Here is a 57,671-nt window from a genome sequence, read left to right as displayed (position 1 = left end):
AAGCTCACTCCCTCTTCCGCCTCCGTATGCATCACCCGCCGCAGGCACGGGCGTTGCAGAAAGCCACTTGCTATCGCTTTCGGCATATACTGTTTCTTCAGATAATCCAGGCCTTCCTCCTGAATATCTTTTTCTATATGGAACGTTGTATTGTAGACTATCATCTTATTTTTGATAAAAATTCTAAGACAAAGATAGTGCTAATATCAGGAAAAGCCCTATATTTGCACTCGAAAATAAACGCTACGGGGCATTAGCTCATCTGGCTAGAGCGTCAGACTGGCAGTCTGAAGGTGATCGGTTCGAGTCCGATATGCTCCACAAATTCACTACTATTCAATAAAAAAGGCATTCATTTCTGAATGCCTTTTTTGTTTCTATCCATCTTACTTCTTTGCATTTGCCAACTCCGACTCGATCGGGTCGTCATATTGTTTTTGTAATTTATGAAGTTCTGTTTTGAGGCTGTCGATTAGGGATTCGTTGCCGGGCTCGTTATAGATGTTGTGCATTTCCTGGGGATCGTTTTGCAGATCGTACAGTTCCCACACGTCAATGTCATTGTAGAAATGCATTAATTTATAGCGGTCGGTACGGACACCGTAATGGCGTTTCACGGCATGTTCCGCCGGATATTCATAATAATGATAATACAGGGAAGTACGCCAGTCTTTCGGTTTTTCCCCTTTCAATAACGGCAGATAAGAATCGCCCTGGATGTCTTCGGGAACGGGAGCACCGGCCAGTTGCAGGAAAGTGGCGGCATGGTCGATGTTCTGAACCATTTCCGGAATATCGCCTTTCACTCCACCCGGGAAACGAACCAGCATCGGGGTACGGAAAGACTCTTCATACATGAAACGCTTGTCGAACCAACCGTGTTCGCCCATATAGAAACCCTGGTCGGAGGTATAAACGATAATCGTGTTCTCCAACAAACCGTTTTTCTCCATATAGTCCAATACGCGGCCCACATTACGATCTACGGAATGGATCACACGCAAGTAATCATGCATATACTGCTGGTATTTCCATTCGGCCAATGCTTTGCCTGTGAGTTTCTGCTCTTTGAACTTCTTTATGATCGGGTCGTAATGTTTGTCCCAGGCTGCTTTCTGCGCCGGAGTCATCCGGTTATACAGTGCACGGCCGTTAGCTTCCAATCCGGTTGTCGTATGGATCTCGTTTTCCTTATCCGCCATTTTCAGGTCATAGACAAGGTCCATGTCTTTGATAATATTCATTTCCTGTTCGGAAGCGGCGATACGGCCTTCGTATTTGTCATAGAACGTTTCCGGAATCGGATAGACAATATCGTCATACAAGTCCAGATCGCAAGTGTCCGGCATCCAGGTACGGTGTGGAGCTTTGTGATGCAGCAGGAGGCAGAACGGTTTGTCTTTGTCACGCTTATTATCCAACCAATCCAAAGCCAGGTCGGTCGTAATGTTCGTTGCATAGCCTTCTATCTGTTTCTTTTCCCCGTTGTCGATAAAATAGGGATTATAATAATCACCTTGTCCGGTCAGGATGTTCCAATAGTCGAACCCTGTCGGATCGGATGTAAGATGCCATTTTCCGACGATGGCAGTCTGGTAACCGGCCTGCTGCAAGAGTTTCGGAAAGGTTTGCTGGCTGCCGTCAAAACGTTTCGTATTATCGGTAAAACCGTTTTTATGGCTGTGTTTACCTGTCAACAGGCAGGCACGGCTGGGACCGCTCAACGAGTTGGCGACAAAACTGTTCGTAAACCGTACGCCCTCGTTCGCAATCCGGTCTATATTCGGCGTTTCAATAAAACGATGGTCGTAGGCGCTGATTGTCTGATAAGAATGATCATCACACATGATGTAGAGAATGTTCATAGGTTTCTCCGGCACCTCCTTTTTGTCCTTTTGGACACAGGCAGGAAGAGCAACAGCTGCCAATCCCGTCAAAAGAAATAGTTGATTAGTTTTCATGATACATTATGTTTTTTGTCTGGATTTTGCAAATTTAAACAGAGCTGGCGAAATTATCACTATCGCAGGTGGAAAATATAAAAAAAAGTCCCGGCACTCAAAACCGGGACTTCCTACTTTACCTCTTTCTATTTTCCTTATTTATTATTTATGGCAATACGGCAATTTATACGGATTCCGATATTCGTACCAGTACAAGCGGTGCGCCTGTGCTTCCTTATCACCTTCAAAGCTCAGGGTTGCCGGATTCCAATGAACCGGACGGCCCAATTCGCGGGCGATATTCTGCAAGCAGCAAAGCGTATTCGTACTGCAACCGACCTCAACCGGAGCAATCGGGTTCTCGCGTGAGCGAACGCAATCGATGAAGTTCTGCATATGCGGAGAACTTACTTCATATTCGCCTTTACCGACTTTCTGTTCTTTCTTGGGCAACAAAGAAGGATCTGAACATTCGATATAGCCACGAGCCACTTTCAACCAGCCCTTGTCACCGACAAACTGTATTCCCTGTGCATTCGGATTGTCTTCACGATAAGGCTGTTCGGTCATCACGATGCCATTCGCATATTTCATGGTTGCATATTTCGTTCCTTTATATCCGGCCGGAATAAACTCTACCGGACCGGAACCATCCATACCGATAGCCGCCTGTGCAATGTCGAACATATGCGCACCCCAGTCTGCCGTATATCCGTTTCCGGTTTCCTGATACCAGCGCCATGCGCCCCACAGCTGTTCATTCTGTTCGGGTTCGAGCGTGATAGGAGGACAAAGATCGGGATGATAATGTATCTTCGGATCGTTCAACGGTCCCATCCACTGGTTGAAGTTCAGATTACCGGGAACATCCATTTCCGGCAGGTCCAGTGGTTTGGGAGGCTCACCGACACGGGCATATATCTTTTCGATATGGCCGATCTTGCCGGCGCGGACCAATGCGATCGCATCCTGAAATTCCTTGCTCGAACGCTGCTGGCTACCGATCTGGAACACGCGGTTATTATCGCGTACGGCACGGGCCACGGCCAAACCTTCCGTAATCGTATAGGCCAACGGTTTCTGGCAATAGACATCCTTGCCGCTCTGGCAGGCATGGATAGCAACCAAGGCATGCCAATGGTCGGGAGTCGCAACTTCGATAACATCGATATCCTTACGATCCAACAAGTCTTCATAGAACTCATACATATCGCAACGGGGAGCCACATTCAGCGATTTCTGCCAAGCTTCGGCACGACGTTTGAAACGTTCCCGCTTCAACGAGTCTACATCACAACATGCCGCCACCTGTACACCCGGACAAGTAGAAAAACTCCGGAAGTCGGACAAACCTTGCTGCCCTAATCCGACAAATCCTAAAACGACACGATCACTCGGTGCGATACGCACACCATTAATGGCCCAACTGGGCAGGATAGTCAAACTTGCCAATCCAAGAGCGGAAAGGCCGAGGAACTCTCGACGGGTTACCCCTTTCTTAGTGTTTTCTTTCATGGTAATTCAAAATATATTGGACTAAAAAATTAAATCAAAGGCAAATATATAAATTATTTGCTTTCAGCAGAGGCTCCGCTCGCACAAAAAGTCACTTTTTGCAATCAGCGGAGGCTCCGCTTATATAAAAAATAACAATATGTTATCAAAAGGCGTATCCGAAACCTACATTCAGATAAATCGGATACATGGCAAACGTAATCGTTTCGAAATCTTTCCGGAAGATATCGTTCAGCCCCCAAGTCAGGTCTGCACAGACGTTCAAGTGCTTGAAAGCACGCCATTCAGCCCCCAACTGCGCTCCCCACTGGAAACGGCGGAGGTTTTTCGAGAAATCGTACGACGCGCTCTTGCCGTCTTCAAAAACAACCTTGCTCCCCGTCGGATCTCCCTCACGCAGATAACCGTCATAGACATTTCCCGAGAAATCCCCTTCCAGCATATAAGCAAAATACGGACCGAGGCTCATGCTGAAACGAGGGTTGAACTGGTGAGTCGCCAAAACAGGGAAAGAGAGGTAAGAATTCTTCACCTTTGTCTTTACATATCCCGTCCAATTCCCCTTTACAATCTCGCCTCCATCACCGATAATCTCCATTCCGTAATTCTTAACCCGTGCATCGGTATTCATTCCTTTATTATCGAGGCGGATACCGATCCGCATGCCCCATTGCCTTTCGGCATCGAACCATTTGGTCACATTTCCTTCTATCGCCACGGCGAGAGTCGGATTATAGCCTGTTATCTCACGGATTTCAACGGGCAAAGGCAGTGGCGCCGTACCGCCGATATTAAACCCGGCTTTTATTTCATACTCCAGGCCAAGCAGGGCCGATTTGATAATTCCCTGATTCCGGTCCATCTGCCCGAAAGCAGGAAGTGTCGCCAACGACAAGGTCAGCACACATATATAAATAGATATGATATTCTTCTTCATTTTGTTCTTCATTTTAATTGTCGGCAGCATAAATCAATTCCACTTCATCGATCAGCAAAGTGCTTCCGGGGGCACCCCGGAAATAATTGCCTTCTCTACTGGAAGAGAAGACGATGGAGACGTTATAGCCACCGGCTTTCAGTTTCTCACGATCGATTGTCTTTCCGGATTTCATCACAAAAGGAATATAAAACTCCGTCCACTCGTCCGTTTCTTTCCGGTCTTTATCGTCCAGCAAAGCGACAGACACCAGGTTCGGGTGCGTATAATTGTCCTCGACAATGGTTCCGTCAAGATAACGGACTTTGTCGGTTACTTCGTAGAAGATAGCGTAGACATCCCAAGTATCCTTCTTGTCTGGTACGGGCTTGCCTTTTTCTTCAAATGTTTCCCCTGCTTTATACTTATAATATCCTTTCAGGTAAGTCGGGACATGCTCGAACGGCATGCCGAGACGGGTTGCTTTCAAGGCATTTGTTAAAGCACTCCACACATCGAAAGTACCCATGAATAGATTACCGGCTGCTATAGGCATACCGAATCCGCTTCCGAAACTACCAGTTTCTTTTGTTTCCAACTTAACCCCTTTTCCAATCTTGCCATCGGCAATAGAGCTGGTCGGGAAACTCGCCCGGTCTTTAGTGGCCTTACCCGTCATGGCAAAACCGGCATTACCGCTCGCCCAATTAAGGCGTTCATGGGTTGCTTCATCCAAGTCGTAGAATACATCATATGTATAATTCGCCGCTACGACCGAATCCACATGTTCAAAATGATATTCGGTACTGATACCGGCGATCAGATATGAAACCTGATAATCTTTCGTCCAGTTTCCATCTTCCGATGTCACCGTGTAATATTGCGGAGTCGTGAAATCGCGTTCCGTACCGCTGGTCGGAGAAATCGTTGCACCGGGAGTCAAGGTAAACTCCGGAGCCTGATGTTTCAGATCAATATCAGCCCTTACCATCAGCGTCACTTTATTATTCTCGATGACCGGATCCCTTTTCAGTATATCGGCAGGAACTATACAAGTTAATATATCAGCTTCGGCATTCGGGGCTTCGTCCCGTATACACGAAACCAAAACAAGCCCCATCAAAAGACAAGTAATTAAATACGTTCTTCTCTTCATTTGTTTGTGTTATTGAAATTATTAGCCTCTGTTAATGCAAACCAGCCACAAAAATACGTTCCTTTTCCTAAAATGCCATTGCATTTATGTTTTTATCACAGTTTTTATTGTACTACTCACCTTTTATTCATACATTTGGCTCAATAACTTATTAATATAATCTAATTCATAAGACCATGACAACACGCAGAGACTTCATTCGGCAAGCCACTTTATTAGGCGCCGGAATGACAATGAGTCCTTTCTTTATTAACGCAACCCCTGGAAATATTGGAGCGAACGACAAAATCCATGTCGGCCTGATCGGCTGTAACGGGATGGGATTTGAAGATTTGAAAGCATTCCTTCGCAATCCGGAAGTAGAATGTATCGCACTGTCGGACATAGACGAAAGCGTACTGAATAAGCGGGCTGCCGAGACCGAAAAGATTACCGGGAAAAAAGTAAAAAACCTCTACAAAGATTGGCGCAAACTGATTGATAACAAAGATATCGATGTCGTGATCGTCGGTACTCCCGACCATTGGCACTGCTTGCAAATGGTATCAGCCTGCCAGGCGGGCAAAGACGTCTATTGCGAAAAGCCGTTGGGCAACAGCATCGAAGAATGTAACATTATGATCCGTGCCGCCGAGAAATACAATCGCGTCGTACAGGTCGGCCAATGGCAACGCAGCGACCCGCATTGGCAAGATGCCATGGCTTTCGTACATGGCGGACAGTTGGGAAAGATCCGTACCGTACGCGTATTCTCCTATCAGGGCTGGTGTCCTTCCATCCCGGTCAAGCCGGACGAAGCTGTCCCTGCCGGAGTAGATTACGATATGTGGTTAGGCCCGGCACCTAAACGTCCTTTCAACCGCAACCGTTTCCACTTTACGTTCCGCTGGTTCTGGGATTATGCAGGCGGTCTGATGACAGACTGGGGCGTGCATCTGCTTGACTATGCTTTGTACGGGATGAATGTAACGGCTCCGAACTCTATCATGGCTTCGGGCGGCAAATTCGGCTACCCGGACGATGCTTGCGAAACACCTGACTTATTACAGACGATCTATACTTTTGACGACTTCACCGTTATGTGGGATCATGCAATCGGCATCGATGACGGAGCTTACGGACGTAATCACGGCCTGGGATTTGTCGGAGAGAACGGGACACTGGTCGTAGATCGCGGCGGCTGGGAAGTAATCCCCGAAAAGGTAAACGGCAAAGCCCGCATGGAAGCTGTTCCGTTGAAGAAATCGTACGGCGAAGGCGGATTGAACCTGCATGTCAAGAACCATCTGGAATGCATTAAGTCGCGCAACCGTAACTGTAATGCCAGTATCGAGATCGGCGCCCATATCGCTAAGTTCTCGCAGTTAGGAAACATCGCCTACCGTACCGGCAAAAAGCTGACTTGGGACGGCAAGAGCTTCCACGATGCAGAAGCCGACAAGTACTTGTGTAAAGAGTACCGGGCTCCTTGGGAACTGCCGAAAATCTGATTTTCTGACTGATAACGGCTAATGTGGAAGTAAACCAAAAAATAGTTTTGATAATCCATAACTAAATGTTTACTTTTGTAGTTATAATACAAAAAGGTAAAAGCTATGGGGAATATATTACAAGAGTTCAAACAGTTTGCCATGCGCGGAAATGTGATCGACATGGCTGTGGGTATCATTATTGGCGGCGCTTTCGGCAAGATCGTATCATCGATTGTAGGTGATCTTATTATGCCCGCCGTCGGTTTGCTAATTGGAGGCGTGAATTTCACCGATCTGAAAATCGTATTGAAACAAGCAGTAATGGAAGGCGATAAGGTTGTATCACCGGCTGTTTCCATTAATTACGGAAACTTCCTGCAGGTCACTTTCGACTTCATCATTATTGCATTTGCAATCTTTATGTTGGTAAAAGGGATCAATGCCCTGAACCGGAAGAAAGAAGAAGCACCGGCAGCTCCGGCTCCTCCACCTGCCGACGTACAGTTGTTGACAGAAATCCGGGATTTATTGAAAAAGAATCAATAACAATAGAAGGCGATGTGTCATAAATTAGCATTTACCGGACGCAGATGACGCAGACGAGCGCAGAGTAACGCAGATATTATTTATTACCAATAAAATAAGTCTGCGTTCGTCTGCGTATTCTGCGTTATCTGCGTCCGGTTTATTAGATGTGACACACTGCCTTTTTGATTTAATCCGATAATATTTCCAGCCCCGTTTCCGTCATCAGGAATGTGTGCTCCCACTGCGCGGAAGGCAATTCGTCTTCCGTCACGACTGTCCAGCCATCTTCTTCATCGATAAAGACCTGCCACGTGCCCATATTGATCATCGGTTCGATGGTAAACACCATGCCGGGAACCAATAACATTCCGGTTCCTTTCCGGCCGAAATGGCAGACTTCCGGTTCTTCGTGAAACTCGAGTCCGACACCATGCCCGCACAAATCGCGAACGACAGAGAAACCGTTCTTCTCGGCATGACGCTGAACGGCATTTCCTATATCACCGACAAAGCCGAAAGGTTTCGCCGCCTGCATCCCCACTTCAAGACATTCTTTTGCGACCCGCACCAACTTTTCTTTCTCTGGTGTGGTTTTACCGATGACGAACATACGGGAAGCATCCGAATAATATCCGTCCAGGATTGTAGAGACATCCACATTGATTATATCTCCCTCCTCCAATATTTCATCTTCACTGGGAATCCCATGGCAAACCACCTCATTGACAGAAGTACAAACACTTTTCGGAAATCCTTCAAAGTTGAGAGGCGCAGGAATAGCCCCATGGGAAACGGTATAATCATATACCAACTTATCGATCTCGGCCGTAGACATCCCGGCTTTAATCTCTTTTGCCACCAGGTCGAGGACACCGGTATTCACTACGCTGCTCCGGCGGATTCCTTCTATCTGCTCTGCTGTCTTGATTAACTTACGGGAGGGAACCAGATGGCCTTTATTCTGGAAGTAAAGTACTTTTTTGTCTAACTCGGTAAGAGGCTGCCCTTTAATGATATGCCAATTGTTTTTAACTCTTCTGCTATACATAGCTTTATTCTTTTATACACACAAAGGTAACGGTTATCCGGCATTTTCCAGATACTTTTCCTTGAATATATTGAAACAAAGAATAAAGATAGAGATCAGAAGCGGACCGAAGATAATTCCCATAAACCCGAAGAGAGACAAGCCAATTATCACCCCGAATATAGTAATCAACGGATGTGTATCCGCCATCTTTTTCTGCAAGACAAAACGAATCAGATTATCCACATTCGTAACGACGATCAGCGCATAAGCCGTCAGCCCGAGCGCATTTACCCAATCGCCCGTCAGCGCCATATAAAGAGCAAGCGGAAACCAGACCAACGCCGTCCCGACAACCGGAATGATCGTCGCAAAGCAAGTCAGAAAACCGAATAGGAAAGGGCTCGGCACATTAAATATCCAATAGCCGATCAAAGCGATCACACCCTGGATTATGGCCAACAACGGGATACCGATCGCATTAGACGTTACAATCATATTGATTTCGCTCAGGACATTCTTCTTGTTTTCGTCGCTGAAAGGCAGGATGCTATACACATACTTTTCCATCTTGGCGCCGCCGATCAACATAAAATAGAGAATAAGCACCAGGACCGCCACATTGATGGCAAACCCGCTGATACTTCCCATCACCGTTTGTCCGATCTTCGGCAAGATGGAAACGGCCGACATCAGGTTAGAGGTGTCGAGCACATCATACCCGGTACGCTGTTCGATCAGGCTTGCGACATGTTCGATCGACTTGACCAGTTGGGTCGGGTCCAGGTTAAAGTTTTGCAGTTTGCTCACAAACAGCCAGACGGCCAGTGACAACGGGATCAGAAAACAAAGAACCGCCTCCAACAGGAGAAGGAAAGCGACGAAACTCCGGTTCAAATGCTTTTTTTCCGTCAGATATAACATTTGTTTCCTCACCAGTATATAAATGGTGGAAGCCCCCAATATTCCACCCAGAAAAGGAATAAACTCGACAAAGAGAATAACACCCAATACAATAATAATTGCAATCAGGGAGAATCTCCAATACTGTTCTTTTAAGCTCATTTTGTTATTTCGATTTATTATACCTTACACCTATATAAATAACAATATGGGAGCAAGGTTGTTTATCATCTCCTTAATAAAGACTGAAGTCAGTCGGCTTGATTACAAAGCCGATTCTCAACATACTCTTGAACTTATTATATTCCAGCAAGTTTTCTCCGAATCCGTTATAATATTGCAGGAAGAAATACTGATTCTCGTTATTGTTGAATTTATAACTCAGCTCTACCTGGGAATTGAAACTCGTCCAGGTCTTACGTTTGGTCAGGATCACGCCACAATTGAAACGGCGGTTATTGGTCCGGTAATTGGCTGCCACTTGAAAGATTCCGTTATACTTCAGCAAGTCTTTGTTGTATTTGCCGTCTACGATCGGTATCCAAGTCTTGAACTGCGCCTCCCAATTCCGGGAGAGCGTTATGGCAACGGCAAAAGTCACTTTATTCCAGCTGCGGGAAGCGGTGCTGTCTTTCCCGTTCGACTCGTGTTCAAGCATCAGATATCCTTTTCCTATATATTTATTATGGGAGACAATCAGGTGCCCCAAACCGATACCGGGATTAAAATTCAGGTCTTTCATCGGCAACGATTCCTGGAAGACATTCCAAAAGGCTTTCTGGGTATATTGGATAAACAGATACGTATCGAACGGCAGCTTACTTTTTGTCAACCGCTGGGCGATGCTCAACTGGAATTTCACATCCGAATTGGCAGCAGTCGGTTTGTGGCCGATCGTCGTACCTCCGACAAAATAGTTGTCTTTGAACAAAGTGAAGTACGGCATTTTGTCTAAAACGGCGCGGACACTATCTGCATTATATGCATTCGCCACGATCTTTTCTCCGATGGTCTCTCCTTTTTTCTCCTGTGCCGACACCCGGCATGCCATTACGGACAGAAGCAGGAACATAACGATTTTTTTCATAAAATGCATCAAGTTTACTTGTCAATAAAGATATACGCAAATATAGGTGAATCTTTTAAATAGAACCAATTGCAGAACGGTTAGTTCATTTTTTCTATCTTTGCGTCTATGGAAAAGATATACAACTATTATAAAGAGACTGTCACGGCTTATACGCGCAGAGCTGAAAATCTGAAAAGAAAAATACACTTGCTCGGAAGCATCCGGCTGTTGTTAGTAGCCGGGCTGATCGCGATGATCTGGCTTTTCAAGTCGGAAGACTGGAAGGTGTTGGCGGGTATCGTGGTCCTGTTCCTGATCCCCTTCATCGCCTTGATGGCCTGGCACACCCGGTTGTTTGCCCGGAAATGTTATGCTGAAGCGCTGGCACAGCTTTGCCGAAATGAGCTGAACGGGCTGGATTACGATTTCAGCGCTTTCGACGGGGCACCGGAAAAAAGTTCGGCCGAGCATTCGTTCAGCCTCGACCTGGATTTGTTCGGAGACCATTCCCTCTTCCAGTCCATTAACCGCACGGTGACTTATATCGGAAAAGAGAAGTTAGCCGACTGGTTTATCCACCCGCTGACCGACAAGGCGATGATCTTAAAACGCCAGGATGCCATACGCGAGTTGGAGGCATACACACAGCTGCGCCAACATTTCTATGTGACAGGCATCCTGCAACCGGGAAACAAAAACGACCAACGGCTGGTTTCCCTACTCAGCAACGAGACTCCAAGTTTTATCAACAGCATCCTTTGGAAGGTATTGGTCTGGCTGATCCCGGCGATCTGGGTAGTCGTGATTGCCGGCTGTGCATTAAACCTGCTCCCCATCTCTGCCGCCGGAATACTTTTCGGAGCCTCGTTTGTCATCTCTTATCTGAATGCCGTACAGATCACAAAGCTGCATAATTCGTTGGACAAGACCGAACAAATCCTCCATACCTATTCCGACCTGATCAAGAGCATCGAAAAAGAAAACTTCCGGTCTTCCGAATTGACAGATATCTACAACCAGTTTGTCAATGGCGGACAGACGGCCTCATCGGTCATCAAAAAACTTTCCAAACATATCGGCGCACTCAACCAACGTTTCAGTGCGATCGGCGTCATTCTGAATATCCTCATCCTGCGCGATACCCGTATGGCGATGAAATTAGAAAAGTGGAAACTGGCACACGGGCACGACACGGAACGCTGGTTCGAGGCGTTAGGACTGTTCGACGCTTACTGTTCGTTAGGCGGTTTTGCCTTCAATCATCCGGGATATATCTATCCGGAAATAGCCGACACCTATTTCAAGATGGAAGGGAAAGCGCTCGGACATCCGCTCCTGCGCCGGGATGTCTGCGTAAAGAATGACATCGACATCGAGAAAAGTCCCTGGTTCCTGATCATCACAGGGGCGAATATGGCGGGAAAAAGCACATACCTGCGTACGGTCGGCGTCAACTACCTGCTGAGCTGCATCGGCGCTCCGGTCTGTGCCGGTTCGCTTACCGTATATCCGGCGCAGATGGTAACCAGCCTGCGCACCTCCGACTCGCTCGTGAGCAACGAATCTTATTTCTTTGCCGAACTGAAACGATTGAAGATGATCATCGACCGCCTGCAACAGGGCGAAAAACTTTTCATCATCTTAGATGAAATACTGAAAGGAACCAATTCGATCGACAAGCAGAAAGGCTCGTTAGCCCTAATGAAACAGTTGGTCGCAAACCAGGCCTGCGGCATCATCGCCACACATGACCTGGCTTTAGGAGAACTGGAAAAAGAATTTCCAAACCAGATCAAGAATTATCGTTTCGAGGCTGACATCACAAATGAAGAACTGACCTTCTCCTATCAGCTCCGCGAAGGTATCGCCCAAAATATGAATGCTTGTTTCCTGATGAAAAAGATGGGAATCACTGTGTAAATTATAGCCGGTTTTGAACCTCCTGCAAACCTGAGGAATTACAATAACCCCCTATTTCGACCGTTTTTCTATTTCGTCCGAAATCTTGATCGATTTTGGATTGACTCTTTTCATGGTTTTATCCAGATCGGATGACAATAGATAAAATGAGGTGCTGAGCCCATTCCAAAAAGCGTGCAATTTGATTACCAAAAACCGGAAACACCGACAAAGTGATAAAGCTTAACTCCCGGAGAATCGAATATTTGAAAACAAAACGGACGGCGTCCCAAATATCTCAAGGAAATTCAGGTGCTTTTTTGCCATAAAAACGGTCCTCTTTCCAATTAGGACGGTCATAATCGCCATTACGACCGTCCTAATCTTCGCGAGGTGCCGAGTGCACTACACATTAGCACGGTCGCGGTGGCAAAGAGGACGGTCGCAATGGCGGAAAACATTCAAAAAAGAGGAAAAAGTCCCTTTTTGAGGTCAAAAAAGCGGATTAACATTTGTTTAATTTCGGATGCCTTTTGAATCTAAAAAATGCGTTTTATACAATAAGTCAATGATAAAATGACAACTTACAATATCATTTTTCAGCACGTTTACAAATCAAATTTATAACCCAATGAAAAATAAAAAGTCCTGTTTTGAAATCCCTCCACATTTTTGTAAGCGCTTGTCAACCCCAGCAAATACCTGAAATCAAAAAGAAATCCGTTTTTGAATTCATATCCGGCTCCAAAAGCAAGACTGAAATCGAATGGTTGCTTTTCGCCCATCAGTTTCTGCTGCTGTACCACTTCACCGACCCGCAACCTTCTTTTAAGTAGAAAACCGATCTGTGGTCCGAGCTGAAGATTAAGACCCGTCTTATGCGTAAATTTGGCTAACAAAGGAATTTCCAAATAATGAAGGGCGATATCCATATCCATTGGATCATCCCCCATGTTAATCCAAATAAGATCCTTCTCCTTATAGCCCTGTTTCATATACAACAACTCGGCTTGCAGACTGAAAAAACGGTTAAACCGATACTGCGTGAGAAAACCTCCGTTTATACCAAAGCAATGCGAAGGATTCTCTATATCATCCGGATAGTTTACGGATGATGTATTCAAACCTATTTTCCCTCCAACAGACCACTGCGCAGACATAGGGGCAGCCAACATTAGGACCAAGGCAAACAATAATACTTTTTTCATGTTCATACACTTTCTATTTTAATCATTCATACCCTTTAATAACGAAGCGATGAACAAATATATTATCGACACAAAATTTCTTTTTTTTAATAAGATTACTTCTTCGTCCTATACTTCTGAGTGGCATCGCTGGGATGCGTGCTAATAAATTCGGAGGTGGAGCCGGAGTTTACAGATAAATTCAGTCTTCATTATAGAGCAATCCGCCAACCTCTTCCTGTAATTTAGGCAGATGATTAACGACTATACTCCATAATATATCTACAGATAAGCTGTCATAACCATGAATGATATAATTACGGGCATCTACTATTTTGCGGGAATTGGTAATTGCGATAGAAGGATTCGTCTTTAATATCCGGTTCATGGCTTCTCCTATAATTTCGATATTCCTTTCTGTCGCACGCCTACACCAGATTTCTTTAGAAAAATCGTCGAAACGCTTTGGCTGGCCATCGAAGAAACTTTCAATTTCTTCGATGGCTGTTAAAATATCCTGTAAATGTTTTTTAGTGTAGTTATCCATATATAAGTTGTTTGGTCATGTCTATATCTTTTTTTAAATAAGGATTGCGGATGGCCTGTTCTTCGAGCAAATCCACCTCTCTGCCTAAAAGATTTTCCAATGCATACTTTAAATCAAAGAAATTGGAAAAATAATCATCTACTTCTTCTTTGTCAAAATCCACCACCAAGTCAATATCGCTCTTATCGGTAAAACGATTGGTCAGGACAGAGCCAAAAGCGAACAACCTCTTTACCTTGTACTTTTTGCACAAAGCGATAATACTCGGATAATATTGGGCAAAGAAACTCATAATTATCATGTTTGTTTCAGACAAAGATAAAGATTTCAGACAAATAACCAAATTACTTCTTCGTCCTATACTTCTCAATCTCCGGCAAATGCTGCTTGATCTCGTTAATGCGGGTGGCATCGCTGGGGTGCGTGCTCATGAATTCGGGGGTGGAGCCGGAACCTCCGGCGGACATCTTCTGCCAGAAAGTGACGGCGACTTCCGGGTTATAGCCGGCCATTGCCATAAAGACCAATCCCATGTAATCGGCTTCCGATTCGTGCTTGCGGGAGAAAGGCAGCATGACGCCGTATTGCGCACCCAGGCCATAGACCGTATTTCCGACCTGCTGGACGGCGGCCGATTTATTGCTCAACGCCTGCCCCAATATCTGGGCGCCGTATTGGGCCATCAGCTGCTGGCTCATACGTTCGTTGCTGTGTTTGGCTACGGCATGCGCCACTTCATGGCCGATTACGACAGCCAGTTCGTCGTCCGACGAAACCAACTGCATCAGTCCTTCATAGACGACGATCTTACCACCGGGCATACAGAAAGCGTTCACCTGCGGATCTTTCACCAAGTTAAACTCCCAAGAGAAATTCTTGATTTCACTCTCCAACCCATTATTTTTCAGATATTGTTCGGTAGCGGCGGCAATCTTCTTGCCGACACGCGTCACCATAGCCGCCCCGTCTTTGGAGGACGATTTGGCAGCCGACTTCATATAATCGGAATATTGGGTCAGACTGGACGACAACACTTCCTGATCCGAAACAAGCAACACCTGCTTTCTTCCGGTCAGTGGAACACTACCGCAACTACTTAACAATAATAGCATTGCAACAAATAAACCTGTAATCTTTTTCATCTCTTATCTTTTGTTTCTAAGTGTTTGCAAAAATATGATTTCTCTTTTATTAATAAACAATTCACAAGAGCTTTTTACCCAACGAATAAAGAATATAAAGATTTATGCAAAAAAAGAGCGGATATTTGCATATTTATTCAATCATACTGTTTATATTTGCAGCCTTGTTGCATAAATATACAAGTATGAGTACAAAAAAAGAACGATTGGATGCCATCTGCCGCATTATACAGACAGAGAAAATAGGTAATCAGGAAGAGCTGCTTAAACAATTGGAGAATAGCGGATTCCAGGTTACCCAAGCAACACTGTCGCGCGACATCAAGCAGCTGAAAGTTGTCAAGGTACACGACGGAAACGGGAATTATGTATATCGCCTGCCTGATTATTCAGCGCTTATGCAACCCGCGAAAGAGCAAACGCAGCATCATCCCAACATCGAGTTTTCGGGAAACTTAGCAGTAGTCAAGACCCGTCCGGGATATGCAATGGGGATCGCCTCCGACATAGACACGCATGCCCCCCACGAAATATTGGGGACAATCGCCGGTGACGACACCATCCTGATCATTCCTCGCGAAGGGATCAGCCGGGATAAAATAGTTAACGCCTTGTCGCATTTCATATAACGTAGAGACACACGGCCGTGTGTCTCTACTACGGCCGCGTGTCTCCACAACAAGAAGATAAAAGAACAAACATAAAATGGAACAACAAAGAAAAATTGATGTGATGATTGCTGAAGCTTGCCACGAGGAATATGTCGACATAATCCTCGAAACGATCGAGGCCGCTGCCAAAGTGCGCGGAACCGGTATCGCCAAGCGTACGCACGAATATGTTGCACAGAAGATGAAGGAAGGAAAAGCCGTCATCGCGCTCGAAGGTAACAAATTTGCTGGTTTCAGTTATATCGAATCATGGGGAAACAAACAATACGTGACCACTTCCGGTCTGATTGTACACCCGGATTTCCGGGGCTTGGGCATTGCCAAGAGGATTAAGGAAATGACCTTCCAATTGGCACGTATGCGGTGGCCGCACGCGAAGGTTTTCAGTCTGACTTCCGGAGCCGCAGTGATGAAAATGAATACGGAGTTAGGATACGTTCCGGTTACCTTTGCCGACCTGACGGACGACGAATCATTCTGGAGAGGCTGCGAAGGTTGTGTCAACCACGATGTCCTCGAACGGACCAACCGGCGGTATTGCATCTGTACAGGTATGCTCTTCGATCCGGACGATCCTCACCGGGCGGAAAGGGAAGCGAGAGAGAGGAATCTATAATAATGGGCTGATTGTTCAATGTGCCAATGTGCCAATGTGCCAATTGAAAGAGGGCTCGATAAACAGGAATAATAACACTAATATATAGAATAATGAAGAAGAAAGTAGTAGTCGCATTCAGCGGAGGATTGGATACATCTTTTACTGTTATGTATCTGGCTAAAGAGAAGGGTTATGAAGTGTATGCAGCTTGTGCCAACACAGGCGGTTTCAGCGAAGAACAACTGAAGCAGAACGAAGAAAATGCCTACAAGTTGGGCGCAACCAAATATGTGACTATCGACGTTACAAAAGAATATTATGAAAAGAGCCTGAAATATATGATCTTCGGAAACGTACTGCGTAACGGCACGTATCCGATTTCCGTCAGTTCGGAACGTATCTTCCAGGCATTGGCAATCGCCCGCTATGCAAATGAAATCGGTGCGGATGCTATCGCCCACGGTTCCACCGGCGCAGGAAACGACCAGATCCGTTTCGACATGACGTTCCTGGTACTGGCTCCGAACGTAGAGATCATCACGCTGACACGCGACATGGCCCTGACGCGCGACTACGAAATCAACTACCTGAAAGAACATGGTTTCGAAGCGGATTTCACCAAGTTGAAGTATTCTTATAACGTAGGCCTGTGGGGAACATCCATCTGTGGCGGCGAAATCCTCGACTCCACACAGGGTTTGCCCGAAAGCGCTTACCTGAAACAAGTCGAAAAGACCGGAAGCGAAGAACTTCGTATCGAGTTTAAGAATGGTGAGATTTATGCCGTGAACGGTGAAGTTTTCGAAGACAAGATCGCTGCCATCCAGAAGGTGGAAGAAATCGGAGCTACATACGGTATCGGCCGCGACATGCACGTGGGAGACACCATCATCGGTATCAAGGGACGTGTCGGATTTGAAGCTGCCGCTCCCATGCTGATCATCGGCGCACACCGTTTCCTCGAAAAATATACGCTGAGCAAATGGCAGCAGTACTGGAAAGACCAGGTTGCCAACTGGTACGGGATGTTCCTCCACGAAAGCCAGTACCTCGAACCGGTTATGCGCGACATCGAAGCCATGTTGCAGGAATCGCAGCGTAACGTAAACGGAACGGCCATCCTGGAACTTCGCCCGCTCTCCTTCTCTACCGTCGGTGTTGACTCGAAAGACGACCTGGTAAAGACCAAGTTCGGCGAATACGGGGAAATGCAAAAGGGCTGGACTGCCGAAGATGCAAAAGGATTCATCAAGGTAACTTCCACTCCGCTGCGTGTTTATTATAATAACCATAAAATATAATTAATCAATGTGCCAATATGCCAATGTGCCAATTAATGGATACATTCGCATTCTTAATTGGCACATTGGCATATTGGCAAATTATACACATTATTTATGATCAAGATAGGAATTATAGGTGGTGCGGGATACACGGCAGGCGAACTGATTCGCCTGCTGCTGAATCATCCGGACGCCGAGATTACATTTGTGAACAGTACGAGCAATGCAGGCAACAAGATAACGGATGTGCACAGCGGACTGTATGGAGAAACCGACCTGGTGTTTACCGATGAACTGCCGTTGGACCAGATCGACCTGCTGTTCTTCTGTACCGCCCACGGCGATACGAAGAAGTTCATGGAAAGCCATACCGTACCCGAAAATGTGAAGATCATCGATCTTAGCATGGACTACCGTATCGAAAGCCCCGAACACGATTTCGTGTACGGCCTGCCCGAGCTGAACCGACGCCGCATCTGCGGCGCTAAACATATTGCAAACCCGGGATGTTTTGCCACCTGTATCCAGTTAGGCGTTTTACCATTGGCCAAGCACCTGATGCTGAACTCCGAATTGCATGTAAACGCAATCACGGGTTCGACGGGAGCCGGCGTAAAGCCGTCGTCTACTTCCCACTTCAGCTGGCGAAACGACAATATCTCGATCTACAAACCATTCACGCACCAGCACCTTGCCGAGATCGGACAAAGTTTGCGTCAGTTGCAGAACAGTTTCAGCAGCTCGATCAACTTTATCCCGGTAAGAGGGAACTTCTCGCGAGGTATCTTCGCGACAACTTATCTGGACTGTAAGATCGGGTTGGATGAGATCACGCGTATTTACGAAGAGTATTACGATGATCATTCGTTCACCTTCGTCACAGACAAGAATCCGGATCTGAAACAGGTGGTCAACACAAACAAGTGCTTGATCCATTTACAGAAACATGAAGACAAGTTGCTGATCATCTCGATGATCGACAACCTGCTGAAAGGCGCCAGCGGCCAAGCCGTCCACAACATGAACCTGTTGTTCGGCCTCGAAGAAACGGTCGGCCTGCACCTTAAGCCTTCAGCGTTTTAATAATTAATCAATTTGCCAATTTGCCAATATGCCAATTAAGAAATACAGGTGTCTTCTTCATTGGCATATTGGCACATTGGCAAATTAAACACATTATCCATTATGCATTTATTCGACGTATATCCATTATTTAATATCGAGATACAGAAAGGCAAAGGATGCCATGTATGGGACACGAAGGGAAACGAGTACCTCGACCTGTATGGCGGACATGCCGTGATCTCCGTCGGGCATAGCCATCCCACTTATGTGAAGGCTATCTCCGAACAAGTCGGCAAGTTAGGATTCTATTCCAACTCTGTCATCAACAGCCTTCAGCAGAAACTGGCGGACAAGTTGGGTAAAGCCTGCGGCTACGACGACTACTCGCTGTTCCTGATTAACTCGGGAGCCGAAGCGAACGAAAATGCCCTGAAGTTAGCCTCTTTCCATAACGGCAAGAAGCGAGTGATCGCCTTCAAACACGCATTTCACGGACGCACATCGGCAGCCGTACGCGTGACCGATAACCCGAAGATCATCGCACCGGTAAATGAAGACCTGGCCGTGACCTACGTGCCCCTGAACGATGCAGCAGCCGTAGAAGCAGAACTGAAAAAAGGCGATGTATCCTCGGTTATCATCGAAGGGATCCAGGGTGTAGGCGGTATCCAACTGCCAACAGATTCCTTCATGCAGGAACTGCGTGCCTTGTGTACGAAATATGAAGCCTGCCTGATCCTGGATGAAATCCAATCCGGTTACGGACGTAGCGGAAAGTTCTTTGCCCACCAGTATGCAGGGATCAAGCCGGATCTGATCACGGTTGCCAAAGGTATCGGCAACGGTTTTCCGATGAGCGGATTACTGATCAGCCCGATGTTCAAGCCTGTATATGGTATGTTGGGAACGACATTCGGAGGTAACCATCTGGCATGTGCGGCAGCCATCGCCGTACTGGATATTATGGAAGATGAGAAGCTGATCGACAATGCGGCCAAAGTGGGTGCATACCTGCTGGAAGAACTGCACAAACTTCCAGGTATCAAGGAAATTCGCGGACGAGGCCTGATGATCGGTATCGAGTTTGAAGAGTCGATCAAGGAAGTGCGCAGCAAACTGCTGTTCGAAGAGAAGGTCTTCACAGGTGTTGCCGGAACAAATACGATCCGTCTGCTCCCTCCTCTTTGTCTGACGATAGACGAGGCGAAAGAGTTCCTGGTTCGTTTCCGCAAGGTGCTGAATGCCTGAAAATAAAAGAGGGTTGTTCACGAACCGCCCCTACGATATTTAATTGTGTCTTTATTAAAAAAGCTCCACCCCGGAAGTTCCGGAAGGTGGAGCTTTTGCTATATCATTATTACAATCTAACTCTTATCAATTGAATTTCTCAACTGTATAAGTGAAGATTAGGGTTGAACCGGCAGGAATTCCCCTGTTGTCATAGTATCCATATCCTAAATAAGCAGGGATAATCGCTTCAACCCGTTCACCGACCGTATTTTCTAACAAGATAGCACCCAAACCGGGAACTACCCCTACCGGAGTAAGCGGCATCGACATTTCCGGCTGAAAATTTTTATTATTAATAAAATCGCCTTTCAATGTCACTGTGATAGTAGTCTGGCTCGTCGGTTTCTCCGTTTCCGTTCCTTCCTTACTCAACACACGATACAATGCGGTATCGCCACCTAAAACGACCTGTTTGTAAAGCAATTCCCCGTCCTCACCCTTGAGGGCTTTCTTCTCGCGGATATAATCGCGGTTCTTTTCGAAATAGGCGATCTGCTCGGCAGAAAAGTTGTTGTCATCATCTCCACAGGCTGTAAACCCAATCAGCAATACCATCACCAAACAGGCTGCCGCATAAATAGTTCTCTTCATTTGTTCTTCAGTCTTTTATTGTTTTGAAGGCACAAAGATAACATTCAGAGCAATACGGCGCAAATGGGAAAGATTAGTTTACGACAAAGCTATAGCTCCCTGAACCGATCTTTCCGGCATACAGGAACGGTTCGCCTTTGACGCGGGAAACCTTTACAGGAGTCCCATTCTTCGTTACAGCATACTTACCGGAGGGAAGCGGCAGATAAACTTCAGCGGACATATTGGCCGGGATCGTCACTTTCAGCGTATAAGAGCCAGCCTTGTTTTCAACAGACATCCGAACGCCACCCCGGATCGTCGGGATCGTAGCTTCAGCCCAGTCCAAAGAGGCAAGCTGCGGTTTGATACGGATCGTACCGAAACCCGGCGTCAGCGGTTCGACACCCATCAGACGGCGCGGGATGATATTAGCCGGGGCAGCACCCCAGACATGGTTCCAATCCTGATTCGGTTTATATTTATTATCCCAGGCTTCGAGCGAGATGGTCGAGCCGACACGGATCATATTATACCAGCTCCGGTCGTCCGTTTTCGTCAGCATATGCAAGGCATATTCGGCATCGTTCGCTTCATAGAGGGCATCCATCAGGAATTGCGAGCCATAGACGCTGCAAGCCATACCACGGGTTTGGAGAAAGCGGGCGATCCCTTCTTTCTTCCCTGCCGGAACCAGGTCGAACGTCAACGGAAACATATTGCCATGCAGGGACGCATGTTCGGTATCGGCAGCCAGCCCATCGATGAAATACCCTTTACGGGCGTTGAAGAAAGAACGGGTGTACAACTTTCTGAAAGCCTCCGATTCGGAAGTAAAGAAAGCAGCTTCCTCCGTCTTGTCGAGCACGCCGGCAATACGCCCCATCAGTTTCAGGGCTTCATAATGCCAGGCATTCGTTACGGCGTTATAGTCGGTAAAGACAAATCCGTCGGATTCTCCCCCCTCCTTTTTTCCTAAACCGAGGATACCGGTATGAGGCCAGTCGACGATATCCCGTATCTTATCCTTAAAACGAATAGATTTCAGAAAAGCATCCGTCTGTAAGCCGGTTGTCGTACTGATCAAACCGTTTTTCTCACGAAGCTGCAACAAGGTACGGGCTTTCAAAATATCATAGCTTGCCTCCAACGAACGACTGTCGCCCGTGTACAGATAATCATACCAGGCAATCGACACGGCCTGCAGAATCCATTCGGTAGGCCAAGTAGGATATTGCAACAAATATTCATGCGAACGCCGTGCTATCGCATATTCGCGATCCACGCCATAATGGCAAAGCTGATTGATCAAAGCATCCGCCTCATACGGGATTCGTTCGCGATCTCCATCCACATAAATACCTGTAAAAGAGGTTGCACGGACTGAATATTTACACAGGTCCCAAATCTGGTTCAGCGTATCATTGGAACAACGGAAAGAGGAAGCCGTCTCGTCAAAAGGATAATGCACCGTTTCGCGGACAACAGCAGCAGACGGTAAAGCGCCCTCATATCCTTCGATCTCACAATAGCGGAAAGGCATGACCTCGCCGACATACTCCGGCATCAGCACAGCTGCCGAACCGGTATTCCGTCTGTCTTTATCGATCTTGATACGGTAGGTATTGGTCCCCTTCATCAAAGCCAACGGATAGCGATGGTAACGGATCGTTGACTTTCCCGGATCGCGCAGGATACGTCCGTTTTCCAGGCACTCTCCCAGATGCACGATCACCGAATCGCATCTCCCGTCCGACGTAAGCGTCAGCACTAACTGTCCGAAAGCATCCTTACCGAAGTCGATCAGTCGCGTACCGGGACTAAGTTCTTTCACTCCGGCCGGATATTCCATTGTTTTCACCTGCGGATAGTAAGTCGTTTCATATTCGGACAAGCGGTCGGCCGTACGGAATGCTTTCACTTCAGACCAGTCGCTTTCACCTTCGGTATTCGTCGTTGTCTTCACCCGCCAGAAGTAGGCAGTGCCGGGTTTCAATGCCTCACCGGCATAACGGACAGCCACCGAGCGGTCACTTCCAACCTCCCCGCTATCCCATACATTACCTTTTCCGGCAGCGGCATCAGCCAGGTTATCAGCCACGATCAACCGGTAGGCCGTCTGGCACGTCCCCTCGGTTTCACCGGGTACGATCCATGAAAAGGCAGGATGCGCCGAACGTATGGCAGCATATTGCAGGGGTTCTATCGCAACATCGAGTTTCCAGACCGGCAGGTTCGACGCATAGCCGTTCTGCCAGGTCCGTTCAGTATGTTCAATCAGATCAGTCATTAGCCCGGAAGGCTTCCTGTCAGCAGCCTGCAGGCAAAACGCAGAAAGGGCGCAAGAGGCAAACAGGGTGAATCGGTTCAGTAATTTACTCATGGTATTCTTCTTTTTGTGATTTGAGGACAAAGGTAAAATGAGTGAAAGAATTGTCTATTCTTATATCTGACATTTTTCTTTTTAAATATGGGAAAGAAGAGCATGTTGTACAAAAGCATTATATTCCCTATGCGCCAAGTTAATTTTTTCTGTTACATAAACATTTAAATTCTTTCTTTTGCCCATCTCGTAAAACATTCCGTTCTTTGCAGGCAGCAAACTATTAAAACTAATATACATGAAACTAAACAAACTCATTCTTCCGGTAGCCTGCATACTGTTTGCCGGAAATGTCTGTATGGCACAAATCATGCCTTGGGAAAACCGGACGGAGACGGACAATGATCCGTTTGCCAAAAGCGAAACAGCCAAAACGCAAGGCAAGCTGCACCTCGAAGATGTCGTAGCCGGACGGCTGGTGCAGACCAAAGGGATCGGCGCCATGAACTGGATGAAAGACGGCGAACGCTACAGCCGGATGGAACCGAACACTGAGACAGGCGGCGTGGACATCGTTGCCTACCGTGCCAAAGACAACCGGCGCGAAGTCATCATCCCCTCGTCCATGTTTATCAATAAAGAGACAGGAAAACCGATCGCCATCCGCAGCATCTCCTGGAGTGCCGACAATGAGAAGGTTCTGATATATACCAATACCCAGCGGGTATGGCGCTACGACACACGAGGCGACTACTGGGTGCTGAGTTTGAAAGACGGTTCCCTCCGCAGGTTGGGTAAAGGGCTGCCCGAATCGTCCATGATGTTCGCCAAGTTCTCTCCCGACGGAACGCGTGTGGCCTATGTTTCACGCAACAATCTATATGTGGAAGACATCGCCTCCGGCCAGGTCACACAGTTGACGCACGACGGAAGCGACAGGATCGTGAACGGGACATTCGACTGGGTGTATGAAGAAGAGTTCGCCTGCCGCGACGGTTTCCGCTGGAGTCCGGACGGACAGTACATCGCCTATTGGCAGAGCGATACGAAAGGAACGGGTGTATTCGACATCATCAACAATGTGGATTCCATCTATCCGACCATCCTGCATTTCCCCTACCCGAAGGCAGGAAGCACGAACTCGGCTGTCAAAGTGGGCTATCTGCCGGTGGCCGGCGGAGCGACTACCTGGGTGGAGATTCCGGGCGACCCGCGTAATAACTATATCCCGCGTATGGAATTTATCCCCGGAAGCAACGAACTGTTTATCCAGCAGTTGAACCGCCCGCAGAATACGAATAAGGTCTGGATTGCCCGCATCGGCAGCGCCACGCCTGAAAATATATTCACCGACACGGATGCCGCCTGGTTAGACACGAACGACAATATCCAGTGGTTGAAAGACAACACCTGGTTCACCTGGGAAAGCGAACGCGACGGCTGGCGCCATCTCTACCGCATCAGCCGCGACGGGAAAGAGATTCTGCCCATTACGAAAGGCGATTTCGATTACATCTCGCCGATCGGAACAGACCTTCAAAAAGGGTTAGTCTACTTCATTGCTTCTCCGGATAACTTCACGCAACGTTATCTGTATAGCGCTAACCTGTTCGGCAAAGGCGACGTGAAACGCCTCAGCCCGGCGGACCAACCGGGACAGCACCGCTATAATATGTCTCCCACCGGGAAATGGGCCGTCCACACCTACAGCAATGCAGCTACCCCTTCGGTGATCGATATGGTTTCTTTCCCCAAACACCAGTCCGTACGGGTCATTGAGGACAACGCCAAGGCACGCGGACAGTATGCAGCCCTCGGCTTGAATCCGAAAGAGTTTGTCAAGGTGACATCGGGCGACCTCACGCTGGATGCCTGGATGATCAAGCCTGTCAATTTCGATGCGACAAAGAAATATCCCGTTATCATAGAAGTCTATGGCGAACCGGCAAGCTCTACCGTACAGGATGTATGGGGCGGCGGCGACCTGTGGAACCAGTATATCGCCAACCTCGGGTACATCGTGGTCAGCATCGACAACCGCGGAGCCAATACACCGCGCGGACGCGAATGGCGCAAGTGCATCTATGGCGAAGTCGGCACGTTTGCTTCCGAAGACCAGGCACGGGGCATCCAGGATATGGCACGCCGTTATCCGTTTATCGACACCGCCCGCATCGGCATCACCGGATGGAGCGGCGGAGGAAGCCAGACGCTGAACTCCATGTTCCGTTATCCGGAGGTGTTCCACACGGGTATCGCCATCGCTTTCGTTGCCGACCAGCGCACCTACGATACGATCTACCAGGAACGTTACATGAATACGCCGCAGAACAACCCGGACGGCTACCGCAAAGGTTCGCCGATCACATACGCATCCGGTCTGAAGGGCAATCTGCTGCTGATACACGGCACAGGTGACGACAATGTCCATTACCAGAACTGCGAAATGCTGGTGAACGAGTTGGTGAAACACGGCAAGATGTTCAGCCAGGTCAGCTACCCGATGCGTAGCCACGGCATCTATGAACGTCCGGGAACGACGCTTCACCTGCGCATGACAATGGCTAAATACTGGCTCGACCACCTGCCGGCCGGCGGCAAATAACAAACAAGCAGATATACAGTAATAGTTTGACATGAAACAATTAGCGGAATATTTCCTGATCTTTATCGGGATATTTGCTTTCTATTCTCCGGCCCAGGCCCAATTGATCGAAAAGGCTGAAAAGCTGATCCAGACAGCCATCAACGAGCCTTACCCCGATTCTCTTCCGACAGTCCCGGCTGACACGCTGACTGTCGAAGAGCGTCACCGCCAGGATTCGATCCGTATCCAGGAGATGACACTACAGCTACAGGAAATGAGGCTGAACGAGATTGTTCTGCGCACGGAATTAGATGACGCACACAACCGGAATCTGGCAACCGATTCACTGAAACGCGTAGAGCAACGTCGCAGTATAGACTCGCTCCGTGCCCTCACGCCCGGCGTACCGGTCCTTGTAGATGGCGACACGCTTTTCACCCTGTATGCCAAGCGGGGCGGACATTCAGCCCTCGACCGTGCAGCGAGCGTCAACGACATCATCCTGAAGATCGGGAAAGACCGCAAGCTGCACAAAGATTCGGTCTATACGTTCGACAGCGAATATTACGTCGACATCATGTATGGCGACAAAGTGATCGCCAGCATTACCGACCAGGATGCGCTTTGGCAGAACACGACACGCCAGGAGTTGGCACAGCAATATGTGCCCGTCATTGCCGAAAAAATCAAGGAGCTGAAAGAGGAAAACAGCTTGTTGCAGGTTGCCAAGCGGGCGGCACTTTTCGTGTTGGTCCTGGCAATCCAATACCTGCTGTTCCGCGTGACCAACTACCTTTTCCGGAAGCTGCGCCGGCAGATCATACGGCTCAAGCAACAACGGTTGAAATCGATCGTCATCCGGGATTACGAGTTTCTGAATACACACCGGCAAGGGCGTATCCTGATATTCTTCAGCAATGTATGCCGGTATATCGTCCTGCTGATACAGTTGATGTTCAGTGTCCCGATGTTGTTCGCCATCTTCCCGCAGACAGAGAAACTGGCACTCCGGATATTCATCTATATCATGGAACCGGTCAAAATGGTTTTCAAATCGATCATAGAGTACATCCCGAACCTGTTCATCATCCTGGTAATCTGGTACTGTATCAAGTATATCATAAAGGGAATGCAATACATCGCCAACGAGATCGAGAACGAAAAGCTGAAGATCACCGGCTTCTACCCGGACTGGGCACAACCGACATTCAATATCATCCGCTTTTTGCTCTATGCCTTTATGATCGCAATGGTCTATCCTTATCTGCCGGGATCCAAATCCGGTGTGTTCCAGGGGATATCGGTATTTGTAGGTTTGATTATCTCGCTCGGTTCCAGTACGGTGATCGGGAATATCATTGCCGGACTTGTCATCACCTATATGCGCCCCTTCAAGCTGGGTGACCGTATCAAGCTGAACGAGACAACCGGTAACGTAATCGAAAAGACACCTTTCGTCACCCGCTTGCGTACGCCCAAGAATGAAGTGGTGACGATACCTAATTCCTTTATTATGTCGTCCCATACCGTCAACTACAGCGCTTCGGCACGCCAGTTCGGACTCATCATCCATACAACGGTAACAATCGGTTATGACGCACCCTGGCGACAGGTCCACCAGTTGTTGATAAATGCAGCCCGCTCCACCCCCGGCGTTCTGGCTCATCCGAAACCGTTCGTTTTGGAAACTGAACTACAGGATTATTATCCTTGCTATCAGATCAACGCTTACATCAAAGATGCCGACCGGCTGGCACAGATCACCTCCGATCTACACCAGAATATCCAAGACACCTTCAACGAAGCCGGTGTCGAAATCATGTCACCACACTACTTTGCCGGACGCGACGGAAGTGCCACGACAATTCCAACAGACTATCTGAAAAGTAAATAAAAGGAGCTTTTCCCCGAAATAGTTAAAAAGACCCTCTGCAAAAACAAAATGCAGGGGGTCTTTTGTTATATCTCCAAAAGTCACTAAATCATCAAATAAAAAGCAGAATAATGAAAAAGTATTTTATCGCAGTAGCAGCACTGGCATTTTTGGCTGCATGTAGCGGGAAAGCAGCAAAAGACGCTCCCGTATTAGTAGAAGAAGAAAGTCTTGCCGTAGCCGAAGCAGCTCCAGACGCTCCTTCCCTTCCGGAATTACCGGTTGTAAAGGCAAAGCCTGCAAAGCCGATCAATATGCGTGACTCCCTGAAAACGGATCCGAAAAAGGGTGCAGTCGTACAGAAAAAATATAAAGGCACGGTTCCGGCTGCCGATGATCCCGGTATTGTTTATGATCTGACTCTGTATTATCAGCAAGATAGCGATGATGGTGTTTACGAACTGGATGCCACTTATCTGGAAGCGGAGAACAACAAGGATCAGACATTTACTTCCACCGGCAAACGCAAAGTGAAGAAAGGCACTCCGGCCGATGCAAGCGCAGTTGTATATGAACTGATCCCAAGCGACGGCAGCATGGTCTTCTATTTCCAGGCAGAAGGCGACAGTCTGACAATGTTGAACCAGGATTTGCAGAAGGCTGCTTCCGATCTCAATTATACGCTGACACTCGTACAATAAATTGACAATTATCAATTGACAATTGACAATGAAGAGGTATTTCTTATAATTGTCAATTGTCAATTGTCCATTTTCAATTTATTTAATACCTAATTTAGCCTTGATAGCTTTAGGAAGTGCATCTTTGTGAACAACGATGTTCATGGTTTTGTAACGGACAAAAGCCTTGGATGCATACCAGGTTCCTTTATATTTATTATCCGTACCCCAAGAGTTCTTCACCATATAATAGTCATTACCTTCCTGATCTTTCGCAATACCATAGATCTGCATACCATGGTCGTCTGTCGTTTCGTAGTTATCATAAGCCAACTGACGTTCTGCCTGCGTGCACCATTTCTGTGGTTGGGGCTTCGTATTCAGTTTCTTTTCTTCCGGTTTCATCTTCAACCAATGAGCCATGTCAGAACCACTCAGTTCCTGGATCTTTTCACCGTCAGGCATAACAGCCACACCATCGCGAGTAAAGCCGGCTTCGCTCACATCAGCTCCCCAAGCAATCGTATAACCGGTATTAACGGCATTGTCAAATACTTCCATCAGTTCGTCGATTGGCAAATTGTAAGACATACCATGACGCCAGTTATCCTGGACTTCGATCGGGAACTCCGTATAGAACGGACGATGCGTATAAGACGTCAAAGACACATAGTCAGAAGGATTCAGACCTGTAGATTCATAAAATGACTTCGGAGTATATTCCTTTCCTTTATAAGTGAACTTTTCGGGAGCTTTGCCCAAATATATTTCATGAACGGCAGCAACCGCCTTTTTCCACAACATAGCGTTATTGTCGTCCGACTGCAATTTACGCAGTCTGCCTTTGGCAACAGCTGCCACCATTGCATCCGTAAGAGCGGAAAGTTCGGTATGATTGCTCAATGTATCGCCATACATCACACCCGGACGCATCTCTGCTTCCGGAACCAGTCCGAATGTTTTCATGCCATACATGACATCATAGAAAGAACCTCCCTGTGAGAAAGATACATCTCCATGAGTACGTACTGCTGCATCTGCACGATCCAGATAAGTATTGTAAACTATATACATTTCGGATAGATCATATTCACCCTTTCCCATACGAAGCAATTCCGATTCAAGGAATGCCATCGTTGAATAACACCAACAGGTTCCGGCCCGATTCTGATTTTTAACCGAGGTTATCGGGTTTTCCTTTACCGTCGTAAATACAAAGCCTTCTTCATTGTCTTTCTTCTCCGAATCCTGTGCATGAATGGTTGCAGACATCGTCATGGCGAACAGCATACCAACTGCAAAAATTGTCTTTTTCATGTAAATCTGTTTATATTATGTTATAAGATTAATTCTGATGGGCAAAGATACTATTTTAATTGACAACGGACAATGAACAATTGACAATTAAATTCATATCTTTGTAACCCTTAATAATTAGTAATTAAAAAGACATGAAAATAACGATTATCGGCGCCGGAAACATTGGGGGCGCTATTGCACGGGGACTGGCAAAAGGGAATATGTTCAAAGCATCCGACATCACTTGTACGGCACAGTCAGAAGCTACTTTGGAAAAAATGAAAAAGGCTGATCCCGACTTTGTCCTGTCGCTGGACAATGTGGAAGCGGTAAAAGAAGCCGACATTATCGTTATCGCCGTTAAGCCGTGGCGCGTCGAAGAAATTGTCGACCAGATCAAAGGCGTGCTCAATTACGACAAACAGATAATCGTTTCTGTCGCCGCCGGTATCACGTTCGACCTGCTGAACACCTATCTGACTAAAAACACAGGTTTCGATGATTGCCTGGCCACTCCGACGATTTTCCGTATCATGCCGAATACAGCCATCGAAGTACTCAGCAGCATGACATTCGTCGCTGCCCGTAATGCATCCAAAGAACAGACAGACCTGATCATCGATATCTTTAATGAATTGGGAAATGCAATGCTGGTGGAAGAGCGCCTGATGTCAGCCGGAACAGCTCTGGCTTCCAGCGGTATCGCCTTTGCCCTGCGCTATATCCGCGCCGCAATCGAAGGCGGTGTCGAATTGGGTTTCTACCCGAAGCAGGCACAGGAAATCGTAGTCCATACCGTGAAAGGCGCAGTCGACCTGTTGTTAGAAAACAAAAGCAACCCGGAAATGGAAATCGACAAAGTCACGACACCGGGCGGTATCACGATCAAAGGTCTGAACGAAATGGAACTTTCCGGCTTCACCTCCTCTGTTATACGGGGATTGAAGGCGAGCAAATAATTTAGGCACAGACCTTACAGAATCCGTGCCTAAAAATTGTATTGAAAGACTTTTAGCCTCACTTATTTCTTTGCCGCTTTCCGGCGATCCAGTTCTAACTTCAGCATACGGAGCTCGCGGCTGGTTTGCCCGGCTACGGAAGTATTTTCTTCGGCACGGCGGATCAGGTAGGGCAATACGTCCCGCACTTTTGCATACGGCACATACTTGGTAACACGATATCCTTCATGGGCCAGGTTGAATGAGATGTTATCGCTCATCCCCAATAACTGTGCAAAGAAGATGCGCGGGTCATCCCGTTTCAAGCCTTTTTCGTCAATCAGCTTGGCCAACATATAGTTGCTCTCTTCATTATGGGTCCCCATAAACATCTCGAAATGTTCGAGGTGATCCATTGTGAAGCGGACGGCTTCGTTATAATTGTCATCCGTCGCCTTCTTGTCCTTGCAAATCGGGTCGGGATAACCCAAAGCGGCTGCCCGGGCACGTTCGGCTTCCATATAAGCACCCCGCACAAACTTAACGCCGGCGATATAGCCTTTCTCCTTCGCATCGTCCAGGATACGGCGCAGATACGGCATACGGTCATGGCGGTACATCTGTAAGGTGGCAAATACAATAGCACGTTTCTTATTGAACTTGCGCATGGCTTCGTCGGTCAGTTCGTCCAACGCATCCTGGAAACAATAGTCTTCCGCATCGACAATCAGGCGGACATCATTCTCGTAAGCGCGCTGGCAGAAAGCCATAAAGCGTTCCTTGAATTCACGGAATGCCTTTACCTCTTCAATCGTCAGCTCTTCCCGTTTCTCGGATGCTTTGGCAAGCAGTTCGTCCGTTACGATCGTGGAAGGTTTGAACACGGCATACGCCAGGTTATCATTGCCTTTTGCAAAATCGATCGAACGGATCGTTTCTTCAAAAGTAGCCTGTATGCCTTCGGGCGTCTGTTCGCCTTCGGCAGAGAAATCGAGCGTCGAACGGACGTTGAACTTCCGCAGGTGGTCGATTGCTTTCGTGCAATCCTGCAAGGTCTCGCCACCCACAAATTGTTTGTACAAGGTCGGCTTAACGGCCCATGCCAAAGGAAAATGGATGTTCAAAGCAATATTACTCGCTACGCTGGCGCATTTAACTAACCAGGGGTACTTGATTGTATTGAACAGCAAATAAGCATTTTTCAGCTCAGACTGCGATTTGGCAGAGAAAGCGATTTCAGTGTTATCAAAGTCTAACATGGTATTATATTTAGTCTGTTATTTTTCTCCCAGGAACGGATAACCGTAGCTTGTCGGCGGAACCAGCGCCTCTTTGATGCAGCGGGCATTTGTCCAACGGATCAGGTTCAACGGGCCACCGGCCTTATCGTTCGTACCGGATGCGCGCGAACCGCCGAACGGTTGCTGGGCAATAACGGCACCTGTCGGTTTGTCGTTGATATAGAAGTTTCCTGCTGCATAACGCAATTTATTAAATGCCATGTCGATCGCATAGCGGTCGCGTGCAAAGATGGAACCAGTCAAGCCGTACGGGGAAGTGCGGTCGCAGAGTTCGAGCGTTTCTTCATATTTGGCATCGTCGTACACATAAATCGTGATAACCGGACCGAAGATTTCTTCCACCATGCTCTTGAACATCGGGTCTGTAGTCTGGATAACAGTCGGCTCGACAAAGTAACCGACGGACTTGTCGCCGTTGCCGCCGAATACGATCTCTGCATCCGGAGATTGTTTTGCATAGTTGATATAGCTCATGATGTTGTCGAACGAAGCCTCGTCGATAACAGCATTGATAAAGTTCGTGAAGTCCTGGACATCCCCCATCTTGATTTCTTTCAGCATATCGCCCACATAGTCTTTCACCTCTTTCCAGAGTGAAGCCGGGATATAGGCACGTGAACCGGCCGAACATTTCTGTCCCTGATATTCGAATGCGCCGCGCACGATAGCGGTTGCCACATCCAGAGCCGGAGCAGAAGGATGAACAAAGATAAAGTTCTTACCGCCTGTCTCACCGACGATCTTCGGATAAGATTTGTAGTTACCTAAGTTTTCACCGATCTGGCGCCACAATGTATTAAAGGTAGAAGTAGAACCTGTGAAGTGGAAACCACCCAAGTCGCGGCTGGCTGTCACCACCTTGCCAATCACACTTCCCTGTCCCGGAATAAAGTTGACAACGCCGTCGGGCAAGCCTGCTTCCTGGAATACTTTCATCAGGAGATAGTTGGAATGGATAGCGGTCGTAGACGGTTTCCAGACAGCCACATTACCCATCATAGCCGGAGCCATGTTCAGGTTGGAAGCAATGGATGTGAAGTTGAACGGCGTGAGCGAAAACACAAAACCTTCCAAAGCACGGTATTCCATCCGGTTCAGGATGCCGGTTTCCGAATAAGGCTGGTCGGCATAGACCTGGCTGGCATAGAAGGTACTGAAACGCAGGAAGTCGATCAACTCGCAAGGAGCGTCGATTTCTGCCTGGAACGGATTCTTACTCTGCCCCAACATCACGGATGCATTCAACAAATAACGATACTTGGTCGACAACAATTCAGCCACGCGCAACATAACGGAAGCTCTTTCCACCCAGGGAAGTTCAGACCAATCCTTGTGCGCTTTCATTGCAGCATCGATAGCCATTTGTACCTCTTTTTCGCCGGCCTTGTGATAGGTAGCCAATACATGATGATGGTCATGCGGCATCACGACTTTACCGGTATTGCCGGTACGGATTTCTTTACCTCCGATCACCAAAGGGATATCCCATTCTTCTGAAGACAGCTGTGTTAGCGTTTTTTTCAAGGAAGATTTTTCACTGGAACCGGGGGCGTAAGCTTTTACCGGTTCATTAATAGGTTTAGGAAAGCTAAAAATTGCATTGTCCATAGTATTCTTGTTATTTAAGTGTTCAATAGCTGATTATTTCAGCGGCGTAAACATAATGAATAATTTTTTAATAGAAGAGAGCGAAGCGTTAAATTTAATTTAAAACAAAGTGTCACAAGATAGCCGCTCCCTATCAACTATTCACCCCATGCAGATGTTATCTTAGTATATTAATCATCTAAAATATAAGAATTATGGCAATAAAGAGTGTTTGGATAGAAGAAGACTGCATCGCTTGCGGCACTTGCGAAGGTATCTGCCCCGAAGTGTTCCAGGTAACCGACCGTTCGCACGTGAACGAAGGAGTGAACTTCAACGACTACGAAGAAGGCATCAAAGAAGCGGCCGAAAGCTGTCCGGTTAGCGTGATCAAATACGACTAAACGGATATTTTCTTATACATTTTGCTTTTTATTCCTATCTTTGGAGCATCATAAACATAATAATCAACGATATGAACGAACAGATAAAACAAATTGCAGAACGTCTGGCCGGCCTCAGGGATGCTTTAGAGATTACTCCCGAGGAGATTGCCAAAGTCTGTAACCTGACTCCGGAGCAATATATGGAGTTAGAAAGCGGCACAGTCGATATTTCCGTTAGCGTGCTGCACCAGATTTCACAGGCCTACGGTGTGGAACTGACAACCCTGATGTTTGGCGACGAACCAAAGATGAGCAGTTATTTTATCACCCGCAGAGGGAAAGGCGTTGCCGTAGAGCGCACCAAAGCATACAAATACCAGTCGCTTGCCGCCGGTTTCGTCGGTCGCAAAGCAGACCCGTTCATGGTGACCGTCCATCCGACAGCGGAAGACGCACCGATCTACCTCAATTCACATCCCGGACAAGAATACAACATGGTACTCAAAGGCCGCTTGCTTTTACAAATCAACAACAAGGAACTGATACTCGAAGAGGGCGACAGTATCTATTTCAACTCCGAACTGCCACACGGGATGAAGGCGCTCGACGGAGAAAAGGTCAGTTTCCTGGCCATCATCTTATAATTCAAAATTCATAATTCTTAGTCATGTTAGAAAGATTCATAGACAAGACGACCTTTGAGTCGCAGGAAGATTTTATAAAGAATTTCAAGATAAAAGTCCCGGAGAACTTCAACTTCGGATATGACGTAGTTGATGCATGGGCGGAAGAAGAACCCGACAAAAAAGCATTATGCTGGACAAACGACCAGGGTGAGCACATCGACTTCACCTTTGCCGAACTGAAAAAATATACGGACCAGACAGCCTCCTATTTCCAGTCATTGGGGATCGGGCACGGCGACATGGTGATGCTGATCCTGAAGCGTCGCTACGAATTCTGGTTCTCGATCATTGCCTTGCACAAATTAGGAGCCGTAGTCATTCCGGCAACCCACCTGCTGACAAAGAAAGACATCGTATATCGCGCCAATGCCGCCGATATCAAGATGATCGTCTGCGCCGGCGAAGAGGTGATCACGAAACATATCATAGACGCGATGCCCGACTCCCCTTCGGTGAAAACACTTGTTTCGATCGGCCCCGATATCCCGGAAGGATTCGAAGATTTCCACAAAGGCATCCGGAACGCCGCTCCTTTTGTACGTCCGGAACACCCGAACAGCAACGATGACATCTCGCTGATGTACTTCACTTCCGGCACGACCGGAAACCCGAAGATGGTGGCGCACGACTTTACCTATCCGCTCGGACACATCGTGACCGGCAGCTTCTGGCACAATCTGAACGAGGACAGCCTGCACCTGACCATTGCCGACACAGGCTGGGGCAAAGCCGTATGGGGAAAGCTCTACGGACAATGGATCGCCGGAGCAACCGTGTTCGTTTACGACCACGAGAAGTTCACGCCAGCCAATATGTTGCAGATCATACAGGATTACCGCATCACCTCGCTCTGCGCACCTCCCACGATCTTCCGTTTCCTGATACGCGAAGACCTGACGAAATACGACCTGTCGTCACTCAAATACTGTACGATCGCAGGCGAGGCATTGAACCCTGCCGTGTTCGACACATTCTATAAACTGACAGGCATCAAGCTGATGGAAGGTTTCGGACAGACCGAAACGACACTGACTGTCGCCACATTCCCCTGGATGGAGCCGAAACCCGGTTCGATGGGCGTTCCCAACCCGCAGTACGATGTCGACCTGCTGCGTCCGGACGGAACCCGTGCGGAAGACGGCGAGCAGGGACAAATCGTGATCCATACGACAGGCGGCAAGCCGATCGGCCTTTTCAAAGAATATTACCGCGATGCCGAACTCACGCACGAAGCCTGGCACGACGGACTGTACTACACGGGCGACGTGGCTTGGCGCGATGAAGACGGCTACCTCTGGTTTGTGGGCCGCGCCGACGATGTGATCAAGAGCTCCGGCTACCGTATCGGCCCGTTCGAGGTGGAAAGCGCCCTGATGACGCATCCGGCCGTAGTGGAATGTGCCATCACCGGCGTTCCCGACGAGATCCGCGGGCAGGTAGTAAAAGCAACCATCGTTTTGTCGAAGGAGTATAAAGACAAAGCCGGCGAAGAGCTGATCAAAGAGTTGCAGGACCATGTCAAGAGAGTGACAGCCCCGTACAAATATCCGCGTGTCGTAGAGTTCGTGGACGAATTGCCCAAGACCATCAGCGGCAAGATACGCCGTGTGGAGATACGCGACAAGGATACAAAATAAAAACACCCGGCAGGTGGCAACCGTCACCCCCGCAGAACTTTTGGATTAACTCCGTGCAAAAATACATTTTGTACGGAGTTTTTTTCTGCCGCATCCCACACAATCCTTGTCCGACCCGGGTCGAACAGCTGTTCGACGAGTGTGGGACAGCTGTCTGACCCGGGTCGAACAACTGTTTGACCTCCGTCGGACAAGGATTATGTGGAATGAAAAGAAAATCAGGTGCCTGCGGACAGGTAAAGATCCGGGAGTCCGGCAAAAAGACCCCGGCAGCCGGAGGGAAAGAGGACGGCGGAGGACAATGCGTTTATTTCCGGCTTTCTTTACTGACATTCTGAAAGGATTTTTTATATTTGCAGAATAAGAAAATCATAAATATGGCATATCTGTTTACAAGAATAGCAGTAAAGATCGGTAGCAACGTGCTCACCCGCAAAGACGGCACGCTGGATATTACCCGGATGTCCGCTTTGGTGGACCAGGTGGCCGACCTGCATCGCGAAGGAGTCGAGGTCGTCCTCATCTCTTCGGGGGCAGTCGCCTCGGGACGCAGCGAGATAAAAGCCGGCAAAAAGCTGGACTCCGTCTCCGCCCGGCAGCTTTATTCCGCAGTCGGACAAGCGAAACTGATCAACCGCTATTACGAACTGTTCCGCGAACACGGCATGACTTGCGGCCAGGTGCTCACCACGAAGGAGAACTTCGGCAGCCGCACGCATTACCTCAACCAGAAGCATTGCATGGAGGTGATGCTCGAAAATAAAGTCATCCCCATCGTGAACGAAAACGACACGATATCGGTTACAGAACTGATGTTCACGGACAACGACGAGCTGTCCGGGCTGATCGCCACCATGATGGGCATGGACGCCCTCATCATCCTGAGCAACATCGACGGGATATACAACGGCAATCCGTCCGATCCGGCGGCGACCGTCATCCGCGAGATAAACGGGGGCAAGGAAGATTTGTCGGAATACGTGCAAGCCAGCAAGTCCTCGTTCGGCCGCGGCGGTATGCTGACGAAATGCAGCATTGCGCAGAAGGTGGCGGACGAAGGCATCACGGTCATCATCGCCAATGGCAAGAAAGACAACATCCTGGTAGACCTGCTCGCCAAAGGCAGCCAGACCGTCTGCACACGTTTCATCCCTTCGGACAAGCCTGTCAGCAGCGTAAAGAAGTGGATTGCCCACTCCGAAGGCTTTGCCAAAGGCGAGATACACATCAACCGGGGTGCGGAAGAGGCGTTGCGGGCACCGAAGGCAACCAGCATCCTGTTGGTCGGCGTGACGCGGATTGCGGGCGACTTCGAGAAAGACGACATCGTGAAGATCATCAACGAAGCGGGCGTACAGTTAGGCGTCGGCTGTGCCGGTTACGACAGTACGGAGGCACGCGCGCTGATCGGCAGCCGGGACAAGAAACCGTTGATACATTACGATTATTTGTATCTGGATTAATAATAAAGAAGAGAGAGTATGAAAAAGTATTGGTTATCATTCGCATCCTTCCTGATGATTATCGTAGGACTGCTCAGAGGCGTTGGAGGCATCACCCTCCTGACACAAGGGGATAAACTGGATTTAGGGCTGCCTGTCACGGCAACGCCTGTCGAACTGAAGATTGCGGCCTACAGCCTGATTGCGGTATGCTGCCTGCTTATCATCTCCGCCATCTGCCTGACGATACGCCGCCTCGTCTCCAACTATGCCTTCTGCTGGATAAGCCTCGGGCTGTTTCTGGTCGGCGGGCTTATCAACGGCTTCCTTCTGTTCGGCCATCCGTTAGGCAGCGGCCAGTTGATCAACTGGGGTGTCAGCTTCGTGATCGGTCTTTGCCTGGTGTTGGGGAAAGATGACGTGCATCCTAAGTATATACAAAGTTACGAGAAGTAATCATGATAAACGAACTATTGCAACAAACGCTTGCCGCCTCGCGCCGGCTTGTCATGCTGGACGACGCGACTATCAACCGTGTCCTGCTCGATACGGCAGACGTACTGATGTCGCGCCAGGCCGAAGTGCTTGCCGCCAACGCGGAAGACCTCCGGCGCATGGACCCGGCGAATCCGAAATACGACCGTCTGAAGCTGACGGAAAAGCGTCTGGCGGGCATCGCCGGAGATATGAAGAACGTGGCTTCCCTCCCGTCGCCACTCGGCAGGCTGTTGAGCGAAACGGTGCGGCCGAACGGTATGGTGATACGGAAAGTGACCGTTCCCTTCGGCGTGATCGGCGTGATATACGAAGCCCGCCCGAACGTCACCTTCGACGTATTTTCCCTCTGCTTCAAGAGCGGGAATGCCTGCGTACTGAAAGGGGGCTCGGATGCGGATTGCTCGAACCGCGCTTTGGTTGCGATCATCCACGATGTGCTGGCTTCGCTGGGTATCGACCCGGCCATCTGCACCCTTCTCCCGCCCGACCGCGAAGCGACGACGGAGCTGTTGAATGCGGTCGGCCTGGTGGACCTCATCATCCCGCGCGGAAGCAGTTCGCTGATCAACTTTGTCCGTGACCATGCGCGCGTCCCGGTGATCGAAACCGGCGCCGGCATCTGCCATACCTATTTCGACAAGGAGGGCGACAAGGAGAAAGGACGCGAGATCGTGAACAATGCCAAGACGCGCCGCGTCAGTGTCTGCAACGCATTAGACTGTCTGATCATCCACGCCGACCGGCTGGCGGACCTTCCTTATATATGTGGCAAGTTGGCAGACAGCGACGTCACGATCTATGCCGACGAACCGGCCTTCGCCGCCCTTGCCGGACATTATCCTGCCGCCTTGCTCCAACCGGCTACGGCAGAGAGCTTCGGCACCGAGTTCTTAGACTACAAGATGTCGGTCCGTACCGTCGCTTCTCTCGATGAAGCATTAGCACACATCGCCCGCTACAGTTCGAAACACAGCGAAAGCATCGTCAGCGAGTCTGCCGACGCCGTCCGCCGCTTCCAGCAAATGGTCGACGCGGCCTGCGTCTACGCCAACGTTTCGACAGCCTTCACCGACGGCGCACAGTTCGGCTTCGGTGCCGAGATAGGTATCAGCACGCAGAAGCTGCACGCCCGCGGGCCGATGGCGCTGCCGGAACTGACGACTTATAAATATATTATCGAAGGGGAGGGACAGACGAGAAAAGATTAATTATCTTTGTTTGCACAAAAGAGGAACGACTATGGCAACATCAGTAATCAGGAAATACCCCATCGGCATACAGAGCTTCGAGAAGCTCCGCCGCGGACAATATATATATGTAGACAAGACGGATCTGGTCTACCAGTTAGCTACGGCCGGCAATCCCTGTTTCCTGAGCCGCCCCCGCCGTTTCGGGAAGAGTTTACTGCTTTCTACGTTCGAAGCCTACTTCTTAGGGAAGAAAGAGTTGTTCACCGGACTGGCTGTCGAACAGCTTGAGACGGAATGGGCGGTTCACCCGGTATTCCATCTCGATCTCAACGCCGAACGTTACGACAGTGTAGAGGAGCTGGACAATATGCTTGAAAGCCAGCTTTCCCGCTGGGAACAAACATACGGGATCACTCAGCCCAACCGGAGTATCTCCATCCGCTTCATGGATGTGATCCGCGAAGCCTCCGTGCAGACCGGTCGCGGCGTGGTAGTCCTTATCGACGAATACGACAAACCCCTGCTCCGCTCTTTTCACAACGAGGAGTTACAGCAACAGTTCCGCAATCGTCTGACTGCTTTCTATACCGTGCTGAAAAGCGCCGACCCGTGGCTACGGTTCGTCTTCATCACCGGTGTAACGAAGTTCGCACAGATGAGTGTGTTCAGCGAGCTCAACCAACTGACCGACATCAGCCAGCTGCCTCAATATGCCACCCTTTGCGGTATGACGCGCAGTGAAATCGAAGACAGTTTCGCTCCCGACATAGAGGAGTTAGGCAGGCTCAATAACCTGACAACGGAAGAGGTCATGAATAAGCTGACCCGCCTTTATGACGGCTACCGGTTCAGCGAATATGCTACCGAAGGGATATACAACCCGTTCAGCCTGCTGAGTGTGATGTCGTATAAGGTATTCAAAGATTACTGGTTCGTCAGCGGCACCCCTACGTTTCTGGTAAACATGCTGAAGGACACAGACTACGACTTGCGTGAACTCGACGGCATCGAAGTGCCCTCCGCTGCATTGATCAACTACCGGGCAAGCAGCAAGGAGCCCGTCCCGATGATTTATCAGAGCGGATACCTGACGATAAAAAGTTATGACGAACGTTTCAAGACATATACTCTCGGCTTCCCGAATGAAGAGGTACGCTACGGCTTTCTCAACTTCGTGCTGCCTTTCTATACGCCGATCGACAGCGAGGAAGGTAACTTCTACATAGGCAAGTTTATACAAGAGTTGGAGAAAGGCGACCCCGAAGCCTTCCTCACCCGCCTGCGCGCTTTCTTTGCCGATATTCCTTACGAGCTCAACAACAAGACGGAGCGTCATTATCAGGTGGTGTTCTATCTTGTATTCAAATTGCTCGGGCAGTTTGCGGAAGCGGAAGTACGCAGTGCCAAAGGACGCGCCGATGCGGTCGTCAAAACAACCGACTACATCTACGTATTCGAGTTCAAGCTAGATGGCACCGTCGATGAAGCCATCCGTCAGATCGACGACAAAGGATATCTTATCCCTTACACCACCGACGGCAGGAAGTTGGTGAAAGTAGGAGTCTCCTTCAGCCGGGAAGAGCGGAATCTCGGAGAATGGGTGATTAAGGGCTAACTTGCTCCCGACCGATCGGGGATGGGCAAACGAAAAAATTAATTACCTTTGTTTACAGTAAACAAGAACGACAATGGCAACATCAGCAATCAGGAAATACCCCATCGGCATACAGAGCTTCGAGAAGCTCCGCCGCGGACAATATATATATGTAGACAAGACGGATCTGGTCTATCAGTTGGCTACGGCCGGCAATCCCTGTTTCCTGAGCCGCCCCCGCCGTTTCGGGAAGAGTTTGCTGCTTTCTACCCTGGAAGCTTACTTCGAAGGGAAACGCGAACTGTTTGAGGAATTGGCTATCGACAAGTTAGAAACGGATTGGGAAGTACACCCCGTGATGCACCTCGACCTCAATGCCCGCAACTACGAGACCCAAGAGGACCTTATTGCCATGCTCAACCAGCATTTAGAGAAGTGGGAAGCCCTGTATGGCGATGAAAAGAAAGACAGGGCGCCAGAGGAACGTTTTGCTTATATCATTGAACAGGCTTACTTGAAAACAGGGCATCCGGTAGTTGTCCTCATCGACGAATACGACAAGCCTTTGCTCCGTTCTTTTCACAGCGAGGAGTTACAACGCCAGTTCCGTAACACACTGACTGCGTTTTATACGGTACTGAAAAGTGCCGACCGTTACCTGCGTCTCGTCTTCATCACAGGTGTAACGAAGTTTGCGCAGATGAGTGTATTCAGCGAACTCAACCAACTGAACGACATCAGTATGGACTATGCTTATGCTGACTTATGCGGCATGACCAGTATCGAGATAGAAGCAACCTTTGCCCCTGAGCTAAAAGAGCTGGCAGCACAAACCGGACTATCCTACGAAGAAGTCAAGCAAAAGCTAACGGACCTATACGACGGCTACCATTTCACGGAGGACGTAAACAAGCCGGGAATATTCAATCCGTTCAGTGTGTTAAGCGCCTTCTCCAAGCAACGTTTCGGAGACTACTGGTTCTCCAGCGGCACTCCCACCTTCCTGGTGAATATGTTGAAGGAGACTGACTATGACCTGCGTGAGCTCGATGGTATCGAAGTGCCCTCCGCTGCACTGATCAGTTACCGGGCAAACAGCAAGGAGCCCGTCCCGATGATTTATCAGAGCGGGTATCTCACTATTAAGAGTTATGATAAAGAGTTTAAGACATATACCCTCGGCTTCCCGAATGAAGAGGTACGCTACGGCTTTCTCAACTTCGTACTGCCCTTCTATACGCCGATCGACAGCGAGGAGGGGAACTTCTACATAGGCAAGTTTGTACAAGAGTTGCGGAAAGGTGATCCTGAAACCTTCCTCACCCGCCTGCGCGCTTTCTTTGCCGATATACCTTACGAGCTGAACGACAAGACGGAACGTCATTATCAGGTGGTATTCTATCTTGTATTCAAATTGCTCGGGCAGTTTGCGGAAGCGGAAGTGCGCAGTGCCAAAGGACGCGCCGATGCAGTCGTCAAAACAGCCGACTACATCTACGTATTCGAGTTCAAGTTAGATGGCACCGTCGATGAAGCTATCCGTCAGATCGACGACAAAGGATATCTTATCCCTTACACCGCTGACGGCAGAAAGTTGGTGAAAGTAGGAGTCTCCTTCAGCCGGGAAGAGCGGAATCTTGGAGAATGGGTGATTAAGGGCTAACCTCCTATTAATCCGGACAAAGATTGTCCAGCTTCTAAAGAAATCGTATCTTCGTATCATATAAACAAATTGCATCAGTCGTATGGATACAACAAGCAACAGCCGTCTGCTCCCTATCGGAATACAAAGCTTCGAGAAACTTCGCTCGGAAGGTTTCCTCTATGTCGATAAAACCGCTCTCGTTTATAAGCTGGCGAACAGTCGTCTCCCCTACTTCCTGAGCCGTCCCCGCCGCTTCGGCAAGAGCTTGCTGCTTTCGACTCTCGAAGCCTACTTCCAAGGGAAGAAAGAGTTATTCAAAGGATTGGCTATCGAACAATTGGAAAAGGACTGGAAGGAATATCCAGTGCTCCACCTTGACCTCAATGCCGAAAAATACGACAGTCGCAAGGCGCTGGAAAGTATCCTCGAACGACAGCTCAAAGGATGGGAGGAACTTTACGAAACCGGGGGCGAAGGTATTACCCACTCCGGCCGCTTCATGACCGTAATACGGAAAGCATACGAAAAGACCGGCCGCCGCGTCGTCGTCCTGGTGGATGAGTATGACAAACCGATGCTCCGTTCCATGCACGACGAAGTATTGCAGAAAGACTTCCGCGAGACGCTGACCGCCTTCTATACCGTACTAAAAAGTGCCGACCTTTACCTGCAATTCGTCTTCATCACCGGTGTGACGAAGTTTGCACAAATGGGTATCTTCAGCAATCTGAACCAGCTGAACGACATCAGCTTCGATATCGAGTATGATACGCTCTGCGGTATGACCCATCCGGAAATCGAGGCGACCTTCCGCCCGGAGCTGGAAGCTATGGCGACCAAGAATAAACTGTCTTTCGACAAGATGTTTGCCGAGCTGACCCGACAATACGATGGCTACCGTTTCACACCGGATGAAGAGTTTCACCCGATGTACAACCCTTTCAGTGTACTGAGCGCCCTGAGCAAAAGCCGCTTCGGAAACTACTGGTTTGCCAGCGGCACACCGACCTTCCTGGTCGAAATGCTTAAGAAGACGGACTATGACCTCCGTGAGATGGAAGGTGTCGAAGTATCTGCCGCCAGCCTCTCCGACGACCGGGCCAACATACACAACCCCATCCCGATGATCTACCAGAGCGGCTATCTGACAATAAAAGAGTATGATGAGCGGTTTAACCAGTACACCCTCGGCTTCCCGAACGAAGAGGTGAAATATGGCTTCCTCAACTTCGCAGCCCCTTTCTATACGCCGGTTGCTGCACAAGATACAAGCTTCTATATCGGCAAGTTTGTCAGGGAACTTGAAAAAGGAGAGACAGAGGCTTTCCTCACCCGCCTGCGCGCCTTCTTCGCCGACATTCCGTATGAGCTGAACGACAAGACGGAGCGGCACTATCAGGTCATCTTCTATTTAGTCTTCAAACTAATGGGGCAGTTCGTCGAAGCGGAAGTGCGCAGTGCCAAAGGACGTGCCGATGCAGTGGTCTGGACGGACGACTACATCTACGTATTCGAGTTCAAACTGAACGGCTCCACCGATGAAGCCATCCGTCAGATCGATGACAAAGGATATCTTATCCCTTACACCGCCGACGGCAGGAAGTTGGTGAAAGTAGGAGTATCCTTCAGCCGGGAAGAGCGGAATCTTGGAGAATGGGTGATTAAGGGCTAACTCAGTCATATCCCGACCAATATCCGGGACTTTGCATTCTCCCCGGAAATGCCTACATTTGTGCCTCACTACATTAAATAGTATAATATGAGAAACTTCACTTGTGTACAGGATTTGGGCGACCTCAAGCAGGCGCTCGCCGAAGCGTTCGAGATTAAGAAAGACCGTTACCAGTTCACCGAGCTGGGCAAGAACAAGACGTTATTAATGATATTCTTCAACTCCAGCCTCCGTACCCGCCTCTCCACACAGAAGGCGGCCATGAACTTAGGCATGAATACGATGGTGCTCGACGTAAACCAGGGTGCCTGGAAACTGGAAACAGAGCGGGGCGTCATCATGGATGGCGACAAACCCGAACATCTCTTAGAGGCCGTTCCGGTCATGGGTTGCTACTGCGACGTGATCGGCGTACGTTCCTTTGCCCGCTTCGAGAGTAAGGAAGACGACTACAACGAAAAGATACTGAACCAGTTCATCCAATACTCCGGTCGGCCGGTGTTCAGTATGGAAGCGGCTACCCGCCACCCGTTACAGAGCTTCGCCGACCTGATCACGATTGAAGAGTATAAGAAGACAGCCCGTCCGAAGGTCGTAATGACTTGGGCACCGCATCCTAAATCGCTTCCGCAAGCCGTTCCCAACAGCTTTGCCGAATGGATGAATGCGACCGACTACGAATTTGTGATTACGCATCCGGAAGGCTACGAGCTGGACCCGCGCTTCGTCGGCAACGCCCGCGTGGAATATGACCAGAAGAAAGCCTTCGAAGGGGCTGACTTTATCTATGCCAAGAACTGGGCTGCCTACGCCGATCCCAACTACGGCAAAGTCCTCAACATGGACCGCAGCTGGACAGTCGACACCGAAAAGATGGCACTGACCAACAACGCCTACTTCATGCACTGCCTCCCCGTCCGCCGCAATATGATCGTAACGGACGACGTAATCGAAAGCCCGCAAAGCATCGTCATCCCCGAAGCTGCCAATCGCGAGATTTCGGCACAGACGGTGTTGAAGAAGATATTGATGGAGTTGTAATAGAGGAATGAAGAGTTCCTTGTTCCCGCGCTTGACGCGGGATCGCATTAGAACTGGCCGTATAATAATTTATTGATTAGGCTTATTCTCTTGCGGCCCCGCGTCAAAGCGCGGGGACAAGGGAGTTTAACACATTCCTTGCCAACATTTATTATAATAATCCTATGAAAACAAACTTACTCATCTTCCTCTCCCTCCTGCTTTTAGGCAGTTGCACGATGCAACCGCAATACATCGAAACAAACGGGCAGTTACATACACCTTATCGCATCCTCTACCAATATACAGAACCGCTCGATGACGAGATACACGCCGAACTGAAACGATATTACCATTCCCTCAACCCTTTCGACTCGCTCTCCATCATCTCACAGGTCAACCGGAATAAGGAAGTGGAAGTAGACACCCTTTTCGCCGAAGTCTTCCGCAAGGCAAGAGAAGTATCATCCAGGACAGACGGGATGTACGACATTACCTGCGCCCCGCTCATTAACCTCTGGGGTTTCGGATTCAGCAAGATGGACAGTGTTACGCCGCAGATGATAGACAGCATCCGCTCTTTTGTCGGTTACCAAAAAGTCCGGTTGGAAGGAAGACATATAATAAAGGACGATCCGCGCCTCCTGCTAAACTGTTCGTCGATGGGCGACGGTTGTAGCTGTGAAGTGATCGCCCGCCTGCTGGAAAGCAAAGGCATCCGGAACTACATGATCGACATCGGAGGCGAATTTGCCACCAAAGGCGTTAATGCGAAAGGCCAATGCTGGCATCTCGGCATCGCCAAACCGGTTGACGATCCGATGGGAGTCAACCAGGAAACAGAAGTAATCGTGCAACTTTGCGGGCGCCTCGGCCTTGCCACCTCCGGCGACTACCGGAACTTCTACATCAAGGACGGCAAGAAATATGCCCACACGATCAATCCGCTTACCGGCTATCCCGCTGCCCAACCTGTCGGAAGCGTCACCGTCATTGCTCCCGACTGTATGTATGCCGATGCTTATGCTACCGCTTTCATGGCGATGGGACGTGATGAAGCCCGCCGGATAAAGGAGCAGCTACCGGATATCGAATATATGTTCATCTATATGGATGAAGACGGCAATTACCAGACCGACTGCTCGGCAGGCTTCGACCGGTATCTGCTAAAATAAGCCGTATTCGTTACAGATTATACGTCAGCGTCAACCAGGTCACCTGTGCATCGCGGTTGCGGACCTGCGTGATCTGCAAGTCAGGAGTGTCGACAATCGTTGTCTCTTTGAGGCCGTTGAAGATATTGTTGATGCTCAGGTTGGCACGCAGTTTGCGGTGCATGAAATACTGGGAGATGCCGGCGTTCACGCTGGAACGGTGTTTGATCTTTCCCTGCGGAGTGAGCTGGTCGGAGATGTAAAAGCCGTCGAGCTGCAATTCCGTAGTCGGTGTGATGGCAATATTGATATTGCCTTTGACATCACCGCAAACCAGCGATTTCTTTTCATCATAACCGATCGTGCGGCCGTCGATCTCGTCGCGGAAGATATCGCCGGACAGGCCGATCGACAAAATACGGATCGGTTGCCAGGTTCCAGACAGTTCAAACCCAAAGGTCTGGCTATGGCCGATATTCTCCTTTTGCCAAATCGTTTCGTTGTCGGACGAGGTTGCGATATCCATGATCCGGTTCCTTTTGTTGCGGTAGTAAAGGCTCGGCGACAGGCGGAAATGGTTATTTGAATACAAATAAGACAACTCGAAAGAATGGATGAACTCATCCTTCAAATCTGGGTTTCCCTTCTTTATATAAGTGGCGTCGCTCCTGTCGACAAACGGGTTCAGGTCTACGCCATACGGACGGATGGCGCGCTGTGTATAGCTCAACGCAAACTCACCGGCCTTACCGGTCTCATACGCCAACTTCACACGCGGATAAAAATGAGTACGTGTGTCATCGTCTGTATTCTGCCAGTTCATCTCGGCCTGTACGCCCACTTCCGCATAGAAAGCATCCCAGCTTTTATCCAAAGAAGCCAGAAGCAGATTGGTCCGGCGCTTGAAGCCGAAATCATTCAGCTTCTGCATATCGGGTTCCCAATTCCCATTCGCCAGTTTATTCCCTTCCGCCAGATAAGTCTCGTCTTTGAAGCGGCCGATATATCCGACATGCAAATTCAGGTCGTTGGCAAAAGCCGTACGATAGATCGCAGACAGATAGTAATTGTTCTTATCCTGGTTGACGAAATAATTATCTTCGGCAATGATAGCTCCCGTCTCCGGTTTCTCGTTCTTGTATGCGTTGTCTTCGTCGTAGGTGAAGTTGTTATAGTTGAATGTCACATCCAGGCGGTTCTCCGGATTGCGGAACGTGTGGCTCCAACGCGCCTCGGCCGCATAGGCTTCCTGACGCTGGTCGTTATAGCGGTGGCGGAACATGACCGGTTGCAGGTTGCCGTCTACCAATTTATTATTATGGATCTTCCCGTAACGGCTGTAATCCATCAGGCTATACAAGCCATATACGGTGATCAGATCGTTAGCCGTCAGGTCGTATCCGACACTCAGGTCAGCCAGATGCACATCCGGACGGGCCGATGCGTTATTGTTCATCACTGTTGTCCCCGCCTTGTTCGTCGTCGATTTGCTAAACGTACGTTTCCGGTACTCGCGGCGGTAGTTATATTTCCCGACAATATGGAACTTGCCGGGATGCAGGTTCAGGATCGCCCCGGCGTTATATCGTTCCTGAAATCCTGCGCCTAATGTCACGATAAGTGGAGAATCCTTATCGGTATAGGTTGTCGACGACAGGTTCAGAACTCCCGCATCTCCATCGGGCACCAACTCGATAGAAGGAGTCGCCGTCATCGACACCCGGTTGAAGAAGAGCGCCGGAAGCTGGATCAGCATATCCCCGCTGTATTCCTCCATCAGCCCGTACGGAACGCCGTTGATCAACAGGCCGGGATGGCTGGAACCACGGAACGTAATTCCACCCTCGATATCCGTTACAACCGACGGCAACTGGCGGAACACATCCGCTGTCGTACCGGTCACACCACTCAGGTTATAATCAACCTGCAGGCGTTTCACATCGCCGCCGGTCAACCCGCCGAAGCGTTTTCCCTGGATTTCAATACTCTGCAAAGAGACTGTCTTATCGACAGGCTCCTGCGAGAATGCAGGCAGACTCAGCCATGCAAGAACCGGAAGAATCAATAACGTTCGTTTCATACTCGTCTATTTCAAAGGTTCATAAAACAAAAAAAGTCTGTATGTTATGCGCATACAGACTGTCCTCATCAACTGATTACCGAATGGATTATTCAGCAGGAGCAGCTTCAGTTTCAGCAGCCGGAGCTTCAACAACTGTTGAATCGCCTTCAGCAACTGTTACTTCTTCTGTTGCTTCTTCAGCAGCAGGTGCAACAACTTCTTCTACTGTAGCTTCTGTTTCAGTTTCTGCAACTTCAGTATTTTCTGCTGATTTGTTGCCACAAGATGTGAATGATACAGCTGCGATAACAGCAGCAAATGCAACTAACTTTTTCATTTTGTTTTTTAATTTAAACGGTCTATAATATCTTCTTGTCTTAAAACGATGCAAATGTATGTATTAATCAAACATGTTGTACAACATAGTACGTTTTTTTTCAAATTATTTTTCACACATTCGCCAACAAGCTGATAGCCAGACCGGATAAACAAATCAATAGTTGCTATACAGGTAACGCTTGATACTCTTCTTCGGCGTCTTTTCAAATTCCGTCGGATAGAGTTGCAAGGCGGAAACGGCTTCGAAAGGTGCTAAAAGTTTGTTAAGTTCGATCCGGTTCTGTTCCATGATAAGCGGAAGGTCCTCGTGCGAAACGCCTGTCCCGTCCACCGTATCATAATCCGGATAAACCAGCCCTATCAGCTTGCCGTTCTTCTCGATTACAATACTTTCCATCACAAACGGCAGGTTATTCAACTTCGATTCGATTATCTCCGGATAAATGTTTTGTCCGCTTGCCCCGAGAATCATCGTCTTGCTGCGGCCACGGATATAGATGCGGTTGTCATGGTCGATCGTTCCTAAGTCGCCCGTGTGCAGCCAGCCGTCTTCGGTAAAGGCTTGTGAGGTCGCTTCTTCGTTCTTATAGTAACCTTTCATCACGTTCTCGCCGCGAACCTGGATTTCCCCTACCTTATTATATGGGTCGTCCGAGTCGATGCGCACCTCCATGATTCCTTTCAGCACCTGTCCGCAGGAACCGGGCACATATTCATCGTTATGGTCGTAGCTGATCAGCGGTCCGCACTCCGTCATGCCATAACCGACCGTGAACGGGAATTTGATCTTATACAGAAACTCCGTCACCTCGTCGTTCATCGCCGCACCGCCTACGATCACTTCGCGGAAGCGTCCGCCGAAAGCGTCCACCAGCTTCTTCCGTATCTGCGCATAGATACGGGAATCCAGCAGCGGGATATTCAACGCCAACTTCATCGTCGTCTTGCCGAGCTGCGGCAGGATCATCTTCTTATAAATCTTTTCCAGGATAAGCGGGACAGTCAGGATCAGGTTCGGCTTCACCTCCTCGAACGCTTTCAGCAATATCTTGGGAGAAGGAACCTTGCCCAGCAGATAGACATGCGCCCCGACAGCCATCGGCACGAGGAAATTGAAAGCGCAGCTGTAGGCATGCGCCAGCGGAAGGAAGCAGACTTCGCGTTCCCCTCTATACAAGACACCGAGCTGGATGCCGTACATCACGTTTCCCGCCAGGTTGTTTCCTGTCAGCATAACGCCTTTGCTAAAACCGGTCGTGCCGGAAGTATAGTTCAGCAAGACAACCTTGTCATTATCGAGTTCTGCGTATTTGATATCGTCCTTTCCGAACCCGTTCGGATATTTCTCCGCCATCTTCGCCTCCATCCCTTTCAGAAGTTTCTGGATGCTTTCGCCGTCGCGCTGATGCAGGCAACGGAAATCGGACAGCGAGAACACGCCGCGCACATCCCCGATCATGTCTTCTTCCAACGAATCCCAGATACGGTCGCTGACAAAAAGGAAAACCGACTCGGAGTGGTTGATGATATGATGCACATCGTTCGGGCTGAAGTCCTGCAAGATCGGCACGATAATCGCACCGTAGGTGACAGCCGCCATATAGACAATGCACCAGCGCGCACTGTCTTTCCCGATCAGAGCAATCTTATCGCCCCGCCGTATCTGGCATTCTTCAAACAGGATGTGGATGCGGGCAATCTCCTCCGCTACGTCCGCAAAAGAAAAGGTCGTTCCCTTACTGTAATCCGTCAAGGCGGGCAGTTCCCAGTTGTTCTTGAAACTGTTCTCGTATATCTTGATAAAGTTCTCTTGTATCATACCGCGCACAATGTTATAATTGGGACAAAAGTACAGACTAACTAACAAATAAGCAACAGATACGTATAGTTTAACCCTTTCACCTTATGCTCTTAGCTCTTTCCATACGGCTCATTAGTTGTCCGCTTGGTGGCGAACGATCGTTCGCTTGCCGCCGGACGATCGTTCACCGCCAAGCGGACGATCGTTCACCGGGCGGCGGACAACTAATGAATAGCAGAGAAAGAGTTAACGGATAAGGTAGAAAATCATAATTTATACTTATCTTTCGGCTATCAAATAACGAGTATATGAATAAATGGATCATACTTCTATGCGGAGCACTGGCGGGTTGCCAGATTTCGCCTAAGGAGGAAGCAGACGGCAACGCCTGCCAAACGATTAACCTGGCTACTGTTTTAGACCGGGAACCGACCGGGATAAAGCTGGACGAATGGGCGAAAAGCGTCCGCTTCATCCCGCTGGAAACGACCGACTCCGTGCTGCTGAATGCCTATATCCCGCAATTGGTTTACTTCCAGGACAAATTAGTAATCTACAATAATGAGAAGATATACCTTTTCAACCCGGAAGGGAAATTCATCCGGATGATCGGGAACAAAGGCGAAGGGCCGGAAGAATTTCTTGCCGCCGGCAATCTGAGTGTCGACGAAGAGGGCATCCACATCGAAGACTATTGCAAATGGATCAAGACGTACGGCTGGGACGGCAAATGGAAACGGACAACAAGTGTTCCCGCCAATATCAACATCCAGGAAGTCCTTCCGCTGCCCGACGGACGGAACATCGGATATGTCCAGAATATATCCGGAAAGGAGCCGACGCGCATGTACCTGTTCCGCGATTCGACCGTGCTGGATTCGATACCTTACGCCCGGAGCTTCGAGCCGGGAGAGATCAAGATGGTGTTCTACAGTGAATGCAAAGCCTTTTCCACTCCGTCCGGCGATTACGTGAAAGAGATGTTCAACGATACGATCTACCGCATCACAAAAGAGAATACGCTTGCTGCCCGCTGGATGGTGGACGCCGGACAATACAAAATGCCGGAAGGCGGCCGTTACCAACTGCAAGACCCGCGCAACAGCCTGTTCCAGGAAAAGAAGGCGGCCCACATCAGCGTTGTCGGTAACAGCAACGGACTTTTATATCTGACAGCCAACCTGAACGGCAAGTCTTATCTGGTCTGCTACGACGAGAAGGACGGGAAAACGGAAAGTGTCAAACTGCCTTACCCCGAACATCATTTCGAGTTCAAGGAAGAAAATACGTTTGTTCCCCGCTTCGTTTCGGAAGACAGCCGCTACCTGATCGGCTACGAGGCGCAGGAGAACGATGAGAATCCGGTTATCATCTTGGCGGAACGATAAGAGGATGTCATAAGCTATACATTTATATAGTTTACAGGGAACAGAAGCGTTTAATCCTTGTTTTTATATATATTATTCATTACCTTCGCAGAAAAGAATGAATATGTGGACAGAGATGAGCAATCCCGCGATACTGCTTAAGATTGGAAGCCGTATCAGAGAGACAAGGATCAGGCAGGATAAAACACAAGCAGAACTTGCCTTGGCTTCCGGCGTAACACCGCTTACGGTTGCTAATATAGAGAAAGGGAAGTCTGTCAGTACGCTTATACTGATAAGCGTACTAAGGGAATTAGGTCTGTTGGAGAATCTGGAGAACCTTGTTCCCGAGGCCAAAATAAGCCCACTGCAATTAAAGAAAATACAAGGCAAGAAACGCTCGCGTGTACGCCGGCTAAAATCAAACGACAATGAATGAATTGATAGTAGACGTAACACTGTGGGGAAAAAGCGTCGGTTCCCTTTACTGGGAGAAAGAGGCCGGAGCAGCCGTCTTCGATTATGAAAGAAAGTTCCTCCGTTCCGGATTGGATATTTCTCCGATAGTAATGCCTTTAGACAGGTATAGCGGCGAGCCTTACCAGTTCTTAAGCAACCGGAATAATTGTTTCAAAGGCCTGCCTGGCCTGTTCGCCGATTCCCTGCCGGATGCCTTCGGTAATCAAATCATCGACGAATGGTTTGCAAGCCGGGGATTGTCAGGCGAAGAAATCACTCCGTTAGACCGTTTATGCTATGTAGGCAAAAGAGCAATGGGAGCACTCGAGTTCGAACCGAGTCAGGAGATCGAAGGTTTCGGCGAGTCATCGATCATCCACGTGCAAGAACTGACCAATCTTGCCAAGGCTGTTTTTACAGATCGCGAGAACTTCCGTACCCGGCTCAACCAGTCTGATAAAAAGATTTTGGATATGCTCAAGGTCGGAACCTCTGCCGGCGGTGCAAAACCTAAAGCTATCATCGCCTACAATGACGTCACCGGAGAAGTTCGTTCCGGCCAGGTACAGGCACCGGAAGGTTTCGGCTATTGGCTGCTGAAGTTTGATGGCGGCACATACTCCGAACATTCGGAAATAACAGATAACCCGCAAGGCATAGGAAATATAGAATATGCCTATTATCTGATGGCCAAGGATTGCGGCATCGAGATGACGGAATGCAGACTTCTACCTGAAGGAGATTCACATCACTTTATGACCAAACGGTTCGACCGTACCGAAACTGGCGAGAAGATACACGTACAGACATTAGCCGGTATCGCTCATTATGACCGCGACCAAAGGCACTCATACGAAGAAGCGTTCAGAGTCATGCGTGCGATGAGACTGAGTTATCCGCAACAGGAACAATTGTACCGGAGAATGGTATTCAACGTCATGTCGCGCAACCACGACGATCATACGAAAAACTATTCCTTCCTGATGGATAAAGACGGCAGCTGGAGCTTGGCGCCGGCTTACGATTTATGCTACTCATACACGCCAGGCGGCAAATGGACCAACCGACATCAGCTCTCACTCAATGGTAAACAAGACAACTTCACTTACGAAGACCTTGTTGCCGTTGCCGGGAATATGGGGATAAGAAACGGTAAATATATCATCGAACAAATCAGGGAAACAATCTCCCATTGGAAAGATTACGCAAAAGAAGGAGGCGTAAAAGAAAGGCACAGTCAAATTATCGACGACAACCTTCTATGTTATCATCTTGGCGGAACGATAAACAAATTGTAGCATGAATCTGAAAGTATTATTCATCATAACAGGACTATGTGTATTAGGATGCACCCGCATATGTGCACAGGGAGCAGGGACAACCGATTCCCTGTCCCGCCATCCGCTCATTCACGAGATCGGCGTTGATTTCCGTCCCGTCTACCTTATTCCTACCAATGAGTTTTTTTCAGGCAAGAACGCGACGTGGGAGCCTTTGCGCAAATCCGTGTCGGCACACCTGAAATACTCGTTCCGGTTTCATCCGGAATCGAAGACAGGGAAATTATATCCGTACACATATCAGGGGATCGGCGTTTCGTATCACTCATTCTTTGACAAGGCAGAAATCGGGACTCCGGTGTCGGTATATGCTTTCCAGGGGTCGCGCATAGCCCGGCTCGCTCCCCGGCTGTCGCTGGATTACGAATGGAACTTCGGCGCCTCTTTCGGGTGGGAGAAGTACGATCCGATAACCAATTCCTACAATTATGTAGTAGGATCGAAGATCAATGCCTATATCAATTTGGGCCTCTTGCTGAACTGGCGATTAGCGGCAGGATGGCGGCTGACAGCGGGCGTCGACCTGACCCATTTCTCCAACGGTAACACCCAATATCCCAATGCAGGCGTCAATACCGTCGGAGGCAGGATCGGATTGGTGCACACGTTCGGAGAAAATGACGGGACGGCAATGCCCGACAGGCCGGCCGCGCTGCGTACCACGCCGCACATCAGCTATGACATCGTCTTATACGGCGCATCGAAGCGGAAAGGGGTTATCAAACCCGATGATTCTTACCTGGCACCCGGTTCGTTCGGCGTATTCGGGTTCAATATCAATCCCATGTACAACTTCCACAAATACTTCCGCGCCGGGGCCTCGCTCGACGTGCAATATGACGAAAGCGCCAACATCAAGGAATACGAGGCCGACTATAACGGCCAGTCAGAACACCGGTTTTACCGCCCGCCGTTCAAGGAACAACTGGCAATCGGGTTATCCGCACGTGGGGAACTGGTCATGCCGATCTTCACGATCAATTTAGGCATAGGCTACAACGTGTACCACAAATGCTCCGATACACAAGGGATGTACCAGATCATGGCGCTGAAGACATCCATCACCCGCGACCTGTTCCTGCACGTGGGATACCAGTTGAGCAAGTTCAAAGATCCCAACAACCTGATGTTAGGGATCGGTTACCGGTTCCACAATAAACGATAAGAATATACTATGTCCAAACATTTTCGCTAAATTTGCGCGATAATTAAAAGACAATGATTGACAAGACTGTTTTTGAGAATAAGATTGCCGCATACTATACATTAGGATGCAAGCTCAACTTCGCCGAAACATCGACCATAGGAAAAGTACTTGCCGAACAAGGCGTACGCAAAGCGCGTGCGGGTGAAAAAGCGGATATCTGCGTTGTCAACACCTGCTCTGTGACGGAGCTGGCAGACAAGAAATGCCGCCAGGCGATCCGGCGTATCGGCAAACAGCATCCGGGAGCCTTCGTCGTGGTGACCGGCTGTTACGCCCAGCTGAAGCCGGAAGAGGTTTCGCACATCGAAGGGGTCGACCTCGTGTTGGGAGCCGAACAGAAGTTGGACATACTGATGTATTTAGACGACCTGAAAAAGAAAGAAGAGGGAGGCGCCGTCATTGCTTCCCAGACAAAAGATATACGTACCTTCTCGCCCTCCTGCTCGGCGGACGACCGTACGCGCCATTTCCTGAAAGTGCAGGACGGATGCGACTATTTCTGCTCCTACTGTACCATCCCGTTCGCACGCGGACGAAGCCGCAACGGAACGATCGACAGTATGGTGAAACAGGCGGAAGAGGTGGCAGCCAAAGGGGGAAAAGAGATTGTGCTGACAGGTGTCAACATCGGTGATTTCGGGAAGAGCACGGGCGAGACGTTTATCGACCTGATCCGTGCGCTCGACGAGGTGGAAGGCATCGTGCGCTACCGCATCTCCTCTATCGAACCGAACCTGATCACCGACGAAGCGATCGACTTCGTGGCAGGCAGCAAGCGTTTCGCGCCTCATTTCCATATTCCCCTGCAAAGCGGGAGCGACGAGGTGTTGAAGCTGATGCGCCGCCGTTACGATACGGAGCTGTTCCGGCATAAGATAGAAAAGATCAAGGAAGTGATGCCGCATGCCTTTATCGGTGTGGATGTGATTGTCGGGACACGCGGCGAGACGGATGCCTGTTTCGAGGAAGCCCGCGCCTTTATCGACAGCCTCGACATCAGCCAGCTGCATGTGTTCAGCTATTCGGAACGTCCGGGGACGCAGGCGCTCAAGATCGACCACGTTGTCGATCCGAAGACCAAGCATGCCCGCAGCCAACAACTGTTAGACATATCCGACCGCAAGCTCCATGCTTTCTATGAGGCTCATATCGGCCGGGAGGCAAACGTCCTGTTCGAACAGACCCGCAAAGGCGGCATGATGCACGGTTTCACCGAGAACTATATCAAGGCGGAGATCCCTTACGACAATTCCCTGGTCAACGAAACGCGCCGGGTGATATTGGAAGGCTGGAATGAGGACGGAACGGCTTTAGTTGTAAAGATAATAGAATAATATATTATGTGGAGTAAAATACAATATGCGCTTATCTATAGTTGGGTAAAGGTTCACGCTATCCTGCCGATGTGGGCGTTGTATATATTATCGGACATTCTCTATGTCGTGATCTACAAGATCGGGCGATACCGGGTAAGAGTCGTCCGCCGGAACATGAAAGCCTCTTTCCCCGAGAAATCGGACGCAGAGCTTCGCCGGTTGGAAAAAGCTTTCTATCACCATTTCGCCGATTATGTCGTCGAGACGCTCAAACTGGCGCATATCTCCCTCGAAGAGTTGCAACGCCGGGCTTTCCTGAAGAATCCCGAATTGGTAGACCGGCTGATGGAGAAAGGGCACACCTGTTTTATCCTGCTGATGGGACATTACGGCAATTGGGAATGGTTCTCCGGTTCCACCTCCCGCTTCAAGGACTCGCGTATCTACCAGATATACCGTCCGCTCAACAACAAGGCATTCGACCGGCTGTTCATCAAGCTGCGTACCCAGTTCGGTTCATACGGGATCAAAAAACAAGACTCCGTACGCGACGTGATCCAGTTGAAGAGGGATAAGATACGCAGTGTCGTGATCTTCATTGCCGACCAGACACCGAGCCGGAACAACCTGCATTACTGGACAACCTTCCTCAACCAGGAATCCTCCATCCTGACAGGTCCCGAACGCCTGGCACGCAAACTCGACCTGCCCGTCATCTTCCTTGACACCAAGCAAGTCAAACGCGGCTACTACACCGTAGACATGAAACTGGTGACCGAGACTCCCAAAGAGACTCCCGAAAACTGGATCACCGAACAATATGCCCGCCTGATGGAACAATGCATCCTGCGTAATCCGGCAGGCTGGCTTTGGACGCATAAGAGGTGGAAATACAAAAGAATGGACAATTGATAATTGACAATTGACAATTAAAGAAGTAATATTCATATGACACACACTATAGAGACAAACAATAATTATCAATTGTCAATTGTCAATTGTCAATTAAAGAAGCGTGTTGCCGTTGTCATCCTGAACTGGAACGGGCGGGAGCTGATGGAGAAGTTTTTGCCTTCTGTCGTAGCTTATACGCCAGGGGAATGGGCGGATGTAATCGTGGCTGACAATGGTTCTACGGATGACTCTGTCAAGATGTTAAAGGCGAAGTTCCCGACGGTAGGCGTCATCCGGCTGGATAAGAACTACGGCTTTGCCGAAGGTTACAACCAAGCGTTGAAACAGATCGGACATGAATATACGGTATTGCTGAACAGCGATGTGGAAGTCACTCCGGGCTGGCTGGACGCACCTGTGGCAGCGATGGATGCCGACCCCGATATCGCTTGCGCACAACCTAAAATACGCGCCGAGCGCAACAAAGATTATTTTGAATATGCCGGAGCTGCCGGAGGTTTCATGGACCGGTATGGCTATCCATATTGCCGAGGCCGCGTGTTGCACGTCGTTGAAAAAGATTTGGGACAATA

General features: G+C 48.9%; 51 protein-coding genes and 1 tRNA gene (2 of these 52 running past the window's edge). 32 read left to right on the top strand and 20 right to left on the bottom strand.

Translation table 11 applies throughout. From position 1 onward, the window contains the following. A protein-coding gene (locus tag DWW90_RS05425; protein ID WP_122331090.1) for a DUF4286 family protein crosses the window boundary here: on the bottom strand, positions 1–164 show its 5' portion. Its footprint begins 151 nt before the window's first position; only the first 164 of its 315 coding nucleotides appear in the window; it begins with the start codon at positions 162–164; its stop codon lies off the left edge, out of view. 83 nt (positions 165–247) lie between these two features. On the opposite strand from DWW90_RS05425, the gene DWW90_RS05420 reads away from it, so the two are divergent. Next, positions 248–321, top strand: a tRNA-Ala gene (locus DWW90_RS05420). A gap of 65 nt (positions 322–386) precedes the next feature. Here the strand turns inward: DWW90_RS05420 and DWW90_RS05415 are convergent. From DWW90_RS05415 to DWW90_RS05395, 4 genes are all read right to left on the bottom strand, one after another. Then, the gene (locus DWW90_RS05415) at positions 387–1,961 is read right to left on the bottom strand and encodes a sulfatase (protein ID WP_122344262.1); all 1,575 of its coding nucleotides are present in this window, start codon (positions 1,959–1,961) and stop codon (positions 387–389) included. A 144-nt stretch (positions 1,962–2,105) separates the two neighbouring features. After that, positions 2,106–3,458 carry a Gfo/Idh/MocA family protein gene (locus DWW90_RS05405; protein WP_122344260.1) on the bottom strand — a complete coding sequence of 451 codons (1,353 nt, stop codon included), beginning with the start codon at positions 3,456–3,458 and terminating at the stop codon, positions 2,106–2,108. A gap of 145 nt (positions 3,459–3,603) precedes the next feature. Then, on the bottom strand, positions 3,604–4,395 hold the full coding sequence (locus DWW90_RS05400) for a porin family protein (RefSeq protein WP_122344288.1): 792 nt from the start codon (positions 4,393–4,395) through the stop codon (positions 3,604–3,606). Between the two features lie 13 nt (positions 4,396–4,408). Then, positions 4,409–5,530 (bottom strand): PCMD domain-containing protein, encoded by a 1,122-nt coding sequence (locus DWW90_RS05395; protein WP_122344259.1) that lies wholly within the window; start codon positions 5,528–5,530, stop codon positions 4,409–4,411. Between the two features lie 176 nt (positions 5,531–5,706). Here DWW90_RS05395 and DWW90_RS05390 point away from each other — a divergent pair, with 176 nt between their 5' ends. Both DWW90_RS05390 and mscL read left to right on the top strand, forming a co-directional pair. After that, positions 5,707–7,020 carry a Gfo/Idh/MocA family protein gene (locus tag DWW90_RS05390; RefSeq protein WP_122344258.1) on the top strand — a complete coding sequence of 438 codons (1,314 nt, stop codon included), beginning with the start codon at positions 5,707–5,709 and terminating at the stop codon, positions 7,018–7,020. Between the two features lie 105 nt (positions 7,021–7,125). Continuing rightward, a complete protein-coding gene (gene mscL, locus DWW90_RS05385) occupies positions 7,126–7,548 on the top strand; it encodes a large-conductance mechanosensitive channel protein MscL (RefSeq protein WP_115497924.1) in 423 nt (140 codons plus the stop codon). A gap of 169 nt (positions 7,549–7,717) precedes the next feature. Here mscL and map read toward each other — a convergent pair whose 3' ends face one another. The 3 genes from map to DWW90_RS05370 all read right to left on the bottom strand — a co-directional run bounded on the left by map (position 7,718) and on the right by DWW90_RS05370 (position 10,547). Then, positions 7,718–8,578, bottom strand: a complete 861-nt coding sequence (gene map / locus DWW90_RS05380) for a type I methionyl aminopeptidase (protein ID WP_115497922.1) — start codon at positions 8,576–8,578, stop codon at positions 7,718–7,720. Positions 8,579–8,611: 33 nt separating this feature from the next. Next, positions 8,612–9,622, bottom strand: coding sequence for an AI-2E family transporter (locus DWW90_RS05375; RefSeq protein ID WP_122344257.1), 1,011 nt, complete (start codon positions 9,620–9,622; stop codon positions 8,612–8,614). A 73-nt stretch (positions 9,623–9,695) separates the two neighbouring features. Continuing rightward, positions 9,696–10,547, bottom strand: a complete 852-nt coding sequence (locus tag DWW90_RS05370; protein ID WP_199662169.1) for a phospholipase A — start codon at positions 10,545–10,547, stop codon at positions 9,696–9,698. A 108-nt stretch (positions 10,548–10,655) separates the two neighbouring features. On the opposite strand from DWW90_RS05370, the gene DWW90_RS05365 reads away from it, so the two are divergent. Beyond that, positions 10,656–12,449 carry a MutS family DNA mismatch repair protein gene (locus DWW90_RS05365; protein ID WP_122344255.1) on the top strand — a complete coding sequence of 598 codons (1,794 nt, stop codon included), beginning with the start codon at positions 10,656–10,658 and terminating at the stop codon, positions 12,447–12,449. A gap of 587 nt (positions 12,450–13,036) precedes the next feature. Here the strand turns inward: DWW90_RS05365 and DWW90_RS05360 are convergent. The 4 genes from DWW90_RS05360 to DWW90_RS05345 form a co-directional block, all read right to left on the bottom strand. Beyond that, positions 13,037–13,636: a porin family protein gene (locus DWW90_RS05360; protein ID WP_158582074.1), complete on the bottom strand. Its 600-nt coding sequence runs from the start codon at positions 13,634–13,636 to the stop codon at positions 13,037–13,039. 181 nt (positions 13,637–13,817) lie between these two features. Further along, entirely contained in the window at positions 13,818–14,162 is a 345-nt protein-coding gene (locus DWW90_RS05355; RefSeq protein WP_122344254.1) for a DUF86 domain-containing protein, read from the bottom strand. Then, positions 14,155–14,454, bottom strand: a complete 300-nt coding sequence (locus DWW90_RS05350) for a nucleotidyltransferase family protein (protein ID WP_122331081.1) — start codon at positions 14,452–14,454, stop codon at positions 14,155–14,157. The genes DWW90_RS05355 and DWW90_RS05350 overlap by 8 nt, the downstream gene beginning before the upstream one ends. 52 nt (positions 14,455–14,506) lie before the next feature. Next, on the bottom strand, positions 14,507–15,304 hold the full coding sequence (locus tag DWW90_RS05345) for a M48 family metallopeptidase (protein ID WP_122331080.1): 798 nt from the start codon (positions 15,302–15,304) through the stop codon (positions 14,507–14,509). A 185-nt stretch (positions 15,305–15,489) separates the two neighbouring features. On the opposite strand from DWW90_RS05345, the gene argR reads away from it, so the two are divergent. The 5 genes from argR to DWW90_RS05320 all read left to right on the top strand — a co-directional run bounded on the left by argR (position 15,490) and on the right by DWW90_RS05320 (position 20,169). Then, positions 15,490–15,933 (top strand): arginine repressor, encoded by a 444-nt coding sequence (gene argR / locus DWW90_RS05340; protein ID WP_115497959.1) that lies wholly within the window; start codon positions 15,490–15,492, stop codon positions 15,931–15,933. A gap of 76 nt (positions 15,934–16,009) precedes the next feature. Then, on the top strand, positions 16,010–16,591 hold the full coding sequence (locus DWW90_RS05335) for a GNAT family N-acetyltransferase (RefSeq protein ID WP_115497914.1): 582 nt from the start codon (positions 16,010–16,012) through the stop codon (positions 16,589–16,591). A gap of 92 nt (positions 16,592–16,683) precedes the next feature. Then, complete coding sequence (locus tag DWW90_RS05330; RefSeq protein ID WP_122344253.1) at positions 16,684–17,874, top strand: argininosuccinate synthase; 1,191 nt, start codon at positions 16,684–16,686, stop codon at positions 17,872–17,874. A gap of 96 nt (positions 17,875–17,970) precedes the next feature. Next, positions 17,971–18,939: an N-acetyl-gamma-glutamyl-phosphate reductase gene (gene argC / locus DWW90_RS05325; protein ID WP_122344252.1), complete on the top strand. Its 969-nt coding sequence runs from the start codon at positions 17,971–17,973 to the stop codon at positions 18,937–18,939. A 102-nt stretch (positions 18,940–19,041) separates the two neighbouring features. Beyond that, entirely contained in the window at positions 19,042–20,169 is a 1,128-nt protein-coding gene (locus DWW90_RS05320) for an aspartate aminotransferase family protein (RefSeq protein WP_122344287.1), read from the top strand. Positions 20,170–20,295: 126 nt separating this feature from the next. Here the strand turns inward: DWW90_RS05320 and DWW90_RS05315 are convergent, their stop codons facing one another. Together DWW90_RS05315 and DWW90_RS05310 are read right to left on the bottom strand one after the other, a co-directional pair. Next, the gene (locus DWW90_RS05315) at positions 20,296–20,802 is read right to left on the bottom strand and encodes an FKBP-type peptidyl-prolyl cis-trans isomerase (protein WP_122344251.1); all 507 of its coding nucleotides are present in this window, start codon (positions 20,800–20,802) and stop codon (positions 20,296–20,298) included. Between the two features lie 73 nt (positions 20,803–20,875). Next, positions 20,876–23,164, bottom strand: coding sequence for an alpha-L-rhamnosidase C-terminal domain-containing protein (locus DWW90_RS05310; protein ID WP_122344250.1), 2,289 nt, complete (start codon positions 23,162–23,164; stop codon positions 20,876–20,878). A 238-nt stretch (positions 23,165–23,402) separates the two neighbouring features. Here DWW90_RS05310 and DWW90_RS05305 point away from each other — a divergent pair, with 238 nt between their 5' ends. The 3 genes from DWW90_RS05305 (at position 23,403) to DWW90_RS05295 (ending at position 28,265) form a co-directional block, all read left to right on the top strand. Further along, on the top strand, positions 23,403–25,709 hold the full coding sequence (locus DWW90_RS05305; RefSeq protein ID WP_122344249.1) for a S9 family peptidase: 2,307 nt from the start codon (positions 23,403–23,405) through the stop codon (positions 25,707–25,709). A 31-nt stretch (positions 25,710–25,740) separates the two neighbouring features. Beyond that, positions 25,741–27,585 (top strand): mechanosensitive ion channel family protein, encoded by a 1,845-nt coding sequence (locus DWW90_RS05300; protein WP_122344248.1) that lies wholly within the window; start codon positions 25,741–25,743, stop codon positions 27,583–27,585. A 110-nt stretch (positions 27,586–27,695) separates the two neighbouring features. Continuing rightward, positions 27,696–28,265: a copper resistance protein NlpE gene (locus tag DWW90_RS05295; protein ID WP_122344247.1), complete on the top strand. Its 570-nt coding sequence runs from the start codon at positions 27,696–27,698 to the stop codon at positions 28,263–28,265. Between the two features lie 78 nt (positions 28,266–28,343). Here the strand turns inward: DWW90_RS05295 and DWW90_RS05290 are convergent, their stop codons facing one another. Next, positions 28,344–29,561 (bottom strand): aminopeptidase C, encoded by a 1,218-nt coding sequence (locus DWW90_RS05290; protein WP_115497903.1) that lies wholly within the window; start codon positions 29,559–29,561, stop codon positions 28,344–28,346. 134 nt (positions 29,562–29,695) lie between these two features. Here DWW90_RS05290 and proC point away from each other — a divergent pair, with 134 nt between their 5' ends. Beyond that, positions 29,696–30,502 (top strand): pyrroline-5-carboxylate reductase, encoded by an 807-nt coding sequence (gene proC / locus DWW90_RS05285; RefSeq protein WP_122344246.1) that lies wholly within the window; start codon positions 29,696–29,698, stop codon positions 30,500–30,502. A gap of 62 nt (positions 30,503–30,564) precedes the next feature. On the opposite strand, the gene DWW90_RS05280 is transcribed toward proC, so the two are convergent. Next, positions 30,565–31,740 carry a proline dehydrogenase family protein gene (locus DWW90_RS05280; RefSeq protein ID WP_115497901.1) on the bottom strand — a complete coding sequence of 392 codons (1,176 nt, stop codon included), beginning with the start codon at positions 31,738–31,740 and terminating at the stop codon, positions 30,565–30,567. Positions 31,741–31,758: 18 nt separating this feature from the next. Then, the gene (pruA, locus tag DWW90_RS05275; RefSeq protein WP_115497900.1) at positions 31,759–33,390 is read right to left on the bottom strand and encodes an L-glutamate gamma-semialdehyde dehydrogenase; all 1,632 of its coding nucleotides are present in this window, start codon (positions 33,388–33,390) and stop codon (positions 31,759–31,761) included. A gap of 194 nt (positions 33,391–33,584) precedes the next feature. On the opposite strand from pruA, the gene DWW90_RS05270 reads away from it, so the two are divergent. The 12 genes from DWW90_RS05270 (at position 33,585) to DWW90_RS05220 (ending at position 46,314) form a co-directional block, all read left to right on the top strand. Further along, positions 33,585–33,773, top strand: coding sequence for a ferredoxin (locus DWW90_RS05270; RefSeq protein WP_115497899.1), 189 nt, complete (start codon positions 33,585–33,587; stop codon positions 33,771–33,773). Between the two features lie 71 nt (positions 33,774–33,844). After that, entirely contained in the window at positions 33,845–34,399 is a 555-nt protein-coding gene (locus DWW90_RS05265; protein WP_115497898.1) for a helix-turn-helix domain-containing protein, read from the top strand. 23 nt (positions 34,400–34,422) lie between these two features. Beyond that, entirely contained in the window at positions 34,423–36,078 is a 1,656-nt protein-coding gene (locus tag DWW90_RS05260) for an AMP-binding protein (protein ID WP_122344245.1), read from the top strand. A 206-nt stretch (positions 36,079–36,284) separates the two neighbouring features. Continuing rightward, a complete protein-coding gene (locus tag DWW90_RS20930; RefSeq protein WP_255418845.1) occupies positions 36,285–36,416 on the top strand; it encodes a hypothetical protein in 132 nt (43 codons plus the stop codon). A 39-nt stretch (positions 36,417–36,455) separates the two neighbouring features. Beyond that, positions 36,456–37,541: a glutamate 5-kinase gene (proB, locus tag DWW90_RS05255; protein ID WP_122344244.1), complete on the top strand. Its 1,086-nt coding sequence runs from the start codon at positions 36,456–36,458 to the stop codon at positions 37,539–37,541. A gap of 18 nt (positions 37,542–37,559) precedes the next feature. Further along, positions 37,560–37,976, top strand: coding sequence for a hypothetical protein (locus tag DWW90_RS05250; RefSeq protein WP_122344243.1), 417 nt, complete (start codon positions 37,560–37,562; stop codon positions 37,974–37,976). 2 nt (positions 37,977–37,978) lie between these two features. Then, positions 37,979–39,226 carry a glutamate-5-semialdehyde dehydrogenase gene (locus DWW90_RS05245; RefSeq protein WP_122344242.1) on the top strand — a complete coding sequence of 416 codons (1,248 nt, stop codon included), beginning with the start codon at positions 37,979–37,981 and terminating at the stop codon, positions 39,224–39,226. A 31-nt stretch (positions 39,227–39,257) separates the two neighbouring features. Beyond that, positions 39,258–40,823, top strand: coding sequence for an ATP-binding protein (locus tag DWW90_RS05240; protein ID WP_122344241.1), 1,566 nt, complete (start codon positions 39,258–39,260; stop codon positions 40,821–40,823). Between the two features lie 73 nt (positions 40,824–40,896). Next, the gene (locus DWW90_RS05235) at positions 40,897–42,465 is read left to right on the top strand and encodes an ATP-binding protein (protein ID WP_122344240.1); all 1,569 of its coding nucleotides are present in this window, start codon (positions 40,897–40,899) and stop codon (positions 42,463–42,465) included. A gap of 82 nt (positions 42,466–42,547) precedes the next feature. Further along, the gene (locus DWW90_RS05230) at positions 42,548–44,119 is read left to right on the top strand and encodes an ATP-binding protein (protein ID WP_122344239.1); all 1,572 of its coding nucleotides are present in this window, start codon (positions 42,548–42,550) and stop codon (positions 44,117–44,119) included. An 87-nt stretch (positions 44,120–44,206) separates the two neighbouring features. Then, positions 44,207–45,160, top strand: a complete 954-nt coding sequence (locus tag DWW90_RS05225; RefSeq protein ID WP_115497890.1) for an acetylornithine carbamoyltransferase — start codon at positions 44,207–44,209, stop codon at positions 45,158–45,160. Between the two features lie 164 nt (positions 45,161–45,324). Further along, a complete protein-coding gene (locus tag DWW90_RS05220) occupies positions 45,325–46,314 on the top strand; it encodes an FAD:protein FMN transferase (RefSeq protein WP_122344238.1) in 990 nt (329 codons plus the stop codon). 10 nt (positions 46,315–46,324) lie between these two features. Here the strand turns inward: DWW90_RS05220 and DWW90_RS05215 are convergent, their stop codons facing one another. The 3 genes from DWW90_RS05215 to DWW90_RS05205 form a co-directional block, all read right to left on the bottom strand. Next, positions 46,325–48,373 (bottom strand): outer membrane beta-barrel family protein, encoded by a 2,049-nt coding sequence (locus DWW90_RS05215; protein WP_122344237.1) that lies wholly within the window; start codon positions 48,371–48,373, stop codon positions 46,325–46,327. A gap of 88 nt (positions 48,374–48,461) precedes the next feature. Then, positions 48,462–48,692: a hypothetical protein gene (locus DWW90_RS05210; protein WP_115497887.1), complete on the bottom strand. Its 231-nt coding sequence runs from the start codon at positions 48,690–48,692 to the stop codon at positions 48,462–48,464. Positions 48,693–48,848: 156 nt separating this feature from the next. Continuing rightward, complete coding sequence (locus tag DWW90_RS05205) at positions 48,849–50,513, bottom strand: AMP-binding protein (RefSeq protein WP_122344236.1); 1,665 nt, start codon at positions 50,511–50,513, stop codon at positions 48,849–48,851. A gap of 290 nt (positions 50,514–50,803) precedes the next feature. Here DWW90_RS05205 and DWW90_RS05200 point away from each other — a divergent pair, with 290 nt between their 5' ends. From DWW90_RS05200 to DWW90_RS05170, 7 genes are all read left to right on the top strand, one after another. Continuing rightward, on the top strand, positions 50,804–51,883 hold the full coding sequence (locus tag DWW90_RS05200) for a 6-bladed beta-propeller (protein WP_122344235.1): 1,080 nt from the start codon (positions 50,804–50,806) through the stop codon (positions 51,881–51,883). 103 nt (positions 51,884–51,986) lie between these two features. Continuing rightward, positions 51,987–52,301, top strand: coding sequence for a helix-turn-helix transcriptional regulator (locus DWW90_RS05195; protein ID WP_115497958.1), 315 nt, complete (start codon positions 51,987–51,989; stop codon positions 52,299–52,301). Then, entirely contained in the window at positions 52,294–53,619 is a 1,326-nt protein-coding gene (locus tag DWW90_RS05190; protein ID WP_122344234.1) for a type II toxin-antitoxin system HipA family toxin, read from the top strand. Before DWW90_RS05195 ends, DWW90_RS05190 begins: the two co-directional genes overlap by 8 nt. 1 nt (position 53,620) lies before the next feature. Continuing rightward, a complete protein-coding gene (locus DWW90_RS05185; protein ID WP_122344233.1) occupies positions 53,621–54,826 on the top strand; it encodes an acyloxyacyl hydrolase in 1,206 nt (401 codons plus the stop codon). A gap of 53 nt (positions 54,827–54,879) precedes the next feature. Continuing rightward, complete coding sequence (mtaB, locus tag DWW90_RS05180) at positions 54,880–56,202, top strand: tRNA (N(6)-L-threonylcarbamoyladenosine(37)-C(2))-methylthiotransferase MtaB (RefSeq protein WP_115497882.1); 1,323 nt, start codon at positions 54,880–54,882, stop codon at positions 56,200–56,202. A gap of 6 nt (positions 56,203–56,208) precedes the next feature. Then, positions 56,209–57,096: a lysophospholipid acyltransferase family protein gene (locus DWW90_RS05175; RefSeq protein WP_115497881.1), complete on the top strand. Its 888-nt coding sequence runs from the start codon at positions 56,209–56,211 to the stop codon at positions 57,094–57,096. Between the two features lie 48 nt (positions 57,097–57,144). Then, positions 57,145–57,671, top strand: the 5' portion of a protein-coding gene (locus tag DWW90_RS05170; RefSeq protein ID WP_122344286.1) for a glycosyltransferase family 2 protein. Its footprint extends 538 nt past the window's final position; only the first 527 of its 1,065 coding nucleotides appear in the window; the start codon lies at positions 57,145–57,147; the stop codon falls past the right edge of the window.

This window comes from Parabacteroides sp. AF17-28, assembly GCF_003479205.1.
Classification (GTDB): domain Bacteria; phylum Bacteroidota; class Bacteroidia; order Bacteroidales; family Tannerellaceae; genus Parabacteroides; species Parabacteroides acidifaciens.
This window is presented reverse-complemented; position numbering and strand designations above follow the sequence as displayed.

Excerpts from the sequence above, each read along its gene's own strand:
- DWW90_RS05220 (WP_122344238.1), top strand. The coding sequence starts at position 45,325 with ATGAAAACAAACTTACTCATCTTCCTCTCCCTCCTGCTTTTAGGCAGT.
- DWW90_RS05250 (WP_122344243.1), top strand. The coding sequence starts at position 37,560 with ATGAAAAAGTATTGGTTATCATTCGCATCCTTCCTGATGATTATCGTA.
- argC (WP_122344252.1), top strand. The coding sequence starts at position 17,971 with ATGATCAAGATAGGAATTATAGGTGGTGCGGGATACACGGCAGGCGAA.
- proC (WP_122344246.1), top strand. The coding sequence starts at position 29,696 with ATGAAAATAACGATTATCGGCGCCGGAAACATTGGGGGCGCTATTGCA.
- pruA (WP_115497900.1), bottom strand. The coding sequence starts at position 33,390 with ATGGACAATGCAATTTTTAGCTTTCCTAAACCTATTAATGAACCGGTA.
- DWW90_RS05230 (WP_122344239.1), top strand. The coding sequence starts at position 42,548 with ATGGATACAACAAGCAACAGCCGTCTGCTCCCTATCGGAATACAAAGC.
- DWW90_RS05175 (WP_115497881.1), top strand. The coding sequence starts at position 56,209 with ATGTGGAGTAAAATACAATATGCGCTTATCTATAGTTGGGTAAAGGTT.
- DWW90_RS05350 (WP_122331081.1), bottom strand. The coding sequence starts at position 14,454 with ATGAGTTTCTTTGCCCAATATTATCCGAGTATTATCGCTTTGTGCAAA.
- DWW90_RS05215 (WP_122344237.1), bottom strand. The coding sequence starts at position 48,373 with ATGAAACGAACGTTATTGATTCTTCCGGTTCTTGCATGGCTGAGTCTG.
- proB (WP_122344244.1), top strand. The coding sequence starts at position 36,456 with ATGGCATATCTGTTTACAAGAATAGCAGTAAAGATCGGTAGCAACGTG.
- DWW90_RS20930 (WP_255418845.1), top strand. The coding sequence starts at position 36,285 with ATGAAAAGAAAATCAGGTGCCTGCGGACAGGTAAAGATCCGGGAGTCC.
- map (WP_115497922.1), bottom strand. The coding sequence starts at position 8,578 with ATGTATAGCAGAAGAGTTAAAAACAATTGGCATATCATTAAAGGGCAG.
- DWW90_RS05240 (WP_122344241.1), top strand. The coding sequence starts at position 39,258 with ATGGCAACATCAGTAATCAGGAAATACCCCATCGGCATACAGAGCTTC.
- DWW90_RS05400 (WP_122344288.1), bottom strand. The coding sequence starts at position 4,395 with ATGAAGAAGAATATCATATCTATTTATATATGTGTGCTGACCTTGTCG.
- DWW90_RS05375 (WP_122344257.1), bottom strand. The coding sequence starts at position 9,622 with ATGAGCTTAAAAGAACAGTATTGGAGATTCTCCCTGATTGCAATTATT.
- DWW90_RS05370 (WP_199662169.1), bottom strand. The coding sequence starts at position 10,547 with ATGAAAAAAATCGTTATGTTCCTGCTTCTGTCCGTAATGGCATGCCGG.
- DWW90_RS05235 (WP_122344240.1), top strand. The coding sequence starts at position 40,897 with ATGGCAACATCAGCAATCAGGAAATACCCCATCGGCATACAGAGCTTC.
- DWW90_RS05195 (WP_115497958.1), top strand. The coding sequence starts at position 51,987 with ATGTGGACAGAGATGAGCAATCCCGCGATACTGCTTAAGATTGGAAGC.
- DWW90_RS05310 (WP_122344250.1), bottom strand. The coding sequence starts at position 23,164 with ATGAGTAAATTACTGAACCGATTCACCCTGTTTGCCTCTTGCGCCCTT.
- DWW90_RS05185 (WP_122344233.1), top strand. The coding sequence starts at position 53,621 with ATGAATCTGAAAGTATTATTCATCATAACAGGACTATGTGTATTAGGA.
- DWW90_RS05390 (WP_122344258.1), top strand. The coding sequence starts at position 5,707 with ATGACAACACGCAGAGACTTCATTCGGCAAGCCACTTTATTAGGCGCC.
- DWW90_RS05405 (WP_122344260.1), bottom strand. The coding sequence starts at position 3,458 with ATGAAAGAAAACACTAAGAAAGGGGTAACCCGTCGAGAGTTCCTCGGC.
- DWW90_RS05260 (WP_122344245.1), top strand. The coding sequence starts at position 34,423 with ATGTTAGAAAGATTCATAGACAAGACGACCTTTGAGTCGCAGGAAGAT.
- DWW90_RS05205 (WP_122344236.1), bottom strand. The coding sequence starts at position 50,513 with ATGATACAAGAGAACTTTATCAAGATATACGAGAACAGTTTCAAGAAC.
- DWW90_RS05360 (WP_158582074.1), bottom strand. The coding sequence starts at position 13,636 with ATGAAAAAAGTATTATTGTTTGCCTTGGTCCTAATGTTGGCTGCCCCT.
- DWW90_RS05300 (WP_122344248.1), top strand. The coding sequence starts at position 25,741 with ATGAAACAATTAGCGGAATATTTCCTGATCTTTATCGGGATATTTGCT.
- DWW90_RS05315 (WP_122344251.1), bottom strand. The coding sequence starts at position 20,802 with ATGAAGAGAACTATTTATGCGGCAGCCTGTTTGGTGATGGTATTGCTG.
- DWW90_RS05290 (WP_115497903.1), bottom strand. The coding sequence starts at position 29,561 with ATGAAAAAGACAATTTTTGCAGTTGGTATGCTGTTCGCCATGACGATG.
- DWW90_RS05335 (WP_115497914.1), top strand. The coding sequence starts at position 16,010 with ATGGAACAACAAAGAAAAATTGATGTGATGATTGCTGAAGCTTGCCAC.
- DWW90_RS05365 (WP_122344255.1), top strand. The coding sequence starts at position 10,656 with ATGGAAAAGATATACAACTATTATAAAGAGACTGTCACGGCTTATACG.
- mscL (WP_115497924.1), top strand. The coding sequence starts at position 7,126 with ATGGGGAATATATTACAAGAGTTCAAACAGTTTGCCATGCGCGGAAAT.
- DWW90_RS05270 (WP_115497899.1), top strand. The coding sequence starts at position 33,585 with ATGGCAATAAAGAGTGTTTGGATAGAAGAAGACTGCATCGCTTGCGGC.
- DWW90_RS05265 (WP_115497898.1), top strand. The coding sequence starts at position 33,845 with ATGAACGAACAGATAAAACAAATTGCAGAACGTCTGGCCGGCCTCAGG.
- DWW90_RS05295 (WP_122344247.1), top strand. The coding sequence starts at position 27,696 with ATGAAAAAGTATTTTATCGCAGTAGCAGCACTGGCATTTTTGGCTGCA.
- DWW90_RS05395 (WP_122344259.1), bottom strand. The coding sequence starts at position 5,530 with ATGAAGAGAAGAACGTATTTAATTACTTGTCTTTTGATGGGGCTTGTT.
- DWW90_RS05330 (WP_122344253.1), top strand. The coding sequence starts at position 16,684 with ATGAAGAAGAAAGTAGTAGTCGCATTCAGCGGAGGATTGGATACATCT.
- DWW90_RS05280 (WP_115497901.1), bottom strand. The coding sequence starts at position 31,740 with ATGTTAGACTTTGATAACACTGAAATCGCTTTCTCTGCCAAATCGCAG.
- DWW90_RS05190 (WP_122344234.1), top strand. The coding sequence starts at position 52,294 with ATGAATGAATTGATAGTAGACGTAACACTGTGGGGAAAAAGCGTCGGT.
- DWW90_RS05320 (WP_122344287.1), top strand. The coding sequence starts at position 19,042 with ATGCATTTATTCGACGTATATCCATTATTTAATATCGAGATACAGAAA.
- DWW90_RS05355 (WP_122344254.1), bottom strand. The coding sequence starts at position 14,162 with ATGGATAACTACACTAAAAAACATTTACAGGATATTTTAACAGCCATC.
- DWW90_RS05415 (WP_122344262.1), bottom strand. The coding sequence starts at position 1,961 with ATGAAAACTAATCAACTATTTCTTTTGACGGGATTGGCAGCTGTTGCT.
- mtaB (WP_115497882.1), top strand. The coding sequence starts at position 54,880 with ATGATTGACAAGACTGTTTTTGAGAATAAGATTGCCGCATACTATACA.
- DWW90_RS05225 (WP_115497890.1), top strand. The coding sequence starts at position 44,207 with ATGAGAAACTTCACTTGTGTACAGGATTTGGGCGACCTCAAGCAGGCG.
- DWW90_RS05200 (WP_122344235.1), top strand. The coding sequence starts at position 50,804 with ATGAATAAATGGATCATACTTCTATGCGGAGCACTGGCGGGTTGCCAG.
- argR (WP_115497959.1), top strand. The coding sequence starts at position 15,490 with ATGAGTACAAAAAAAGAACGATTGGATGCCATCTGCCGCATTATACAG.
- DWW90_RS05245 (WP_122344242.1), top strand. The coding sequence starts at position 37,979 with ATGATAAACGAACTATTGCAACAAACGCTTGCCGCCTCGCGCCGGCTT.
- DWW90_RS05305 (WP_122344249.1), top strand. The coding sequence starts at position 23,403 with ATGAAACTAAACAAACTCATTCTTCCGGTAGCCTGCATACTGTTTGCC.
- DWW90_RS05210 (WP_115497887.1), bottom strand. The coding sequence starts at position 48,692 with ATGAAAAAGTTAGTTGCATTTGCTGCTGTTATCGCAGCTGTATCATTC.
- DWW90_RS05345 (WP_122331080.1), bottom strand. The coding sequence starts at position 15,304 with ATGAAAAAGATTACAGGTTTATTTGTTGCAATGCTATTATTGTTAAGT.